The sequence below is a fragment of the Novosphingobium aquimarinum genome (genome assembly GCF_009746585.1).
GTDB lineage: Bacteria > Pseudomonadota > Alphaproteobacteria > Sphingomonadales > Sphingomonadaceae > Novosphingobium > Novosphingobium aquimarinum.
Map to the genome: position 1 here is coordinate 1 of NZ_WRPO01000015.1, position 57,671 is coordinate 57,671.

General features: G+C 62.0%; 49 protein-coding genes and 1 pseudogene (1 of these 50 running past the window's edge). 21 read left to right on the plus strand and 29 right to left on the minus strand.

Translation table 11 applies throughout. From position 1 onward, the window contains the following. From GQO94_RS14295 to GQO94_RS14315, 5 genes and pseudogenes are all read right to left on the minus strand, one after another. A pseudogene (locus GQO94_RS14295) lies at positions 1-119 on the minus strand (ATP-binding protein); the annotation flags it as partial. A 450-nt stretch (positions 120-569) separates the two neighbouring features. Further along, on the minus strand, positions 570-1,538 hold the full coding sequence (locus GQO94_RS14300) for a FecR family protein (protein ID WP_156842114.1): 969 nt from the start codon (positions 1,536-1,538) through the stop codon (positions 570-572). After that, entirely contained in the window at positions 1,496-2,068 is a 573-nt protein-coding gene (locus GQO94_RS14305; RefSeq protein ID WP_156842115.1) for an RNA polymerase sigma factor, read from the minus strand. The genes GQO94_RS14300 and GQO94_RS14305 overlap by 43 nt, the downstream gene beginning before the upstream one ends. Positions 2,069-2,192: 124 nt before the next feature. Next, positions 2,193-3,974, minus strand: coding sequence for a flavin-containing monooxygenase (locus GQO94_RS14310; RefSeq protein WP_156842116.1), 1,782 nt, complete (start codon positions 3,972-3,974; stop codon positions 2,193-2,195). A gap of 33 nt (positions 3,975-4,007) precedes the next feature. Then, a complete protein-coding gene (locus tag GQO94_RS14315; protein WP_156842117.1) occupies positions 4,008-4,925 on the minus strand; it encodes an alpha/beta hydrolase in 918 nt (305 codons plus the stop codon). Between the two features lie 141 nt (positions 4,926-5,066). Between GQO94_RS14315 and GQO94_RS14320 the strand changes: the two genes are divergently transcribed. Then, the gene (locus GQO94_RS14320; protein ID WP_198045972.1) at positions 5,067-5,750 is read left to right on the plus strand and encodes a TetR/AcrR family transcriptional regulator; all 684 of its coding nucleotides are present in this window, start codon (positions 5,067-5,069) and stop codon (positions 5,748-5,750) included. 94 nt (positions 5,751-5,844) lie between these two features. On the opposite strand, the gene GQO94_RS14325 is transcribed toward GQO94_RS14320, so the two are convergent. Next, positions 5,845-6,327 (minus strand): Lrp/AsnC family transcriptional regulator, encoded by a 483-nt coding sequence (locus GQO94_RS14325; protein WP_156842119.1) that lies wholly within the window; start codon positions 6,325-6,327, stop codon positions 5,845-5,847. Beyond that, positions 6,324-6,806: an Lrp/AsnC family transcriptional regulator gene (locus tag GQO94_RS14330; RefSeq protein ID WP_156842120.1), complete on the minus strand. Its 483-nt coding sequence runs from the start codon at positions 6,804-6,806 to the stop codon at positions 6,324-6,326. Before GQO94_RS14330 ends, GQO94_RS14325 begins: the two co-directional genes overlap by 4 nt. A 168-nt stretch (positions 6,807-6,974) precedes the next feature. On the opposite strand from GQO94_RS14330, the gene GQO94_RS14335 reads away from it, so the two are divergent. The 3 genes from GQO94_RS14335 (at position 6,975) to GQO94_RS14345 (ending at position 10,930) form a co-directional block, all read left to right on the plus strand. Next, the gene (locus tag GQO94_RS14335) at positions 6,975-9,455 is read left to right on the plus strand and encodes a TonB-dependent receptor (RefSeq protein ID WP_156842121.1); all 2,481 of its coding nucleotides are present in this window, start codon (positions 6,975-6,977) and stop codon (positions 9,453-9,455) included. Between the two features lie 11 nt (positions 9,456-9,466). Then, entirely contained in the window at positions 9,467-10,264 is a 798-nt protein-coding gene (locus GQO94_RS14340; RefSeq protein WP_156842122.1) for an SDR family NAD(P)-dependent oxidoreductase, read from the plus strand. A 279-nt stretch (positions 10,265-10,543) separates the two neighbouring features. Then, the gene (locus tag GQO94_RS14345; protein WP_156842123.1) at positions 10,544-10,930 is read left to right on the plus strand and encodes a RidA family protein; all 387 of its coding nucleotides are present in this window, start codon (positions 10,544-10,546) and stop codon (positions 10,928-10,930) included. A gap of 10 nt (positions 10,931-10,940) precedes the next feature. Here GQO94_RS14345 and GQO94_RS14350 read toward each other — a convergent pair whose 3' ends face one another. The 5 genes from GQO94_RS14350 to GQO94_RS14370 are packed head-to-tail and all read right to left on the minus strand — an operon-like array spanning position 10,941 to position 17,843. Next, entirely contained in the window at positions 10,941-11,606 is a 666-nt protein-coding gene (locus tag GQO94_RS14350) for a GntR family transcriptional regulator (protein ID WP_156842124.1), read from the minus strand. Positions 11,607-11,622: 16 nt separating this feature from the next. Further along, positions 11,623-12,852 carry a metal-dependent hydrolase family protein gene (locus GQO94_RS14355; RefSeq protein ID WP_156842125.1) on the minus strand — a complete coding sequence of 410 codons (1,230 nt, stop codon included), beginning with the start codon at positions 12,850-12,852 and terminating at the stop codon, positions 11,623-11,625. Beyond that, complete coding sequence (locus GQO94_RS14360) at positions 12,849-14,072, minus strand: MFS transporter (RefSeq protein ID WP_156842126.1); 1,224 nt, start codon at positions 14,070-14,072, stop codon at positions 12,849-12,851. The genes GQO94_RS14355 and GQO94_RS14360 overlap by 4 nt, the downstream gene beginning before the upstream one ends. 40 nt (positions 14,073-14,112) lie before the next feature. Continuing rightward, on the minus strand, positions 14,113-15,750 hold the full coding sequence (locus GQO94_RS14365) for a hydantoinase B/oxoprolinase family protein (protein WP_156842127.1): 1,638 nt from the start codon (positions 15,748-15,750) through the stop codon (positions 14,113-14,115). Further along, on the minus strand, positions 15,747-17,843 hold the full coding sequence (locus GQO94_RS14370) for a hydantoinase/oxoprolinase family protein (protein ID WP_156842128.1): 2,097 nt from the start codon (positions 17,841-17,843) through the stop codon (positions 15,747-15,749). The genes GQO94_RS14365 and GQO94_RS14370 overlap by 4 nt, the downstream gene beginning before the upstream one ends. A gap of 273 nt (positions 17,844-18,116) precedes the next feature. Here GQO94_RS14370 and GQO94_RS14375 point away from each other — a divergent pair, with 273 nt between their 5' ends. The 7 genes from GQO94_RS14375 (at position 18,117) to GQO94_RS14405 (ending at position 26,379) form a co-directional block, all read left to right on the plus strand. Further along, on the plus strand, positions 18,117-20,360 hold the full coding sequence (locus GQO94_RS14375; protein ID WP_198045974.1) for a TonB-dependent receptor: 2,244 nt from the start codon (positions 18,117-18,119) through the stop codon (positions 20,358-20,360). A gap of 55 nt (positions 20,361-20,415) precedes the next feature. Further along, positions 20,416-21,720 carry an NAD(P)/FAD-dependent oxidoreductase gene (locus tag GQO94_RS14380; RefSeq protein ID WP_156842130.1) on the plus strand — a complete coding sequence of 435 codons (1,305 nt, stop codon included), beginning with the start codon at positions 20,416-20,418 and terminating at the stop codon, positions 21,718-21,720. Positions 21,721-21,779: 59 nt separating this feature from the next. After that, the gene (locus GQO94_RS14385; protein ID WP_156842131.1) at positions 21,780-22,097 is read left to right on the plus strand and encodes a hypothetical protein; all 318 of its coding nucleotides are present in this window, start codon (positions 21,780-21,782) and stop codon (positions 22,095-22,097) included. 471 nt (positions 22,098-22,568) lie between these two features. After that, positions 22,569-23,738 carry a glycosyltransferase gene (locus GQO94_RS14390; RefSeq protein WP_156842132.1) on the plus strand — a complete coding sequence of 390 codons (1,170 nt, stop codon included), beginning with the start codon at positions 22,569-22,571 and terminating at the stop codon, positions 23,736-23,738. 29 nt (positions 23,739-23,767) lie between these two features. Further along, entirely contained in the window at positions 23,768-24,706 is a 939-nt protein-coding gene (locus GQO94_RS14395) for a hypothetical protein (protein WP_156842133.1), read from the plus strand. After that, positions 24,687-25,205, plus strand: a complete 519-nt coding sequence (locus GQO94_RS14400; protein ID WP_156842134.1) for a DUF2141 domain-containing protein — start codon at positions 24,687-24,689, stop codon at positions 25,203-25,205. The genes GQO94_RS14395 and GQO94_RS14400 overlap by 20 nt, the downstream gene beginning before the upstream one ends. A gap of 13 nt (positions 25,206-25,218) precedes the next feature. Next, positions 25,219-26,379: a glycosyltransferase gene (locus tag GQO94_RS14405; RefSeq protein WP_156842135.1), complete on the plus strand. Its 1,161-nt coding sequence runs from the start codon at positions 25,219-25,221 to the stop codon at positions 26,377-26,379. Positions 26,380-26,545: 166 nt separating this feature from the next. Here the strand turns inward: GQO94_RS14405 and GQO94_RS14410 are convergent, their stop codons facing one another. Next, positions 26,546-27,592 carry an endonuclease/exonuclease/phosphatase family protein gene (locus tag GQO94_RS14410; RefSeq protein WP_156842136.1) on the minus strand — a complete coding sequence of 349 codons (1,047 nt, stop codon included), beginning with the start codon at positions 27,590-27,592 and terminating at the stop codon, positions 26,546-26,548. Positions 27,593-27,735: 143 nt separating this feature from the next. Here GQO94_RS14410 and GQO94_RS14415 point away from each other — a divergent pair, with 143 nt between their 5' ends. Genes GQO94_RS14415 through GQO94_RS14430 form a run of 4 tightly spaced genes read left to right on the plus strand, consistent with a single transcriptional unit; the run spans position 27,736 to position 32,620 of the window. After that, the gene (locus GQO94_RS14415) at positions 27,736-28,527 is read left to right on the plus strand and encodes an RNA polymerase sigma factor (protein WP_156842137.1); all 792 of its coding nucleotides are present in this window, start codon (positions 27,736-27,738) and stop codon (positions 28,525-28,527) included. Continuing rightward, positions 28,511-29,494, plus strand: a complete 984-nt coding sequence (locus tag GQO94_RS14420) for a FecR family protein (RefSeq protein WP_198045975.1) — start codon at positions 28,511-28,513, stop codon at positions 29,492-29,494. The genes GQO94_RS14415 and GQO94_RS14420 overlap by 17 nt, the downstream gene beginning before the upstream one ends. Next, positions 29,491-31,872 (plus strand): TonB-dependent receptor domain-containing protein, encoded by a 2,382-nt coding sequence (locus tag GQO94_RS14425; protein WP_232332944.1) that lies wholly within the window; start codon positions 29,491-29,493, stop codon positions 31,870-31,872. The genes GQO94_RS14420 and GQO94_RS14425 overlap by 4 nt, the downstream gene beginning before the upstream one ends. Next, a complete protein-coding gene (locus GQO94_RS14430; protein ID WP_156842139.1) occupies positions 31,859-32,620 on the plus strand; it encodes a DUF2334 domain-containing protein in 762 nt (253 codons plus the stop codon). The genes GQO94_RS14425 and GQO94_RS14430 overlap by 14 nt, the downstream gene beginning before the upstream one ends. 318 nt (positions 32,621-32,938) lie before the next feature. On the opposite strand, the gene GQO94_RS14435 is transcribed toward GQO94_RS14430, so the two are convergent. Genes GQO94_RS14435 through GQO94_RS14455 form a run of 5 tightly spaced genes read right to left on the minus strand, consistent with a single transcriptional unit; the run spans position 32,939 to position 39,266 of the window. Then, entirely contained in the window at positions 32,939-33,628 is a 690-nt protein-coding gene (locus tag GQO94_RS14435; RefSeq protein ID WP_156842140.1) for a cytochrome b/b6 domain-containing protein, read from the minus strand. 4 nt (positions 33,629-33,632) lie between these two features. Next, positions 33,633-34,112 carry a c-type cytochrome gene (locus GQO94_RS14440; protein WP_156842141.1) on the minus strand — a complete coding sequence of 160 codons (480 nt, stop codon included), beginning with the start codon at positions 34,110-34,112 and terminating at the stop codon, positions 33,633-33,635. Between the two features lie 27 nt (positions 34,113-34,139). Continuing rightward, positions 34,140-35,477 carry an ankyrin repeat domain-containing protein gene (locus tag GQO94_RS14445; protein ID WP_198045976.1) on the minus strand — a complete coding sequence of 446 codons (1,338 nt, stop codon included), beginning with the start codon at positions 35,475-35,477 and terminating at the stop codon, positions 34,140-34,142. Continuing rightward, entirely contained in the window at positions 35,467-36,801 is a 1,335-nt protein-coding gene (locus GQO94_RS14450) for a DUF1552 domain-containing protein (RefSeq protein ID WP_156842142.1), read from the minus strand. The genes GQO94_RS14445 and GQO94_RS14450 overlap by 11 nt, the downstream gene beginning before the upstream one ends. Beyond that, the gene (locus GQO94_RS14455; RefSeq protein ID WP_156842143.1) at positions 36,798-39,266 is read right to left on the minus strand and encodes a DUF1592 domain-containing protein; all 2,469 of its coding nucleotides are present in this window, start codon (positions 39,264-39,266) and stop codon (positions 36,798-36,800) included. The genes GQO94_RS14450 and GQO94_RS14455 overlap by 4 nt, the downstream gene beginning before the upstream one ends. Before the next feature lie 331 nt (positions 39,267-39,597). On the opposite strand from GQO94_RS14455, the gene GQO94_RS14460 reads away from it, so the two are divergent. Beyond that, positions 39,598-42,414, plus strand: a complete 2,817-nt coding sequence (locus GQO94_RS14460) for a bifunctional diguanylate cyclase/phosphodiesterase (protein WP_156842144.1) — start codon at positions 39,598-39,600, stop codon at positions 42,412-42,414. Positions 42,415-42,445: 31 nt separating this feature from the next. Here GQO94_RS14460 and GQO94_RS14465 read toward each other — a convergent pair whose 3' ends face one another. The 6 genes from GQO94_RS14465 to rlmN form a co-directional block, all read right to left on the minus strand. Continuing rightward, complete coding sequence (locus GQO94_RS14465; protein WP_232332945.1) at positions 42,446-43,033, minus strand: septal ring lytic transglycosylase RlpA family protein; 588 nt, start codon at positions 43,031-43,033, stop codon at positions 42,446-42,448. A gap of 108 nt (positions 43,034-43,141) precedes the next feature. After that, entirely contained in the window at positions 43,142-44,356 is a 1,215-nt protein-coding gene (locus GQO94_RS14470) for an argininosuccinate synthase (protein WP_156842145.1), read from the minus strand. 140 nt (positions 44,357-44,496) lie between these two features. Further along, positions 44,497-45,762 carry an SAM-dependent methyltransferase gene (locus GQO94_RS14475; protein ID WP_156842146.1) on the minus strand — a complete coding sequence of 422 codons (1,266 nt, stop codon included), beginning with the start codon at positions 45,760-45,762 and terminating at the stop codon, positions 44,497-44,499. 72 nt (positions 45,763-45,834) lie between these two features. Beyond that, the gene (locus GQO94_RS14480) at positions 45,835-46,587 is read right to left on the minus strand and encodes an SDR family oxidoreductase (RefSeq protein ID WP_156842147.1); all 753 of its coding nucleotides are present in this window, start codon (positions 46,585-46,587) and stop codon (positions 45,835-45,837) included. Positions 46,588-46,718: 131 nt separating this feature from the next. Then, entirely contained in the window at positions 46,719-47,042 is a 324-nt protein-coding gene (locus GQO94_RS14485) for a glycine zipper 2TM domain-containing protein (protein ID WP_156842148.1), read from the minus strand. Between the two features lie 162 nt (positions 47,043-47,204). Then, positions 47,205-48,515 (minus strand): 23S rRNA (adenine(2503)-C(2))-methyltransferase RlmN, encoded by a 1,311-nt coding sequence (gene rlmN / locus GQO94_RS14490; protein ID WP_198045977.1) that lies wholly within the window; start codon positions 48,513-48,515, stop codon positions 47,205-47,207. A 228-nt stretch (positions 48,516-48,743) separates the two neighbouring features. Between rlmN and GQO94_RS14495 the strand changes: the two genes are divergently transcribed. Beyond that, complete coding sequence (locus GQO94_RS14495; protein WP_156842149.1) at positions 48,744-49,415, plus strand: outer membrane protein; 672 nt, start codon at positions 48,744-48,746, stop codon at positions 49,413-49,415. Positions 49,416-49,522: 107 nt separating this feature from the next. Here the strand turns inward: GQO94_RS14495 and GQO94_RS14500 are convergent, their stop codons facing one another. The 4 genes from GQO94_RS14500 to GQO94_RS14515 all read right to left on the minus strand — a co-directional run bounded on the left by GQO94_RS14500 (position 49,523) and on the right by GQO94_RS14515 (position 53,038). Then, on the minus strand, positions 49,523-50,023 hold the full coding sequence (locus tag GQO94_RS14500; protein WP_332310846.1) for a hypothetical protein: 501 nt from the start codon (positions 50,021-50,023) through the stop codon (positions 49,523-49,525). A 173-nt stretch (positions 50,024-50,196) separates the two neighbouring features. Then, positions 50,197-50,415, minus strand: coding sequence for a hypothetical protein (locus tag GQO94_RS14505; protein ID WP_156842150.1), 219 nt, complete (start codon positions 50,413-50,415; stop codon positions 50,197-50,199). 66 nt (positions 50,416-50,481) lie between these two features. Continuing rightward, positions 50,482-50,967 (minus strand): transcription elongation factor GreB, encoded by a 486-nt coding sequence (gene greB, locus GQO94_RS14510; protein WP_156842151.1) that lies wholly within the window; start codon positions 50,965-50,967, stop codon positions 50,482-50,484. Between the two features lie 106 nt (positions 50,968-51,073). Then, the gene (locus GQO94_RS14515; RefSeq protein WP_156842152.1) at positions 51,074-53,038 is read right to left on the minus strand and encodes a lytic transglycosylase domain-containing protein; all 1,965 of its coding nucleotides are present in this window, start codon (positions 53,036-53,038) and stop codon (positions 51,074-51,076) included. Between the two features lie 99 nt (positions 53,039-53,137). On the opposite strand from GQO94_RS14515, the gene dapA reads away from it, so the two are divergent. After that, positions 53,138-54,019 (plus strand): 4-hydroxy-tetrahydrodipicolinate synthase, encoded by an 882-nt coding sequence (gene dapA / locus GQO94_RS14520; RefSeq protein ID WP_156842153.1) that lies wholly within the window; start codon positions 53,138-53,140, stop codon positions 54,017-54,019. Positions 54,020-54,030: 11 nt separating this feature from the next. Here dapA and GQO94_RS14525 read toward each other — a convergent pair whose 3' ends face one another. Next, on the minus strand, positions 54,031-54,624 hold the full coding sequence (locus tag GQO94_RS14525) for a glutathione S-transferase N-terminal domain-containing protein (RefSeq protein ID WP_156842154.1): 594 nt from the start codon (positions 54,622-54,624) through the stop codon (positions 54,031-54,033). A 243-nt stretch (positions 54,625-54,867) separates the two neighbouring features. On the opposite strand from GQO94_RS14525, the gene smpB reads away from it, so the two are divergent. The 3 genes in view from smpB to GQO94_RS14540 are tightly spaced (each overlapping or abutting the next) and all read left to right on the plus strand, a layout consistent with a single transcriptional unit that may run on beyond the window. Then, positions 54,868-55,350 carry an SsrA-binding protein SmpB gene (smpB, locus tag GQO94_RS14530; RefSeq protein WP_156842155.1) on the plus strand — a complete coding sequence of 161 codons (483 nt, stop codon included), beginning with the start codon at positions 54,868-54,870 and terminating at the stop codon, positions 55,348-55,350. After that, positions 55,347-55,913 (plus strand): DUF2062 domain-containing protein, encoded by a 567-nt coding sequence (locus GQO94_RS14535; RefSeq protein ID WP_232332946.1) that lies wholly within the window; start codon positions 55,347-55,349, stop codon positions 55,911-55,913. The genes smpB and GQO94_RS14535 overlap by 4 nt, the downstream gene beginning before the upstream one ends. Further along, a protein-coding gene (locus tag GQO94_RS14540; protein WP_156842156.1) for a hybrid sensor histidine kinase/response regulator crosses the window boundary here: on the plus strand, positions 55,910-57,671 show its 5' portion. 695 nt of this gene lie beyond the right edge of the window; only the first 1,762 of its 2,457 coding nucleotides appear in the window; its start codon is at positions 55,910-55,912; the stop codon falls past the right edge of the window. The genes GQO94_RS14535 and GQO94_RS14540 overlap by 4 nt, the downstream gene beginning before the upstream one ends.

A 57,671-nucleotide genomic window follows, 5' to 3' on the forward strand; every position in this document is an offset into this window, starting at 1 on the left:
GAGGGACCAAGGGCGATGACGTTCTCGCGCCGGATGATCCATTGGCAGCGCGCCAGTTCGAGCACCTGCATCTTGTTGAGCTTCGGGATGGCGGTAAAATCGAAGCTGTCGAGGCTCTTGGCCTTGTCCTAGGACGACGATCTCGCTCTGGGTCTCAGCTTCTGCAACCGGAACGGCGGGTTCGGAGGCCGCTTTCAGCGCAACGAGCGTGGCGCTCTCGCTGGCCACGGCAAGACCCTGTCCCGCGATCAGGCGGCGCAGAGCCTCCTTTCGAGTGAAGCGTCCGCGCATGGCCTGGACCTTGCGCCCGGCAACAGCGTCGTAGGGAAACGAAACGTGGAGACCTGCCTGGCGCGCATAGGTATTGAGCGCAGTGGCCGTATCGCCCGCGGCGATGTCGAACGCGAATTGACGTTCCTCGTTCTTAGCGAGAGCCGCAGTAGGAACTGCGGCCGCCATAATGGCTGTCGTCAACAGGTACTTGTACATGGATGAACCCCGGTTGATGCAAGTGTCGGGGCATGGATGGATGGGGCGGATCAAACCGCCATTCGCAGTGCAAAAAAATTTCAGGCGCGGGTGAGGACGATCCCGCCGTTGCCGTCGCGGTGGCTACGAATGGCGAATGTGGTCTGCAGCGCCTGCAGAAATTCGTAGGGGGCGGACGTGTCGAACGTGCCGCCGATGCGCAGCCGCGATAAACTTGGATCGCCGATCACGATCTTATGCTCGAGATAGCGATTCATTTCCGCGAGGGCGTAGTCGAGACTTTCTCCATTGAGGATGAGAGTGCCACTCTGCCATGCCGTGACCCGACCGATGTCACTATTGTCGCGTTGCAAACTGACTTGCCCTGCGGTCGCAAGGGCGGTTTCGCCGGCAGTCACGATCCTGCGATTTTGGCCCAGGCGGCCCTGGCCTGCGATGATCGTCAATTCGCAGCTCTCGTCCCGCAGCCTAGCGTTGTAGAGGCCTGCTGAGAGCAGAAACGTGCCCCCTTGGGTGATGAGCGAAAGGCTCATCCCGGTAAGCAGCCGGATGGCGATCTCGCCGCGTTCGAGCCACAACCGCAGCGGTGTGCCGTCCTTCCAGTAGATCTTGCTATCCGTGTTGAGATCGACCGACATAGCCGAGCCGATTGCGATCTTGCGCCTTTGCCCGATGGCGGTACTGGCCGTGTCGCGCGCGGCGGCACGGTAGGCAAAGCCGCCGCCGGCCAGCGCCAGGACGCCAATGCCGATCCCGGCCTTCAGCAGCGTGCGGCGGCTTCCAGCGGCGGCATCGGCTGGGATCGCGGCATCATCGGCTTTCGGGGTCGCCGAGGGCTCGAAGGCAGATTCCTGTAGATGTTTCAGATCGCTCAATGCATCCCAGGCGCCTGCCACTTCTACGAAAGCGACGGCGTGGCGTGGATCGGCATCTCGCCAGGCCTCGAAGGCGCGCAGGTCTCCAGAGCCAGCGTCCAGACTGGCGAGCCACCCTGCAGCGACCTCGATCAGTTCGTCGCCAGGCGTTTCGGTTTCGGGATTGTCTGGCAAGCTACCTCCGGCTGCGCATTATTGTCGCGCCGTGCTCGCGTTACAAGCGCCAGCCCCTTGGCCAGGTGCTTTTCGACAGTCGAGAGCGAGATGGAGAGGGTTGCCGCGATCTGAGCCGGAGCCATGCCCTGGATCTTGCGCATGTGCAGGACCCGCCCGCATTGCGGCGGCAGGTCATCGATCAATTTCAGCAGATGGATCAACTCGGACCGGGCGGAAAATACTGTGAAGGCATCCGGCGCGGGATCTGCCAATTCGAGCACTTCGAGCGATGCAAGGTAGTCAATCCGCACAACGCTTGCGCGGCGCAGCCGCTCAATAGCGAGATTGTGTACGATCGTCATCACGAAGCCGCGCGGGACCTTGATTGCGCGAAAGTCGCCTGTGCCCAGTACTCGTGTGTAGGCTTCCTGCACGATATCGTCGGCCTCGTCGCGACCGCAAAAGTGCGCGGCCCTAGCCCGGTATGCTGCGGCATGAGGCAGGACTTCGGCAAGGAACCAAGCATCGATGTCACGCAGCCAAGCCAAGGGGAACTCCTGATCGCCGCCCGCGCCCCTAAGTTCCCAGTCTTACATTTTCAGGACACAGCGTTGCAGCGGTGGGCAGGGACCTGCATCTTTCTATCGACGCAGTGCCTATCGCGGGCACTCACTAATGCGTGTCGAGCCCGGCGAGATTGCCATCGCGGCGCCAGTCCGAGAGCAGCGCATCGAAGGCGGCGGGGCCGGCGCCATAGCCTTCTTCGAACAATGCGGTGCCGCCCATGCCCTCGTTGTTGTAATAGCCCGGCGTGCAGGAAGCGTAGAACTCCGCCGGCCGCAGCATTGAGGATCGGATGACCTCCTGCCAGGCTTCCTCGGCCTCGGCAGTGGGCTCGACGATGCTGGCGCCGCGCTGGCGGGCCGCGGCGATGATGTAGGCGAGGTGGATCGCCTGATCATCCACCGTGGTGGTGTAATTGGCCGTCACCGCGTTCTGCCCTTGGCCGAGATAGAACCAGTTGGGGAAGCCGTGTGCCATCAGTCCGTGGAGCGTGCGCATACCGTCGCGCCAGTGTTCGCTCAGCAGTTTGCCGTCGCGCCCCGCGATCGGAAAGCGGATCCGCTGCTCGACCGGCCCAACGACGTGGAAGCCCGAGGCGAAGATGATCAGATCGACCTCGTAGCGTTGATCGTCGACGATGATCGCATCTTCGGTAATCCGCGTGATCGGGGTCTCGCTGATGTCGACTAGCTTGGTGTTGGCCTGGTTGAATACCGGCAGAAACTCGTCGTTGAACGTCGGGCGCTTGCAATAGAGATTATACCACGGCTTGAGCCGTTCGGCGGTCTCCTTGTTCTCGATCGTAGCGTCGATACGCGCGCGGCGATTATTCATCACCTGAACGTCTATCAGCATCGCGCGGGCGCCGATCTCGGCCTCGGTCTCGGGCGTCGTTGGCGCCGTTTCTCGCATCAGCCGACCGAAGTCGGTCCAACCGTCGCGAACCTCGCTGTCGTCGACCGACCCGTGCACCGCCTGTAGCCACAGCTCGCGGCGCTGCTTCTGCCAGCCTCGGCCGAGCGTCTTGTACCAACCGGGGTCGGTCGGCGCGTTGAACCGCTCGCCGACTGACGAAGGCGTGCGTTGAAACACGTAGAGCTGCCGGGCGCTACGCGCCACGCGCGGGATAAGCTGGATGCCTGTCGCTCCCGTGCCGATCACCGCGACGCGCTTGTCGTGCAGCTTGTCGAGCGGGTCGTGAATGCTGCCGCCGGTGATCGAGTAGTCCCAGCGACTGCTGTGGAAGCTCTTGCCCCGGAAACTCTCGATGCCTGGGATGGCGGGCAACTTGGGCTCATTCGCGCGGCCGCTGCCGAGCAGGAAGTAGCGCGCCGCGATGCGATCGCCGCGATCGGTCGAGACGATCCAGCGGCTGGCGGCGGCGTCCCATTCGGCGCCGGTCACCTCGGTTTGGAACACCGCCTTATCGTAAAGATCGAAATGCGTGCCAAGCTGCTGGCAGTACCGCAGGATTTCGTCGCCGAAGGAGAATTTCTCCTTCGGCATGTATCCCGTCTCCTCGAGCAACGGCAGATAGCTGTAGGATTCGATGTCGCACTGCACACCGGGATAGCGGTTCCAGTACCAGGTGCCGCCGAAGTCGCTCGCCTTTTCGACGATCATGACGTCGGTGACGCCCGCTTCCTTAAGCCGCGCGGCGGCAAGGATCCCACCGAAGCCGCCACCGACGATCGCGACGTCGACTTCGGTGGCAATCGCCGCGCGCTCGATGCGCTCGCCAGCGTTAGGATCTACGTCAACGAACGAGCGATACTTGCCTTTCGTTTCGGCATAGCTGCGGTCGATGCGCGGATCGAGGCGCTTGTCGCGCTCCTCCTGATATTTGCGGAGCGTCTCGGAGGCGGCATCATGACTGGGAAGGGTCGCCATCGTCGATATCCATCCAAAGTGTAGCGAAAAAGGTCAGCCGAGCGCGGTACGCAGATCCGCCACGGCGCTGTCGAGCGCGCGATCGGCCTCGGGCAGGACTTCGAAAAAGCTGACGAACCCGTGGAAGGTGCCGGGCACGACCTCGACGCGATGGCGCACGCCCGCTTCGGTGAGGCGGCGCGCGAAGGCGAGAATGTCGTCGCGCAGTGGATCATATTCGCCGACGATCAGCGTCGCCGGCGGGAGGTGGCCGATCTCTGCGGCGCGCAACGGCGAAGCGTCGGGATGGCTGCGCTCGCCAGGGTCCGGAATGTAGGCGGCGATGCACATTTCGGAGAACCGCTCATCGAGCAGGTAGCCGTTCGCGAACGCGCGCTTCGAGGGTGTGTCGCTCTCAAGGTCGAGACCGGGATAGAAAAGCGTCAAGTGGCGCACCGCCTCCCGCTCGGCGGCGTCGAGCCTGAGCGCAACGACAATCGCGAGCGATCCGCCGGCGCTGTCGCCGCCGATCGTGACGCGGGCCGTGTCCATTCCGTGATCGCCGCCATGGCGCAAAAGCCAGCGCGCGGCACCGAGCGCGTCGTCTACCGCGGCGGGAAAGACATGATCAGGCGCCAGCCGATAATCGACTGAGGCGACGGCGCAGCCGGTGAGCCGCGCCAGTCGCGCGCACAGCCGGTCATAGACGTCGAGCGAGCCCGAGACATAGCCGCCGCCATGGTAATAAATCAGCATCGGCGGCACAGGCGAGCCCGCCGGCGCGGGCGAACGATAAAGGCGGACGGGCACGCCGTCGGCCACGATGTCTTCCTGCTCGACAGCGTCGATCGGGCTTTTGGGCTGGCGATTGTCGTGCACGAAGGCGCGAAACGCCACTGGTCCAAGAGTCGTCCAATCAGGCTGCTGACTAACCATTTCGAGCAGCGCCTTACTGTGCGGCGTCAGCGTCATGCCGTTCTCTCCAATCGCGCGGCCATCATCGCAGCTGCGCTATTCTTATAGCGCGCTATAAAGTTATTTCGCTGTGGCTCGCAAGGGTTTTTTCGAGCGAGGTCCGGCGCTATGCGGAGCGCAATAGGGAAGGCGGGTGAAATGGATCAGGAAGGGCGCTCGCCGGGGCTGCGAGAACGCGGTAAGGAGGCGCGCCGCCTCCTGCTGGTTCGCGCCGCTCGCGAGGCGCTCGAGCAGGACGACTTCTCGATGCGCCGGGTTGCTGCCCTCGCCGGCCTCTCGGAGGCAACGCCCTACAACCTGTTCGAATCCAAGTCGGCGTTGCTCGGTGAGGTCTATCGCGAAGAATGCGAACGTTTGCTCGCACGGCTGGAGAGCGCGGGTGGGACAAACACTCTCGATCGCGTGTTCGTTGCATTCGTGTTGATTGCCGCGGATTTCGACGCCAGGCCGAATTTCCATCGCGCCCTTTTCACCGGCTTGTTTGAGTCCGTAACGGGCCGTTTGCGCGACGCCCGCGAGGACCATGGCTTCACGCTGTGGAATGGATTGCTCGAAGCGGCGATTGCGACAGGCGCCATCGTCGACACCGTTTCCGCGCGCGCGGTGCCGCGCTTGTTCATATATCTTATCGGTGGTGCAACGCGCGAGTGGATCGCCGAGATTGTCTCCACGGACGAGTGGCGGATCAAAGTCTCCCACGGCCTAGCGCTGCTGCTTTTGCCGGTCGCCTCGCCAGACAGCACGCGCATCTTGCGCGCTCGCTTGCGTACCCTCGAAGCCGAAATTGGTCCAGTGGGAGCAGGTGCATCGCTTGGTAATTAGCAGCAAGGCAGGTGTCTCATTGCCACGCGCCGTAAGTCCGATCGCTCGCACCAAAACCCCCGATAAAGCCTCCGCGACGATTGCATTGGTCTCTTTAAGGCTGGCAAGATTGACTGGGGCGAAGCCGCGCCATGCGCTCGTTGTATTTCACCGCATGGACGACGGTCGATATCGAGAGCTCCCCAACGCCATCCAAGATACCGATTTGTTCGGAGCATACAGCCGCGAGCCGTTCCTGGCTTTCAAATAAGCCAATGCAAAGCAAGTTCGTTCGGCCAAGAGTGACGATGACACTACGGATTTCCGTGATATCCGAAATTTGCGTGGCCAGTGCTTCTAACTTCCCATGGTCGGCCACCAGCCGGACAAGCGCCATTAACGGCGTGCCGTGTTGGCGATAATCAGTAATCGCGGTGAAGCGTAGAATCTTGCGCGCGGTCAGTCGTTTGATTCGTGCGCGAACGGTTCCTTCCGCCACGCCGAGAAGGTTTGCGATGGAGCGGTTGCTCATTCGCGCATCGTTGCCCAGCGCATCCAGAATGCCACGGTCCGTGTCGTCGAATTCAATATCCTTCACCGTGGAATGCCAACGTCAAAATTATAGGTGACGATGTCGGTCACGATGCCGACCTCGATGCACGCTAGCCCTGAAACCTTGATCATTTTGGGCATAAGCGTCTCGGACAGATCCTCGAAACGGTGCATCCCGACCAGCGCCTCGATTTGGGCCGCGCCGGTCACGATATGAACCGCAAACATCTCCGGGAACTCAGCAAGCTCGTCAGCGACCGCCTGAACGGACCTGCCGACGACCTTGATCTCCAGCGCTACGAGCACGTTGTAGCCATAAGCGGCGAAATCCGTCGCGGCTACGATCCGTAAGGATCCAGAATCGGTCATCCGTTGAATTCGCGTCGCTACGACTGATCGAGTGAGCTTGAGGGTCGCTGCGATCTCTTGATTTGTAATTCGGCCATTCACCTTGAGAAGGTTCACGATCCGCCAATCCGTATCATCAAATTCTTGAGAAGCGCTTGTAGTCAACTTTGATTCCACCGTTCTTACGCATGCACCTTAGCCGCGAAGAAATGCCATTAGAAGAAATCTAAGTGTGCGTAAAGATTACCACTTGAACTACGCAAACGAAGGGAGAATAGTGAAAAGAACCTGCTATCGCGCGAATCTAAGAGCCGCGAATGATAGGTTTGAAATGGGAGGGGGCTGATGAAGAGGTTCCAGCGTCGCCGTTTGGCGGCAGCCGCTATCGTCCTGAGTGCAGGGCAAGGCGAAGCTTTAGCGCAAGATAGAACTACAACATCTCAGGTCACTGAAGGTCAGTTACCGGTACCGGGCCAGGCGCCTGGGACTTTGGCGCAATCGAACTCCGATGATGGCTTGGCTGATATTGTCGTCACCGCGCGCCGTCGCGAGGAGCGTCTGCAGGACGTTCCCGTGGCCATAACGGCGCTATCGGGCGATGAGCTCACCGAACGCGGGGTTGTCTCCACAGAAGCGCTTCGTCAGACGGCGCCAGCGCTCAATATCTATCAGAACAACCGCCAGGAGGCAGGCTTCTACATTCGTGGCCAAGGCCCAGGGATCGTGGGCGGCGGCGCCAGGAATTTCACGAGCGTTGCGACATATTTCGCCGAGGTGCCCACCACAATCGCCGGATCTGGCGTCTTTTTCGATCTGGCGAATGTGCAGGTCCTGAAAGGACCGCAAGGCACGCTATTCGGGCGCAATACGACCGGCGGTGCCGTCCTGTTCGAACCCAATCGGCCCACCTTCGATCTCGAAGGCTCGATCAAGGGGAGCTATGGCAATTACGACTATCATGAGGTCGAAGGGATCCTGAACGTCCCGATCGTCGACGATCGGATCGCGCTCCGTTTCGCGGGATCCTATTCGCGGCGAAAGGGCTTCACGCGTTCAATCTACACCGGCCAGCGTGCCGACAGCCGCAACCATGATGCATTTCGCGTCTCGCTTCTGCTGCGACCAACTGATCGGATCGAAAGCCGGACGATCGTCGATTACAACTATCGGGATAATACCGGCAGTGGCCTTGTCCTAAGAGCGGCAAATCCTAACGCGCCGCTTGGTTCGCTCCCTGTTCCGGAGGTCCTGCAGCAAGGTTTCGGCCTTCCCGCCGCGATACCGCTCCTGACAGGAGCGCCAACTCCTATCGCGTGTCTTTCTGTCGAATTGCCCGGTTGTCCCACCGGCCCGTTCGGCAATGCTGTCGCGGCGTTCCTGGCCGGGGCGAACGGGGGCTTCAGTTTATCGGGCCTGACTCCTCAGCAGTTCAACGATGCGGTCGCCTTACAGGAAAGCATCGGCGTTCGGCGCAATCTGGCGAGACGTCCGGTTTACAATCGCAACAAGGCTTATGGGATCACAAACCGGACCGAGGTCGCCTTGAGCGATACCATTACTTTCAAAAACATCATTGCCTTGCGGCGAAATCGCACTGCGGAAGTGAACGACATCGCCTCCGGCTTGGATTACGCTTACAGCGAGTATCCGGGAACCGGCAGCCATCCGCCCTACGTGCGCGGCGTCAATCAGTTCAGCGAAGAAGCGCAGCTGCAGGGCAAGCTGGCCAATGATCGGCTCGCATATGTTTTAGGCTTCTACCACGAGCAGACCAAGCCCGGCATCGACCAGTCCTATCGATCGGTGACTTTTGGTGCGGCTACGAACACGGCGAACTACTTCAGCGACAAGAGCGATGCTCTGTTCGGACATCTGGAGTGGAAGGTCACCGACGCCTTTCAACTTTCGGGCGGCTTCCGGTACACTTGGGACAAACGCTATCTAACTTCTTCAGTTACCGACGACGCCGGCAACTGCACCCAAGTGAACACCGCGAATGGCCTGATCGAATGCCCGGTCGTGGGACGCGCGAATTTCGAAGCACCGACATACGATATAACCGCACAATACACATTCGGGCCGCAAGCCTTGGTCTATGCCGCATACCGGCGGGGATACAAAAGCGGCGGTTTCAACCTGCCTGCGCCAACGGCTGAGACAGCAACCTTCGGCAAGGAAACGGTCGATGATTTCGAGATCGGGCTCAAGGCGGATTGGGACGTGGGCGTTCCCTTGCGCACGAACCTTTCGCTTTTCTACGACAAGTACAAGGGCATCCAGATTACGCTGCCGGTCTTGGCGAACGGCTCGCTGATCAACCTTGTCCAGAATGCTGGCGAGGCGACCAACAAAGGGGGCGAACTGGAAGTTTCGATCAAGCCTTCCGCGGTGTTTACGGTAGGCGGATTTGCTTCGTTTCTCGACGCGAAGTGTGCCACTGATGTGGGTACCGCCTGCCGCGTCGGAAGGCAGATCGCTTTCCAGCCGCGTTGGAAGGCGGGGATGAACGCGCAGTACGCCATTTTTGACACGGCAGACGGCGCCCTGACGTTCTCGACCGATTTCAGCTACACCGGCCAAGTGACGACCTCCGATCCGGACGCGCCGATCGATACGTATCCTAGCTATACTCTTTGGAACGCGCGGCTCGATTGGGAAAACGCCCTCGCGCGCGGCATCGATCTCGCGGCATTCGTCACCAACATCACGAATGAAAAGTACATCGTCGGTGGCTATCCGATCTATTCAGCATTTGGCTTCGACACCGCACTTTATGGCGAGCCGCGCATGTTCGGCGCCTCCGTCCGTTTTCGTTTCGGCAATTGAGGAACAACTCCATGAGACTGAACGGCAAGACCGCATTGGTCACTGGCGCGGGCGAAGGTATCGGCCGCGGCATCGCGCGCAAATTCGCCGAAGAAGGCGCGGCAATCGTCATCGCAGAATACAATGCGGTGACAGGAGCGGAGGCTGCCGAGGCGATCAACGCGGCCGGCGGGCGCGCCTGCTTCATCCAGACGGACGTCAATCAAAAGGATCAGCTGCTTGCTGCGGTCGCATTGGCCAGTGAACGGTTTGGCGGTGTCGATATCCTGGTGAACAATGCTTATGGCGGAGGCCATATTCGGCGCCTCGAAGATAAGACCGACGAGGAATTCGATCATTCGATGACGATGTCCGTCAAGGCAAGCTTCTGGGCGATGCGAGCATGCTTCCCGCATATGAAGGATGCGGGATGGGGGCGCGTCATCAGCATCTGCTCGTTGAACGGCGTCAACGCGCATATCTATTCAGCTGATTTCAACGCGGGGAAAGAGGGCCTGCGCGCTCTAACTCGCACGGCAGGACGGGAATGGGCTCGGTATGGCATCACCGCCAATATCATTTGCCCGGGAGCGGCAAGCGCAGCCTATCTTCGCTTCAAGGAACAATACCCGGAAAACGCGGCCGCCATGGATGCGATGAACCCCATGGGCCGCACCGGGGATGTTGACACCGATATCGCGCCCGTCGCGCTTTTTCTCGCCAGTGACGACAGCCGCTACATGACCGGCAACACACTGTTCGTTGATGGCGGCGGCCACATCAATGGTGTCGCCTGGACACCTGAACCTGAGCCGGTACCGTCAGATTAGCGAGGCACATGAAGCAGGGGAGGGCATTGTCAGACCAATCGCACCGGTTGGTAAGGAGGGCAGGCTAGGGAGGCTCCATGCTCCGTCTGGGTAAGCCAGCCAGCCCATTTCGCTACTTCAACTCCTTACAGTCGATCGCATTAGTCTGGACTTTAATTTGTCGGTGTCGCGCAAGACATTTCGCGCTACCGATTCTGCCCTGAGCCTTGCATAGCGTGTTTCGTACGCGTACCGACACCATCACAAGTTTGGATCCAAAATCCGATTGCGGGATGTCGTATGGTCATTGAACGTATCTCTTCTGGTTCTCGGTTTGAAACCCTGGCTGCGTATTCGCGGGCCCTGATTGAAGGCGAGTACATTCACATATCGGGTACGGTTGGTGCCCATCCCGATACCGGTGTAATGCCGGAGAGTGCCATTGAACAAGCGCGCAATATTTTTCGGATCATCGAGCCACTTCTTCTGGCGCATGATAGTGGGCTCGACATGGTGGTACGCAACCGGGTCTTTCTAACCGACGCCGCTCATCTTGAGGACGTCTGCGAGATCCTTCGCGAGAAGTTTGGCGACCATCCTCCAGCCAACACGACGCTGCTTGTCGGGATTCCGGCTCCGGGCGCGAAAGTGGAAATTGAAATTACTGCTCGCCGCAAGATGTCCTGACGGCGGGCAGTCAATCGTCCAGTCCGATTGTGCGGCGAATGTCTTCCGCGTTCCAACTGATATGTTGGCGCAGCGCATCCACCGCGCCTGCGCCATTGCCTTCCTCGATCAGGTCTAGGATGCGCTGGTGTTCGGCATCGCTTTCCTCTTGCGTTCCAGTTGAGAGGAACCGCTGGACTTTCAGATAGCGATCCGCTCGCGTGAGGAGGTTCTCAAGAACCTGGACAGAAAGCGGCTTGTTGGCTTGCGCGTAGAGCGTGCGGTGGAATTCCATATTCAGCCCCGCCCATTCGGTGATGTCGCGTACGGTGCGCGATCTTTCAACCACGCTGCGCAGTCGATCGATCACTTCGCGGGTTATGTTGGGGATCGCCGCTTCGAGTAAATACGGCTCGAGCATGCCGCGCATTTCGTAGATTTCCTGGATTTCGCCGAGCGAAAGCTTGGGCACCAGAGCGCCCCGGTATTTCTGCCGAACGACGAGCCCTTCTGCCTCGAGCTGGGCAAGGGCTTCGCGCACCGGTATGCGGCTGACGCCCAATTCGGATGCGATTAGCTCCTGGCGGATGAATTGATCTTCGGCATAGTGACCCGCGAGGATGCGGTTTCTAAGAATACGAGCCACATCCACAGCCGTGGTGCTGCGCACCAACTTGCTGCTCTCGACCAAATCCACCAGTTTGCTTCCTTTTTCAGTCCAAGGCTTGCTTGTGGAAGCGGCCGTTTTTCATGATGGCCTGGATAGCGCCATAGCGCGGCTCTAGCAACTCGATCCGCTCCACCGGATCGCCGTCGATCACCAGCAGGTCCGCCATTGCGCCCGTCGCGACACAGCCTAGGCGTCCGGTTTGCTGGAGAATTTCGGCGTTCACAGATGTCGCCGACTTGATGATGTCCATGGGCTTGAGCACGTTGGCGCGCAGTGCGAATTCCTTGGACTGCGCCTCGATCATTTCGCCCATGAGGTCGGTCCCGAAGCCCATCGTTGCTCCCGCTTCGCTGCATACTTGCAGCATATTGGTGCCGGCCTCGTTCACTTCGGCAAGTTTCTGCTTCACCTCGGGGCGAAGGCCGTAAGTATCCGCATTGTCCGCCGATTCACGGTAGCAGATGAGGGTGGGCACGATGAAGGCGCCCTTGTCGCGTGCCAGCCGCGCGGTTTCGACATCGATGAAGTTGGCATGTTCGATCGTGCGCACGCCGCCTTCGAGCGCCCGGCGCGTCGCCTTGGATGTGTAGGAGTGGGCGGCGACATACGTTCCGCGCGCTTCGGCTTCCAGCACAGCGGCGCGAATCTCGTCCATCTGGTACTGCGTGTTCTCGAGCGCGTCCGAAGGGCTGCCAACGCCGCCGGAAACCATGATCTTGAGGTGGTCGGCGCCCTTACGAAGTTCCTCGCGCGCCTTGTGTCGCACTTCCTCCGGACAATCGGCGAGGCGTGTCATGATATCGAGCGCGGACGTGCAGGCGCATGGCACGCTTTCATCGGTAATGTGGCGGTGATCGCCATGGCCACCCGTTTGACTGAGCGCTCGCCCCGAAACGAAGAGACGAGGGCCTTCGACGAGTCCGATGTCGATCGCGGTCTTCATACCCCAGTCGCCGCCCGCGACATCGCGCACGGTGGTGAAGCCGCGCATCAGCATGGCGCGCACGCGGTGTATGGCATGTGCCATCATCAGCGTATGCGGCATGCCGCGCTCGCGGTCAGAATTCAGATGAATCGAATAAACGTGAACGTGGGCATCGATCAGGCCCGGCATCAGCGTCTTGCCAGCAAGGTCGATGACTTGAGCGCCCTCGGCCGTGATCGGGACGTCGGAGACCTCGCGAATGGCATTGCCCTCGACGAGGACATGCATGCCTTCTCGCACGGTGTCGGAGGTGCCATCGATCAGGCGGCAGTTGGCGAAAATGATCATTCGGGGTCTCCTAAAGCGCCAGCGGCAGCGGCGCGAACTTTCGCCCCGCGGCGCGTGGCGAGCGGCGCGATGACGAGAATGATGAGGGCGCAGATCGCGAAATGACCGATCGAGGTCCACGAAAGCACGCCGAGCCCGCCCCCGGTGAGCGCCATGCCGCCGAGCCAGGCGCCCATGGAGCTGCCTGCGGTCATGGCTGCGGAAGACGCGGCCGATAGCCGTCCCGCCGGGTCGGCGAGAGACAGCACGCCCATAAGGTAGGGCGTAATCAGCAACGGCATCAGCATGAACAAAGGTACCGCCAAGGTGAAAGCGGTCCGCGTGGCCGAGTGGCCGAGAACGAACGTCGCGCCGATCAGTATGGTGATCGCCAGCAGCATCGGCGGGGTAAAGCCGAAGCGTGTTTCGACGACGCGCGCGATGGTGGGACCGGCAATCGTGAGGAAGGCGGCTAGGCCGAGGATCTGCCCGACCTCGCGAGCATTCATGCCCCTCGCATCGCCGAAGCGCTCGATGAAAGCCATCAACCCGTGCTGCCCGGACCAGAGCAGAATGAGGACGAAAAAGGCGGCAATGCCCCACGGCGGAACCTGCCGCAGGCTGAAGCCGTCCAACTCGCCGTGCGAAAGCGGCTGCCGGGGAAAGAACGGCAGGAAGGCCGTCCCGACCAAGGCGACCAGTCCCATGGCATGGAACGCGCCGACAGCCCCTTCGCGCTCGATCGCGTACGGTACGGTAAAGAAGAAGAACGTCGAGAACACGGCGTAAGCCACATTGAGTGTCGCAAAGCTGCGTGTGGGATGGCTCGTGCCGGCGACTAGGCTGAACACCACGGCTTCGACCAGGCCTTTGCCCACGCCGCACAAAACGCGAGCGAAGGTCAGCGACATCTCGTCCGGAGTGAAGGCGGACGCAACGTTGCCGACCAGCAGCAGTACCATGCCGACGACTGTCGTCAGAAGTGTCGGAAAACGGCGAATGTTGACCGCAACGAGAACCGAAACCACTGCGACCGCCATGAACTCGAACGAATTCACGCGTCCGGCGGCGGCCGCACTCAGACCGAAGTCGGTGATGATCGCCGAGATCCACAGCGGCGCCACCATTTGCGACGAGAACCCGCAGCACACGACGAACAACAGCGCGGCCCATTCGAGCCGCGAGAAGTCCGCGCGCGACGAGGGGGCGCTAGCGTCCGGGTGGGTAGGGCTGGGGCTCACGAACGGCCTCTCTTTGTTGCGACGGCGCGAATGTCCGATTTCAAGCGCTGATTACGCCGTCCGCGAGGTCGGATGCATGGGCTTCGGGCGCGCGCTGCGATACCGGGCCGTATCCGCCACCACCGCCGGTTTCGGCGACGAAGCGATCTCCCTTAGCAAGCGGCAACTGCTCGACCTTGCGCACGATGGAGCCTTCGGGTTCCTGTGTGGTATAGACGGTGACGACGGGAGATGCTCCGTCCTCGCCTCCAAAAAGTCCCCATTCGGGCGTGCGGGCGCGGTCGAAATGCAGCGTCACGGTCATATCGCAGAGCGCTTCGTATTCCTTGATCACGTTCTGACCGCCCCGGAACTTGCCCGCGCCGCCGCTGTCCGTGCCAAGTTCGAGACGGCGTATCCGTATGGGTGCGCGATGCTCCAGTGTTTCGACCGGCATATTGCGGAAGTCACCCGCGGCCGAGTGGATGACCGCGCTGGGACCATCGCCGCGCGCGCTCGCGCCCCAGCCGCCGTCGAGCGCTTCGCCGCTGGTAAAACCCTTTCCGGTCTGCGGATCGACACCCATCAGGAAGATGTTCCAGCTGTCGCCGGGAAGCCCTGCCGCAACATGGTCCGGCAGCACGTCGGAAAGTGCCTTGATGATGAGATCGATAAGCAACATGACGGGGTGCGGACGCATGCACGGGGCAGGTGCCTCGGCGGCATAGATCGAGCCAGGCTCCGCAATCACCTCGATGGCACGAAACGACCCGTCGTTGATGTCCGGCTCGGCATCGGGATAGAGCAGCGCCAAGGCAAGGCGCACGGCGGAGACGGTATTCGCGTAACCGGTATTGAGATTGCCCGCGCGCTGCTTCGAAGAGCCGTGGGTATCGACGGTCATGCGATCGCCAGCGATCGTTACGGTTACTTTCGCTTCAACCGGATCGGGCGTGACGCCATCGTCGTCCGACGTGCCCTGCGCGGTGTAGACGCCATCCGGGATCGAGGAAATGAAATCGCGGAACTTGCGATCGGTCGTTTGGAAGATCTGCTCGCCGCAGGCCTCGATCGTCTCCTGCCCAAAGCGGTTCTTGAGCCAGATCATGCGCTCGGAGCCAAGACGAATGGCAGCGAGCTGAGCCTTAAGATCACCCATGAGCGTTCGCGGAACCCGGCTGTTCAGGCACAGCAGATCGATCACGTCGCGCACGAACTCGCCGCCCTCCATGATCTTGGTTGGGCCCCAGCGAACACCTTCCTGGAAGATATTACGGCTGTTGACCGGGAAACCTGGTTCGGCGGTACCGATGTCGGCCCAGTGCGCGCGGATGGCAATGAAACCGAGCACTTCGCCTTCGTCCGCGATGACGCCCACGACATCGACGTCGTTGAGATGGCCTCCGGTGATGAACGTGTCGTTCACCGTGTACACGTCCCCCGCCTTGAGATTTTCCAAGCCGTAGCGCTCGATGGTCGCTTTGAGGCCTGCGTCGAGACCGCCGGTGAACAGAGGTAGGCCTGCGTATTGCCCAAGAAGGCGAGCATGGCGGTCGAACAGGGCGATGCCGTAGTCGTGCGCCTCGTAAATGATCGGCGAATAGGCCGACCGGGCAATCATCGCGGACATGTCGTCGGCGATGGCGTTGTAGGCATTGCGGATGACTTCGCTGGTGATGGGGTCGAGCGTCGCACTCATCGTGCCGCCTCCTCGAATGTCAGGATCAGGTTTCCGAGTTTGTCGATCGTGGCGGAGAAGTCGGGTGGAACGATGGTGGTCGCGGTCGCTTCCTCGATCACGCACGGCCCCGCATAATCTTTACCCGGCGTCATGCCGCCGCGCGTGATAAAGCGCGTCGCGCGCGCGATGCCATCGAAGATGATCTGGCCTTCGCGCTCGGCGGTCATCGCTTCCGGAACCGCGTCGTCGGCGGCAAGCAAAGTGCGCGCGTCGAGAGCGCTTTCGCCTTTGGCTCGCAGCCGCAGCGTTGCGACTTCAAGGGCCTCGTCCGGGTTCGAATGGCCGAAGACCTTCACATACTCGGCCTCGAACGCGGTTCGCATTGTTGCGAGACACTTCTCCGGAGCGGCCAGCAGTTCGGGCGGCAGCACGACCGAAAGCGTGTTTTCCTGCCCGACGTAACGCACATCGACCAGACGTTCGAAGTGCACGCGCTCGCGCGGTACGCCCTCGGAAACCAGGCGCGCGCCCAGCGTCTCGGCGCTCGAATCGAACCATTGCGCGAACGATGCCCAGTCGACTTCGCGAGCATCGATGAGAACGGTCTCGGCCATATCGTGGACAAGGTCGCTCTGAAGCATGCCCCAGGCCGAAAAGGCGCCAGCGGCCCGCGGTACCACGACTTTGGAGACACCCAGAAGCCGGGCGATGTCCGCGGCATGCATCGGACCTGCGCCGCCATAGGCGACCAGCGCGAACTCGCGCGGATCGATGCCGCGACGGACCGTGATGGTTCGGATGGCATTGGCCATCTGCTCGTTGATGATGTCGAGGATCCCTTGCGCCATCGCCTCGCCATCCATCCCGAAGGGTGCGGCGAAAGTGGCGATTGCGTCGCGCGCCTTCGCGGCATCGAGCGTCAGGTTTCCGAAACTGCAGCCGTCCTCGAGGCGGCCGAGCGCGATGTTGGCATCCGTTACGGTGGGTTCGGTACCGCCGTGACCGTAACACGCCGGGCCCGGACGAGCGCCTGCGCTTTGCGGGCCAACGCGCAATGCGCCGGCGTCGTTCCACGCGATCGAGCCGCCGCCTGCGCCAATGGTGTGAATGTCGACCATCGGGGACAGCACTGGAAAGCCGCCGATCTCGCGCTCGGTCTGCACGACTGACTGGCCGTCCACGACCAGGCTGGCTTCGAAGCTCGTACCACCCATGTCGATGCAGATCAGGTTCGGAAAACCCGCTTCTTCGGACAGCGCGCGGCCAGCAACGTTACCGCCGACCGGGCCGGAAAGTAGCGAAAGGATGCCGCGGTCCCCGGCATCCTCAGCCCGCATCAGACCGCCGTTCGATTGCAGCAGGAACAAGCGCGTATTCGCCTTTTCCTCGAGCGCGGTAAGCAGGTCGGTAAGGTAGCGCTTAAGCACGGGCGAGGCGTAGCCATTGATCACGGCAGTGCTGGTTCGCTCGTACTCGCGCCATTCCCGGCACACCTCGTGCGAGGGGCCGACGAGAATGCCAGGAAGGGCTTCGCGCAAGGCTTGCGTGACCGCGACTTCGTTCTGCGGATTGCGATACGAATGCAGGAAGCAGATCGCCACTGCTTCGTATCCGCCATCTTTCAACCGTTCGACAAGTTGCGCGATGTCAGCTTCGGCGGGCGCTGCCAGCACCGTTCCGTCAGCCGACGTGCGCTCGGCGACAGTGAAGATATCGCGGCGCTTCACCAGCGGTTCGGGATAGCGAAAATGCATGTCGTAAGGCCGCACGCGGTTTCCACGGCGCATTTCGTAGATGTCGCGAAAGCCCTCGGTCGTGACCAGCGCCATGCGGGCGCCGCGTCGCTCTAGAAATGCGTTGAGGTGGACCGTCGTGCCGTGGAGCACCGTCGCCGAGCGCGTGGCATCGATGTCCGCCGCATCCAATGCGGCGATGACCGAGGGCCAGAAAGTCGGGGGCGATGACGGCACCTTCACAGTCGAAAACAATCCAGTGGCCGTGTCGTACATGGCCAAGTCCGTGAACGTACCGCCAACGTCGATGCCAACATAGGCGCGATCCTGACTGGCGCCGGATCCGGCTATGGTTTCGGGTGCGGGGGATGCTGCCATCCGGGAAGAACTCCTTGGAACTTGCGCGCGCCAGGTTGGGACCCAGCATCGGCCTTTGACGTGCGGCGAATGGCGCCTCGAGCATCAAGCCTATCCAAAACTTTTTTTATCGCAAGTCGGATAATGGATATTGGATCCAAAATAATTTGATGTTAGCAAGAGTGCCTCGGAGGGATCCACGAACGACTGCTCAAGGCCCCACAAGCGCGCAGCGCGAACGAGGGCAAGTCGAACACAAGCCGCGAAAAATGTGCGGTCATGAGGAGGTTATCGATGACGAACACCCGTAGCATGATGTTGACCGGCGCCTCGCTGGCAGCCCTTTTCGCCACTGGCTTGGCGACGAGTGCGCAAGCCCAGTCGCCCGCGAGCGTCGGCGGCGCCGGCGAAATCGTTGTGACCGCCCAGCGCCGGGCGGAGACCGTTCAGGACGTGGCGATCTCGATCAATGCCTTCAGCGGGAAGCAGATCGCGGAACTTGGGGTTAAGACGGCTGCCGACCTTGGCGCTCTCGCTCCCGGTGTGTCGGTCAATGAAGTGCAGGGCGGCCTGAACCCTGTCATCTCCATTCGCGGCCTTAGCCTCAACGACACTTTCGGAAACAACAATCCGACTGTCGGCGTGTACATTGATGACGTCATCCAACCGTTTACGCCGATGCTGGCCGGCCAGATTTTCGACGTGCAGCGCGTCGAAGTGCTGAAGGGTCCGCAAGGCACGCTTTATGGGCGCAATACCACTGGCGGCGCGGTGAACTTCATTTCGGCGCCGCCCACGTTCGAGCCCGAGGGATACGCAAGGGCAAGCTATGCCCGCTTCGATCGCGCCGAAATCGAGGGCGCCATCGGCGGTGGGCTGTCCGACAGCCTGGCAGGCCGCTTTTCGTTTAAAACGACTCAACAGCGCGGGGGGTGGCAAACCAATGCGGTGACCGGAGAGACGATTGGCGATGTGAACGAGACTTCGTTCAGAGGGCAATTGCTCTGGCAGCCGACGGACGACTTCGACGCGACGCTCAAGCTCGGCTACACCAAAAGCAAGCGCGACGTGCAGCTGCGCGAGCACGTCGGATACTACGCGCGCGGAGGCGAGGGCTTCTGCGCCGCCGCCTTGGCGGGGTATCGCGACGAAAGTACGTGTCGCGACTTTTTCGGCTATTCCGACGATACACCCGAACGCCGGACGGTCGAAGCGAGCGAGGCTTACGGGCACGAGATGGACTCGCGCAATTACAACGCGCAATTGACTATGAACTACGATCTGGGTGCAGCGACCCTGACGTCGGTCACTGGTTACGTCGATTTTCGTCGCGTGCTCGGGGATGATTCAGACGGTTCGGCGCTCATCCAGCTGGATTCGCGCTTCACCGACGACGTGACGTCGTTCACGCAGGAATTGCGCGCGACGTCGAATGGCGATGGTCCGGCACGTTATGTCGCGGGCCTCTATTTCTCGCATGACCGTATTGCCGGGCAGGCGCTGCAGGCTCTGGACGATACCTTCTTCCACACGCGTGCGGATACTTCCTACGTCCAGAAGACCGATTCCATCGCCGGCTTTGGCGAGGCGGGGTACAAGGTTACGCCGCAGCTCGAACTGGTGGCGGGCTTGCGGTTCACGCACGAACGCAAGGCCTATACGTACGACGCGATCGATCTCAATCCGTATGGAGATTCGACGCTGCCGACCCCGGTCGCAGGGATCGCGCGCACGCTCAAGGAAGACAACCTGTCTGGCAAGCTGGGCATCAATTTCGAGGCCTCGCGAGATCTTCTGCTCTACGCCAGCGCCAGCAAAGGCTTCAAGAGCGGCGGTTTCAAGGCGGCCATCGCCTTTTCCGAAGCGGAGACCGATCCGTTCGAGGGCGAAACCGTCTATGCCTACGAAGCGGGGCTCAAGAGCACGCTGCTCGACGGGAACATGACCCTGAACCTCGCCGCCTACTACAACGACTGGAAAGACTTCCAGGCGATGGTTACGGAAATTCGCAATGGCGTGAACGTCATCGTGCTGTCGAACGCGGGCGATGCTCGCATCTACGGCATCGAGGGTGAGGTACAGTACCGCCCCTCGAGCGCGCTGACACTGCGAGCCTCGGCCAATCTGCTGGATAGCAAGATCACGAAGTTCAACAACGCCGCGGGTGGTGAGGACTTCACCGGCAACCAGCTCGCCAATGCGCCGAAATTCACGTTCACCAGCCAGGCGCGTTGGGAACTGCCGATCCAGTCGGACTCCTTCGGCGTCTACGTGTTGGGCGATGCCTCGTACAAATCGAACACGTATTTCTCCCTCGCGGAACGCGGTCTTAGCTCGCAGGACGGCTACTGGCTCGTCAACGGCCGGGTAGGCCTGCACGGTCAGGATGATGGCTGGGAACTCGCGGCTTTCGCCAAGAATATCTTCAACAAGCTCTATGTCAGTTCCGCCTACGACAACTGGGGCGGCATTTTCCCAAGCCAGAACTTTCTTGGTGATCCGGCGACTTACGGCGTGGAAGTCTCGTTCCGTTTCTAAGCCTCAGACCGCCGCCACGCCCGGTTCGCGGGCGCGGCGGCACAGCCGGTGATCCATGACGAATAGACCTGAAAATCTCTGGTGGGCTACGGCCTCGGCAGGGGAGGCGGTTCCAGCGCAGACCGCTCTCGATCACGACTGCCGGTGCGATGTCGTCGTGATCGGCGGCGGTATCATGGGTACGGCCGCTGCCGCCCGGCTCGCGCGGGACGGTACCAATGTCGTGCTGCTCGAAGCTGATCGAATCGGTTCCGGAGCATCCTCGACGCCCGGCGGCTTCGTCGTTCCGCATTTCAGCGTGGGATCCCCGCGCGAAATCATCGCGCGCACCGGCGAAACGGGCGCGGGCATTGTCGACTTGGTCGGCCGTTCCGCCAATATGCTCTTCGTTCGCATCCGCGAACTTGGCCTCGAATGCGACGCTCGTCAGGACGGATGGTATCATCCCGCGACGCCTGCGGCCGTGCCGCGTCTCGAACGTCTCATGGACGAATGGTGCGAAGCAGGTTTCGACTGCGAGCATCTCAATGCGCAGGATACCGCGCAACGCACGGGTGTCGAAGGCTATGCCGCAAGCTGGTATGCACCCAGCGGCGGCACACTCCATCCGCTACGACTTTGCCGTGAATTGGTCCGCACGGCGCGCGAGGCTGGTGCGCGCATCTTCGAAAACAGTCCGGTGCAGCGCATCGAGAAAATGGGCACGGGCTATCGGGTCAGCACGGCACAAGGGAGCGTCTTGGCTGAGAAGGTCCTCGTGTGCACGAACGGTCTCTCCAGCGGGATCTCGGAAGGTCTCGTGCCTCCCCTTACACGCACGCTGATTCCCATGCGCGTTTGGCAATGTGCGACAGAACCGATCCCAGCGGCGGATCGGCAGCATTTGTTCCAGGGCGGCGAATGCCTGTCCGACACGCGGCGCAATCTGTTCACGTACCGCTTCGATATCGAAAACCGCCTGATAACGGGAACGTTCGACGCGTTTGGCGTCGATGCGTCGCGCGCGGCGCGCATCATGTCGGCCAGGCTTGGAACGATGTTGCGCCTGCCGAAACCCCCCGGGATCACGCACATCTGGACGGGCACGAGTTCGATTTCCGCTGACCGGCTCCCCATCTCGATGGTGGTTGATGAGGGCGTCCTCGCCGCTTCGTCCTGCAATGCTCGGGGGATCGCACTGTCCTTCGTCGTCGGTGAGGCGCTTGCCAGTCATGCGCGAGGCGATGGCGTGCAGGACTTTCCGGTACTGGATACCAATCGCCGCACCACCGCGTCGCTCCAGTCGCGGCTTTCCCGCTTCTACGCCCATTTCACCCCGCTGCTCGACTGGTACGAGGAGCGGCGCGCCCGCAATCGCTGAGGTACAATGAGATGAGTGAAAACCCGATCATCCAATTCTTCGCATGGTGGAATGAGGCGATGGCCGACACTGACCTCCTCACGGAGCAGAATTTCGCGCGCTTTTTTACCGACGATGCCCGCATCTACGTGCGCAATGCCTTGCGCGCATCCAACCCGGCCGAGATGGTAACGCATTACAAGGCGATCGCCGCGCGTTGCGAGGCGGTGTCTATGGTCCTGCCGGTCGACCATGAACTGGCCGGCGCGGACGTCGCCTTCGTCCATTGTTACACGAGGGTGAAAGAAAACGGCGAGGAACGCGACGATGAGGCGATGGCCTGCGCGGACCTTCGCGAAGGCAAGATCGCCCGTTTCCTCGTCGCGCCCGTTTCCTGAGTTGCCGCAAATCGGAAGAATATCTGGATGATCAAGCTCGCCGACCGCATCACGTCCGGTTCGAAAAAGTCCTATGGGATGTACGATCAGGCGTAGCGTCTGGGAGCATCTGGCGTCGACCTGATGGCTCACCACAGAGGGGGGAACATATGAGATCAGCTTTTAGGATTTATAGGCCGATCTAGATAAATCAGGCGAGCTTCGTGTTCGACTCGTTCTAGGTCAAACGGCATCAAATTCGATGTGCAGATGCTCAAAGCCACGCAGGTGGATGTGCAGCACGTACTCGGCCGTTTCTCTGACGGAAAGACGGATTTTCTTCATCCTCCCAAGTAGTTCCTGGGACGCGATAGTCAATTCGCGGCGGACCAGGCGCGCGCCTACGCAGGCGTGGACGCCTGAGCCGAAAGCGAAAACGCGTTACGGGTCTTCCAATGTGCGGGTGTTGAACATGATCGGCGTCTAGCGCGCATGCGGATTGCTGTTCCCATCCATAGCTTCGAACCAGGCGGGGTCGAGCGTGTCGCGCTGCGCCTTGCCGAAAGTTGGCAGGACGCCGGGCATGAACCTGTCGTGGTACTCGGCAGGGATAGGGGACGCTGCCGATTGATGTCCCCTGGACTTGACTACTGGTTCCTTAAAGAACCTTTCCCAACCGATCGTTGGGAAACGCTCTGGATGATCTGGTCGCTTTTTCAGTTTCTCCTGACGGAAAAAGTCGATGCCGTATTCTGCCCAGGCAACACTTACACAATCGTATGCGTGGCGATGAAGCTGCTCCTCGGTGATCGCTGTCCCCCGGTTCTCGTAAAGATCAGCAACGATCTGGAACGGCGCGATATCCCGCGTCCAGCCAGCATGTTCTATCGACGGTGGCTGAAGATCCAGGGGGCATGGCTGGATGGCTTCGTGGCGATGGCAAGTCCGATGATTCCGGAGATAAGACGCGAACTTTCTGTTCCAGACGAAATGATCACTGTCATTCCCAATCCCGCGCTGTCGCGAGACGATTTGCGCACGTTATCCGAAAACCGGCTGAACCGTAACTCCCGGTCCGGCTGTCGGTTTCTCACGGTCGGTAGACTCGTTGCGCAGAAAAACCAGGCAATGCTGCTGGACGCTTTTGCGAAGCATTGCTGGCCGGATGATACACTTGTGATTGCGGGAGAAGGGCCTGACAAAGATAAACTGATCGAATTCGCCGATACTCTTGGAATAGCAGAACAAGTCCGCTTCGTCGGGCATGTCGAAAACCCGCATGCCTTGTACGCCGAGGCGGATGTATTCGTCCTCTCGTCGCACTACGAAGGCTTGCCTGCAGTCGTTGTCGAGGCGCTGGCGGCAGGTCTTCCACTTGCCGTAACTGACTGTTGCGCAAGCATGGCGTGGCTGACGGGGAACGGCCGATTTGGTGTGATGGTCGCGCCCGACGATCCCGAGGCACTTGGTTCGGGGATGAATCTGACCCGCCATCTCCGGCCCGATCGAGATGCTATGTACCGCCTGGCGGCGCAGTTCACCCTTGAACATTCGAGCGAGATCTACCTGTCCACAATCGAGAAGCTGACGATCAGGCATCGCCAGGACCGCTTGAAAAACCTTTGCGGCGGGGTGCGGCTATGGGGTGGGGGCGGCGTCTAGCGGGTTCTCATCAACGAGCCAGGCGCAATATGCCCGATCAGACCTTAGCGATCCCGTCTTTGAACAGTTTCGCATTCAAGCCACAAGATCGCAGGATCAGACCAACGCTGGGCAATATCTTGAGCACAGCCCTGTCGTTGGTGGTCGTTGCCGCTGCCGTCTATCAAGCGCGGGATCTCGATCTCGCTAGAATAGTTGCGCTGGTGCCGACCTCGGTGATCTTCTGGGTACTTTTCACAGTCAGGTATCTGGCTGGTCCGGCAAGCGAATGGGTCATCTTTCACCGCCTTTGGGGCGTCGGTCCTAGCGCATTCGGCGCACTCGTTCGAAAGCTGATCTACAATGAATTGCTGATCGGCTATCTGGGCGAAGCCTATTTCTATGGTTGGGCCCGTCGTAACCTCAAATTCGTGACCACTCCTTTTGGCGCGGTCAAGGATGTCGCCGTGCTTTCGGCGGTTGCAGGTAACGCAGCAACGCTGGTTTTTCTCGCCATCACATATCCTTTCGTAAAGCTGTTGCCGCTGCATGACCATGCGACTGCGATCGGATGGTCGCTGGCGTTCGTGATTGGGACGTCACTAGGCATAACGCTGTTTCGCGGATCGATTTTCTCGCTCGAAAGAGGCGAGCTTAGAATGGTGTTCGCCCTCCATCTGACACGTATTGTGATCACGACGGTCGTGTCGGCGGCACTCTGGCATCTGGTCCTGCCAGATGTGGCGGTCGGCTGGTGGCTGCTGCTGGTAACAATTCGCCTCCTGGTTTCGCGCCTCCCCTTCGTGCCGAACAAGGATGTCGTCTTCGCCGGTATTGCGGTCCTCGCAGTTGGGAGCGATGTCGAAACGGCTGCGCTGATGGCACTCATGGCCGGCCTGATCCTCGTCACCCACGTGGTTGTCGGCATGAGTTTCGCCTTCACCGATCTGTTTTCAAAGGGTAAATTCCATGCAGCGACTGCTCCGTAGTCTCATTGCGGCGCCCCTGCTCGCGGCCGCAACAGTCCCCTCGACGCCGGATCTTGGAAAAGCCGAGGGCAAATGCGCCGCGAACGAGCAAGGACCGGCATTCCTGGTCAATGTCGAAGGGCTCAAGGACCGCAAGGGCAAACTCAAGCTCGAAGTCTATCCAGCAAACGAGAAGGATTTTCTCGAGGACGACAACGTCCTGATTTCAGCTGGAAAGACCTTTCGCCGCGTCGAGCTGCCCGTACCGACATCGGGACCGGTGCGGTTGTGCATCCGAGTTCCATCGGCCGGGCGGTACGCCGTCACCCTGCTACATGATCGGGATAGCAACCGGAAATTCGGCTGGCGGATCGATGGAATCGGTTTTGCGGGCAATCCCAAGCTCGGATGGAGCAAGCCCAAGGCTTCGAGCGCGAGCGCGGCAGCCCGCTCAGGCCCGACACCGATCCGGATCGTAATGAATTATCGGCACGGCCTCGGCGTGCGTCCAATACGATGATCGGAAACGGTTGATGAAGATTGTGGATGTCTGCGCGTTCTATTCACCGAGAGGTGGGGGTGTAAAAACCTATGTCGGCCAAAAGCTGAAGATTGCTGAACGCATGGGCCAGGATATTACTATCCTGGCGCCTGGTGACGACAACGCAGTAATCGAGTTTGGTCGCTGCGCTCGCATCCAGACAATCGCTTCTCCACGTTTCCCGCTTGATCGAAAATACTGGTATTTCAACGATGAACAGGGGCTTCACGCCGCGCTTGACAAGTTGGCACCGGATTTTGTTGAAGCGTCCTCGCCGTGGCGAAGCCCCCTCATGGTCGCAAACTGGCGGCCAGAAACGCCGAAGGCGCTTGTCATGCACGCCGATCCTTTGTCCGCCTATGCTTACCGGTGGCTGGAACCCCTCGTCAGTCGCGAGATGATCGACCGGAGATTTTTGCGATATTGGGATCATGTGCGACAACTTGGTCGGCTCTATGATGCGGTCGTTTGCGCCAGCAAAGATTTGGCTTCGAGGATGAGCGCTGGCGGTGTCGGCAATGTGGTCACTGTCCCGATGGGTGTCGAAGCAAACCGCTTTGCAGCCAGCAAGCGCAATGAAAATCTACGCGCAAGCCTTCTTGCACAATGCGGCCTTTCCCCCGATGCGACATTGCTTGTTGCCGCCGGCCGGCTTGCACCCGAAAAGCGTTTGCCGATGCTGGTTGAGGCGGTGACGATCGCTGGGCGTCACCGCCAAATGGGTCTGGCGATCTTCGGCGAAGGACGAGACAATACAAACATCCTGCGGGCGATCGGAGGAAATCCCCATATCCGTCTGTTTCGTCCGGAACGCGACCGGGAGCAATTTGCCAGCGTTCTGGCAAGCGCCGATGCCTTCGTGCATGGTTGCGAGGCTGAAACCTTTTGCATGACCGCAGCGGAGGCAAGCGCCAGCGGGATACCGGTAATCGTACCTGATCGCGGTGGCGCGGCTGACTTTGCGAAGGGGGAGATGGGACTGTCCTATCGCGCGGCGGACCCTGCGGATCTGGTGCGGGCTATTCTGAGCCTGCCAGACCGCTTTGCGAGGCGTTCGGCGGCAGTCATGACGCTAGAGATGGACGATCATTTCGCAGCTTTGTTCGCGATCTACCAGCACCTGTGCTCAGGCCAGATTTCCCACGCTGCGTGAGCGCGGCAATGTCGGTTCGGCTTCTCGGCAAGTGAGTTGGCTGACGGTGTTTGTACGAACTTCGCAAGCGACTTATGTCCGCTTGCCCGCCGCGCCACGCCGATGAGTGAAAACGCGCCGCCAAATACAAACGTGAACTCAATTTCAAACGGATGTATGTCGGGCCCTATGGCTGCTCGGCGCCGCGGTTAGTCGTTCGGCCGCCAATGAGCGAAACGTCGATCACGAAACCGGCATGATCGGAGAGAGGCTCTTCAGAGGTAACGGGGAACGGAACCCAGGCGCGCTCGGCCCGCAGAGCAACCCTGGCTCCATTGCGGAAGATAATCTTGTCCTTGTTCCGCTCGACAATCCTTTGCGCCTCACTTCGCGAACCCACCGCGACACCACCGTCAGTCAGCAGGATCTTCAGCCCGTCCACGGGAGTGCCATCGATGAGCGGCTGCGATACGGCCACCCTGCGGGCGGGTGATTGTCCCGTGTTGAAATCTCCCCCAAAGATGGCCGGAGTTCCGGACGGCAGCACGTTCGACAGGAGTTTCCGCACTGCGCCCACTTGCCAAAAGTAGGCGCTATCTGCCCGCTGCGTCGCCACATGTGTTGAGCGTCGCGAATTGAGGTGGGTGTTGATAACTGCGATCGGTTCGTCGGCGCCCGGCACATCGATCCACGCCACAACGACTCCTTTTGCCGCGAGACAGTCATACCCGGCGCATGCGCCTTCGGGAAAGGCATAGCGCTCGCTTCTGACGACCGGGTAATCCGAGAGTATCGCCAGTCCGCTGTTGATCAAGCTCCCGCTCACCTCACCTTTCACCCATTCCGCCCCTTCCGCAAACGTGCGGCCCAGTGGTTCAGAATCATCCGACCAGGACGATTGAGGCCCAGTGATTACGTATTTATAACCGGCAGTCTCGCCGAGCACGTTTGCAGAATCGCCGAAGGCCTCCTGCAATAGCACGACATGAGGCTGGGCTCCGCTCGACCGCATCGCCGCAAGGCGTTGTCCCATCGCGGCAATTGCCGCCTCGCGACCAATCGCGACTGGCCAGGGCAAGCCTTTGATGTTGTAAGACATAACGGAGAGTGATCCAGCGGGTGACGGCCAGGCGGATTTGTGGGCCACTTGCGCGTCATAGCCGGGTGACGCCGCGACGCCCGCGCTCAGAAGGACCGCACCGGCAATCGAGGCAAAGGTTCTGAAACGGATCATTTAGTCTTGCTTCCGTGGCCGAGTGTGGCCGCAAGACGCCATTCTCCGACGAATTCCGCACGCTTTCCCCCGCATGTGCGGTTTTGCTTAGACCGTGGCGTCTAGCCGCCGGAAATGTTGACCGAACCAACAATGGACCCGACATGAGCGGTATCAACTGGCAGGCTAGACCTGCACCGGCCGTGCTCAGGCTGTCCTATAAGGTAAGCCCGGCATTGCCGCGGCAGAATGCGGGCATCTCCGGTAGTGTCTCAGAAAGCCCGCTTGGGATGACGGAAGCCGCTCGAGACGTCGTGTCATCATCGAGCTCATTGCCCCAGTGGCGGCCCCACCATTATAGAAATCATATGTCACTAGGCCACCAAGATTCGAGCGCGAGCGAAGCGGGTCTGTCGCAATTATTGAACGAAATGCGTCCCGAATTGTCGCGCTTCATGCTTTCGCGTCAATGCGATCCTGCCGAAGTAGATGATCTGCTGCAGGATATGTACGTGAAGCTATCGAATGCCCACACCGGCCCTGTCAAAAACCCGCGTGCCTATCTTTACGAGACGGCGAACAACTTGCTTCACGACCATCGCCGGGGGCGTCGGCGGCAGCAGGCGCGAGACGATCATTGGGCGCGCAATCAGATCGGACCCGACCTTGAAAAGGACGTGAGGCCCTCGCCGGAAGAAAGCGCAATCGCGCGCGATGAACTCGAGCGGGTCAATGCGGAAATTGCGTTGATGCCGAACCGGACCGCGCAGATTTTGAAGATGTACCGGCTCGAAGGTCATTCGCAGAAGGCTATCGCGAATTGCTTGAACCTCAGCCTGAGCGCGGTGGAAAAGCACCTTCAACGCGCTTATCGAAAGCTTCTGCTTTTGCGCGAAGAATTGGATGGCGTGCCGCAACTCTCGCAAGAGGAGGTCGACAATGTCAGCCAAACCTGATCGCGCGATGGCAGAGCAGGCTATAGCCTGGCATCTTAGGCTCGCGGATGCAGACGAGAATGCCTGGGCTGAATTCGCCGAATGGCTAAACGCCGATCCCGCTCATAATAGTGCTTACGAAGCCGTCGTGGACGGTGACGCGCGCATGTTTCCTTTGCTCGAAAAGGCGAGCTTTCCGGAAGCCGAGGAAGACCAGCGAGGGCCAGAACCCACCGATGCCGAAGTTGCTCGCGCTTATCATTCAGGAGGCTCTGCTGTTCGCCGGAACCCTTGGCGCTGGGGCGCGATCGCCGCTTCAATAGCGGTGGCCGGCCTCATTGGGATTCAACAATTCAGCTTGGATGATACCTATCCAATCGAAACTTCCGTGGGAGAAATGCGAACCATTTCACTCGCGGACGGGAGCGAAATTCAGCTGAACGGCGATACCAGGATTGTCCTCGACAAGAACGACTCCCGATCGGTCAAGATTGCTCAAGGCGAAGCAAGATTTGCCGTGAAGCACGACGACGCTGATCCGTTCACCGTCGTCGCTGGTGAGCAGCGCCTAGTCGATATAGGAACGGTTTTTAACGTAGTCCGTACCGATGGGCAGTTACGCGTCGGCGTGGCGGAGGGCGCGGTGCAATATGAAGGTAATGCCCGGATCGTAAGACTTCGTGCCGGTGATACCCTTGCAGCGGACGAAGGCGGGAATGTCGAGATTTCGCGAAGCCCGGTCGCATGGATCGGGAGCTGGACAGCTGGTAAGCTCGTCTACGATCAAACTTCTTTGCAACAGGTCGCCGATGATCTTTCCCGCTCGGTTGGCATATCGCTCGATCTTCCGCCACGCATGCGATCCCGGAGCTTTTCAGGCGTGATCCAAACGAATGGCGATAGGGATGCAGTGCGGACGAGGCTGGAAGAACTGATTGGTGAGAAGATCATCGCTGATGGTACACGTTGGTCTGTCGTAGCTCAGTGAGCAGCAAATGGTTGATTGCGAGTGCGCCGATTGTAGGCGTAGCGGCAGCCTGCCCGGCGCAAGCTGCCGAAAAGATTTCCTTCAATGTCCCTGCCGGACCCTTGAATGTCGCTCTGATATCCTTCGCCACCCAAGCGAGTGTATCCGTCGACACCAGTGACCCGGCCCTACAGTCGGTTCGAGTTGGCGGCTTGAGAGGTCGTTTCACCCTGCGCGAAGGGATACGCCGGCTTTTGGAAGGCACGGAATACGATTATCGTATTTCGCGCGGAAGCGTGGTGCGGCTGTTTCGCCGGCCTGTCCGTCGCGCTCGACAGGCGGTTCCTCGCCGACCGATTGACAAGACAAGCCCTTCGCCCAAGCCCGCTGCCCGTCCATCGCCCCCGCCCGAACCAATCATCGTCACTGCAAGCAAGCAAAATATCGCGCTGGACGACTACCCCGGCGCATTTCATGTTGCCTCTTTCGATGAAGCGCGAAGCCTGCGGTCTGGAAGCAGGGGCAGTGAAGCTTTGCTTCGAGAGCTTCCAAACCTGACTTCCACCAATCTCGGTTCGGGGCGAAACAAGATATTCGTCCGCGGAATTGCCGACAGCAGCTTCAACGGACAACTGCAATCGACGGTCAGCCAGTATCTCGGAGAAAGCAGACTCACGTACAGCGCGCCTGACCCCGACCTCGCGCTATATGACGTCGAAAAGGTCGAAGTCTTGGAAGGTCCGCAGGGGACACTATACGGCGCCGGTTCACTGGGCGGGGTCATTCGGATCCTGCCCCGCCCCCCTGTTCTTGGCGAGTTCTCGGCCAGCGGGACCGCAGCGATGGGACTGACCGGCAACAGTTTGGGCGGGGACGGCGCCATAATTGCCAACATCCCGGTGGGCGAACGCGCCGCCGTCCGACTTGTCGGTTATCGCATTATACGTCCCGGCTACATCGACGATCTCAAACGTGGTCTGTCCGATGTCAATCGCACGAACGTGTTGGGAGTGCGCGCAACCGTTCGAATGGAGTTCAACAACAGATGGAGCGTTGATGTCGGGATCGTGTCCCAAGACACGGGCAGTGAGGACGGCCAGTATACCGATGGCGGCCAATCTTCCGCGCTGACGCGTCGCTCTTTTGTCGCCCAACCATTCGATAATGACTACCGGCTTGTGTTCGGAACTCTCCGGGCTGAGCTCGGCTTCGCCGAGCTGGTGTCAAATACGTCCTATAACATTCACCCGATTGACACGGTGTTCGACGCGACGCCCCCCGAGGCGCAGACTCCAATCCTTTTTGAAGAAGACATGCGGGTCAAGCTGCTGACCCACGAGACCCGGATTTCCGGATCGACGAATAGTGGCTCAAACTGGGTTTCCGGCTTCTCATTCGCCCTAAATAGCAATCGAATAGATCGGTTTCTTGGCCCCATAAATGCCCTCACGACGATCTCCAATGTTCGATCAGAAACCCTGGACGCCGCGTTGTTTGGCGAGGCGACGCTGCCTCTATGGCATAACGTCTCCCTCACAGGCGGAGGGCGGCTATCGTTCTTCACGCGGTTCGACGACTTCGATGCCGTGGCCGGCGATGTCGCTGCTGAGCCGACCCGCCCCGAATTCAGATTTCTGCCGACCGCTGCTCTTTCCTGGAAACCTTGGCGCGGGATCATCGGCTATCTACGCTATCGGGAAGGCTTCAGGCCAGGAGCGCAGCAACTGACTGGGAGCGGCAATCAGATCGCAGTGTCCCGCTTCGAACCTGACACGGTCCGGGCGTTGGAGATAGGCATGCGCTTTGGCTCCGAAGCCGGTTCGGAGCTGTCGGGTGGGCTTTCCTATGCTTATTCTAGATGGAACAGGGTGCAAGCCGATCTCGTAACGAGTTCCGGCTTCCCTTATGTCGCCAATCTTGGCTTGGCCCAGGTGCACTACGTCTCAGCTAATTTCGCTTGGGCAGCCACCTCCGAACTTAGCCTTGAACTATCCGGTTTCTATACCGCCAGCCGTCTCGATCGCCCTACATCCGAGCTGGAGGCAAAGGTGGAACGAAACCTTCCCAACGTTGCCGACAGTGGTGCGAGGCTTATCGGTCGTTTCGAGCGCTGGATCGGGAGCACGAAGATCACTCTAGATGGGTCCGTCGGCTACGTCGGAACCTCGTATCTGGGTGTCGGCGCGCCTTTCGATATCTCGCAAGGAGATTATTTCGATACGGCTATCGGCGGACGCGCCGAATTCGGACCCTGGGGCCTGTCGCTGGACATTGAAAACTTGTTGGATAGTCGAGCCAATCGTTTTTCCTATGGGAATCCTTTTTCCGTAGCGGGCGGAAATCAGCGTACGCCTTTGCGGCCAAGATCGATCAGGATCGGGATCGATGCCAGATTCTGACAATCGCTCACTCCTTGTATCGATTCACGATGTCGGCCCGGGGTTCGAACGGGAAGTCGACCAGCTCGCCGGACTGCTAACCGATACGCTCGGCTGTTCCAGGTTCGCCATGCTTGTCGTGCCTAACCACTGGGGGCACTACCCGATCCGCTCGGGCACTCCATTCGCCAGTCGACTCAGGGCCTGGTCCGAAAGCGGAATCGAGATGTTCGTCCATGGCTGGTATCATAAGGATACCGTCGAGCATCAGGGCGTCTCGGGCCTGAAAGCCAGATACATGACAGCAAGCGAAGGCGAATTTCTCGGCCTTCCCTACGGCGAGGCTGTACGCAGAATGGAAGACGGGCAGGCGCTCGTCGAGGACATCATCGGCCGAAGAGCCTCCGGATTCATCGCACCGGCATGGCTCTATGGGGCCGAATCCTTAGAGGCCTTGCGCGAAAGCCGGTTCGATATTGCCGAGGACCACATGAAGGTCTGGATCCCACAATCAGGCAAGGTCTTGGCGCGAGGGCCAGTGATAACCTGGGCCAGCAGATCGCCAGCTAGGACAGCGTCTTCCCTTGCGTTCGCGGCATTTGCCCGCCGGGTGCTGCATCCGCTGCAAACGGTTCGGGTGGCCGTGCATCCTGGCGACGTAACCAAGGATTCGATCCTCTCCTGTATTGAATCCACGCTGAAATGCTTTGCCAATAGCCGCCCAGTCAGACGTTATGAGTCGCTTCTGGCCACGTCTCGCGCGGAATGAAGTTCGACGCAGTTCCAATGCGTGCTGTCATTTGTGGATGGCAGGGCATCGGGGCTTTGCACGCGCTAGGTTGCGGATGGGCCCGAAGAGTGGCGGATCGCGGCGCGCAAGCAAGTCCGGCAGTTGGCGGACTGGATCAAGATCACTGCTCCGGCGACACAGGACGAGATCAGCGCCGCCATTGAGGAAGCGCATTCGCAAGGCATTCGCGTCGCAATCGACAGCTAGGGCCCCTATTCGGACATGGCGATTGCGGCCGGCGTGAATACGCTGGAGCATCCGCTCGCGATGAGCGTCAGAAGGAGGCCCGTTCCGAGCCTAGAACCGGAATCCCTGCGCCGCGGCCCAGGCAATTGCGCCGGCGAGGATCACGCCCAGCGCCAGTTTCCACCAGGTCACACGCATGCCGTCGGCGGAAAGCTCGACGCCGTCGGGTGCGCGGCCGTGGAGCATCGCGGGCAGCAGGCGCTGCCCCTTCCACACGCGGTAGAATACGATGGCGATGACGTGCAGAGCGATCAGGGCCAGCAGCACGTTGAACACCACCTCGTGCACTTCGGCGGCGCTGCGTCCCTGCTCGAACGTGATGTAGGTCGCCAGCGGCCCGGACTCGAACCCGTCGACGTCCACCGCGAAGAGGCCGGCGGTGACCATCACCGCGAGCGCGGCCAGCATCGCGACGACGCTCCACCCGCCCAGCGGATTATGCCCCGGCACATGCTCGCCGCCGCGCTTGAACAGCGTTCGCGCATAAGCCGCGACGGTCGCCGGTCCGCGAACGAAACGCGCGAAGCGCACCGTCGCCGGGCCGGCGAAGCCCCAGAAAATGCGAAATACGACTAGCGCAAGAATGCCGTAGCCCGACCAGCGGTGCCATTCCATTTCGTGCTCCTCGCCGCTCCACCAGGAGAAGGCGACCAGCACGACCAGCGTCCAGTGGAACAGACGCGTCGGGCCGTCCCACAGGCGGGGCCGACCGGTTTGCGATGTACTCGATACCGGGGCCATGCGCTCAGTCGGCCCGGAATTCCTTGTGGCATGCACTGCACACTTTACCCGTCGCGCGATAACGCTCGGTGGTCGCCGAAATGCTGCCGGTGTTGGCGGCCGCGAGCAACTTGCCGGTCTGTGCGATCAGGTCCTTCTGGTAGCCATCGAACGTGGCGCGATCGCTCCAAATGTTCGCCAGCGCATCGGTCTTCACGCCCGAGGATGCGCCCGATCCGGCGGGAAACAGGCCTGTCTGCTTGCGCGCGATCGTCGCCAGCGTTTGCGCGGCATCGACCACGGCGCCCTTTTGCGGCGTGCCAGCGAGCTGATCCTTGATCGCTTTCATCGCCGCGCCCATCTTTTTGTAGTTCGCCTGGCGTTCGGCGATCACCGCGCTGGCCGAAGGGGCGGCGAGAGCGAACGTCGTTACACCAGCGACGGCAAGGCCGGCAGCGGCTGCAATCGCAAGCCGCAAGGCGCGGTCAGAGGAGGTCTTGGGCATGATCGATCCTTTGCGTTGGCCGTAAAGTCACTCTTCGGCCGATTGTAGCGGCAATTTCGCCTCGGGGAAAACCCGTTCGAAGATCACGCGAACCTCGGTCAGGCCCTTGGCTGCGATCTCGGCAGCGGTCGCCCCGCCGGCCATGGCGATGTCGGTCCGGGCCCCGTGCGACTTGAGCAGGGTGAGCATCGGTTCGAGCTCATCCTGGAGGCCGCCGAACAGCAGCACGTGAAGGGCCGTCATACCCTTCGCGTTGGCGTGATTGGGGTCGGGGATTCGTTCGAGCGCGAATTCCAGCGCCTCGGTGCTGCCGCCACGGACCGCCGCGGTGACGAGGTCCGCGCCATCTTCTGGGACGAAATGCGGATCGGCCCCGGCAGCAACGAGCCGGCGCATCGCTTCGGCATGGCCATGCTGAGCGGCGAGAAACAGCGGCGGCGTCGGCGGGACCGGTGGCGGGGGCATGCCGAAATTGGCCTCGGTCACCCATTTGATCTTCGAAGGACCGGTCACGGCATTGGCGTCCGCACCCGCGGCGATCAGCGCGGGCACGAGATCACTCGCGCCGCCGGCTGCCGCGCGATGCAGCGGTTGCAGGCCTTCGCGATCCCGTTCCGCCAGATCGAAGCCGAGCGGCAGCAGCATCGCCGCGGCCGCGAAATTCGACTGATAGAGCGCAAGCTGCAAGGCGCTGGTATTCTCGGGCCCGCGATGGGCCGCGTCTGCTTCGGCCTCGAGCAGCAGCCGCGTTGCCTCGGGAACGCCGCTGCGGATCGCGAAGAAGAGCGGAGAAAACCCGGCTTCGGTGACGCTATTGGCATCCGCACCGGCTCTAAGAAGTTCGCGCGCCGCCTCGACGTTGCCGCTGCTTGCTGCCCACATCAGGGGCGTGAGCCCACGCGGATCGACGCTGTTCGCCGGCGCGCCTTTCGCCAGCATTTGGCTTACCGTTGCCGCCGAAGCAAAGCGCGCACAGACCGCGAGCGGGGCCGATCCGTCGGGCGCGGGGCGCCGCAGATCCGCACCCGCCGCGATCAGTTGCAGCACGATGTCTTCGTTGCCCAGCTCGCATGCGAGCGTCAGCGGCGTCAGGCCTGCCGCATCGGCGGAGTCAGGCTTAGCGCGTGCCGCCAGCAGCGCGGCGACCAAGCTCGGGTTCTGTTTGCTAACTGCACGCAGTAGCGGCGAGGCGCCATAGAGGCCCGGCCGGTTCGGATCGGCCTTGGCTTTCAGAGCGCCGCGCACGCCATCGATATCGGCAATCTCGATTGCCATGGCGAGGCGCTCGCCGGGCGCGGTCGGGGCGCTGGCATGCGCGGGCGATGCGAGCGTCAATACCGCAGCAGCCGCCAGACTACGCCGCATCGAACACGCTCAGCGGACCGGTGCTGTCACCGAACGATGTGGTCGGAACGTCGAGCCGCTGGAGGCCTTCCAGCATCAGGTTCGACATCGTCGTGTCCTTGGGCACCGTGACGTGTCGTCCACCATCGACCAGTCCGCCCGCCAGGATCACCGGCAAGTCCATGAAATCGTGGTCGTTGGAATCGCCGAAGGCCGAGCCGCGGATCACCAGCGTGCGATCGAGCAGCGATCCTTCGCCGTCCTTCGCCTCCTTCATCTTGTCGAGATAATAGGCAAAGAATTCCATGTGATAGCGGTTGATCTTCGCCAGCTTCGCCATCTTTTCGGGATTGTTTCCGTGGTGGCTGAGCATGTGGTGCGAATCCGGCACGCCGATCTCAGGATACGTGCGGTTCGAGATCTCGCGCCCGATCATGAACGTGCCGACGCGGGTGATGTCCGCCTGCATCGCCAGCACCTGCAGGTCGATCATCAGCTTCACGTGTTCGGCGAAGTCGTCCGGGATGCCCGCCGGGCGATCCAGCGTGGCGGCCTGGGCTGGCGGGGGAGAGGCGGCGGCGCGCTGGATGCGCTTCTCGATCGCGCGCGAGGCCTCCATGTATTCGTCGAGCTTGTGCTTGTCGGACTGACCGAGCCGCCCGGTGAGCCGCGCGGCATCCTCCATGACGTAGTCCAGGATCGAGGCCTGCCGCTTCAGCCGCGCGATCCGCGTCGCTTCGTCGAGCGCATCGCCATCCCCGAACAGGCGCTCGAACACACGGGCGGGATTGGCGGTTACGGGGAGCGGCACCGTTGGGGTGAGCCAGGAAATGCCGTTGGTGTAGGCGCACGAGTAATTGATGTCGCAGCTGCCCAGCAGGCTCGCCTGATCGATCCCGAGCTCGAGCGAGGTCAGCGGCGTCGCGTCGCCGAGATGCGCGGCGAACACCTGGTCCATGGAGACGCCGCAGCGGATATCCGGCCCCTCGGTCTGTTTGGCATGAGTGCCGGTGAGGAAGGCAGGGCACGAGCGGCCATGGCCCGCGGGCCGGTCGCCCATGGCGGCGGCCTGCGGATGGCCAAGCCCGCTGACGACGAGGATATCCTCGCGGTGCGGCGCGAGCGGGGTCAGCGTCTCGGGCAGGACGAGGCCGGTGCCGGTGGGCCGATACGGAGCCATCGTCATGCCGTTGGGGGTGTAGAACACCTGAAGGCGCTTGGGCCGCGCGGTGATGTCGGCGGCCTTCGCGCTCGGCATCATCGCTTCGAGGAAGGGCAGGGCCATCGCGGTGCCAAGGCCGCGCAGGACGGTACGGCGATCGAGGGGGCTGCGGCGAATGATCATCGGCTCGCTCTCCGGTCGGCTGCGGTCCAGCGCTCGGGCGTTCGGCGCTGAGTGAAGGCATCGCTGGTGACGATGCCCAGGATGATAGTGCGGATGCGGTAGTCGTCGGCCGCGGCCTGCTGGGCGATCGCGCGGATCGCGGGCATGTCCTGCGCGCCGATGCCGCGGCCCAGCGCATAGGTCATCAGCCGCTCGGTAAAGGCGCGGGTGAACTCGTCCTTGCGGGCCATCAGGATGTCCTGCAGCCCGGCGATACCGGCGAATTCGGTGCCGTCGGGGAGGACCGCGGCATTGTCGATCGGTTGGCCGGCATCGCTGTTGCGCCAGGCGCCGACCGCGTCGAAATTTTCGAGCGAGAAGCCGATCGGGTCCATGCGGACGTGGCAGGCCGCGCATGCGGGATCGCTCCGGTGCAGTTCGAGCTGTTCGCGCGCGTTGAGCAGCCGGCCGTCATGCTCAGCCTTCAGCGCGGGAACATCGGGCGGCGGCGGGGGAGGGGGCGCGGCGAGCAAGTTGTCGAGCACCCACTTGCCACGCTTCACCACCGAAGTGTGGTTGCCATAGGACGTCACCGTCAGGATGCTCGCTTGCCCGAGCAGGCCGCCACGATGCCACGCGGGATCGAGCGCGACTTTGCGGAACGCATCCCCGTGCACGCCGGGAATACCGTAGTGATTGGCGAGCCGCTGGTTGAGGAAGGCATAATCCGCCTTGATGAAATCGAGCACTGGGCGGTTGGTGCGCACCACGTGATCGAAGAAGGTCTCGGTCTCGGTCGCCATGGCCTGGCGCAGGCGCACGTCGAAATCGGGGAAGATTGCGATGTCGGGCCGCTGTTGCTCGAGATTGCGCAGGAATAGCCACTGCCCGGCGAAGTTCTTGGTCAGCGCTTCGGCGCGCGGATCGTCGAGCATGCGCGTGACTTGCGCTTCGAGGACTTTGGGCTGGTGCAGCGAGCCCTTGTCCGCAGCGGCCAGGAGCGGCTCGTCGGGAATGCTGCTCCACAGGAACAGCGCGAGACGCGCAGCCAGTTCGTGGTCGGTCAGAGGACGGACGCTGCCGGGAGCCGCATTGGCCGGATCGCTCTCGACGAGGAACAGGAAGCGTGGCGAGACGAGCACTGCCTGGACCATCGCGGCAATGCCTTGTTCGAAGTCGCCGGCTTTGCGTTCCGCCTCGTAGATCGCGAGCAATGGGGCAGTGTCGATCGCATCGCCCGGCGTGCGCCAGGCGCGGCGGGCCAGTGAGGTCGCAATGCGGCGAGCGCAGGCAGGCTCGGCGGACGCGGTTTTGGGCTGACACGCGAAGATCCGCTCGCGGCTCGCGGTCCGGCCCGGTCCCTTGGCGTCATAGGGGCCGGCCACGTCGATCTGCAGCACGTCGCGGGGGAAGTTCTGCTGCGCATAGCGCTCGTGCATGCGGTAGGACGGGACCGAAAGCTCGCCCGCCTTCCGGCCGTCGACCCAGACGTCGAGCGGCAGCATCGTCGGCGCGGCGAGCGGCAGCGGCACCTTGTCGGTGTCGTTGCGCACGGTCTGGACCGTTTGCTCGGGCGCGATCCGGCGGCGGAATGACATGCCGACGAGGTGCGGCCCCGCAGTCATCGGCACGCGCAGGCTGTAGCGATCCTCGGTCTCGCGGTCGGTTTCGTTGTTGCTGTTCGAATTGAGCCAGGCAGTGACGTCGTATTCGCCATCGTAAGGCGCGAAGTACCGGAAAGCCCCGCCGCCGCGCGATCCCAGCGGCAGGTCCTCGCTGGCGCGCTCGTTGTAAGCGGGCACGCCCGAGTTGCCGACCGAGCCGTCTTTGGGAACCTGATAGCTCGTCACGGCCACGCGCGCCGAGGCGATCCCGGTCGCCATGCGCGAGATCTTGCCCGCAACCGCGACGTAGCGTTCCATCAGCGTCGGCGAGACGCTGAGCACGTCGGCGATGTTGTCGAAGCCGAAGCCGGAATTGTCCTGCGGCAACTCGTCGCGAAAATCGACATCGAGCGCGAGCAGATCGCGCACGGCATTGGCGTATTCGACGCGGTTGAGCCGGCGCACGGTGGAAAGGCCGGGGTCGGGATGCACAGCGGCATAGTGTCCGCGTGCCGTCGCCAGCCAGTTGGTGAAAGCCGCACGCTGGACGGGCTCGGGTTGCGGCTTGTCGTCGGGCGGCATCTCGCCCGTCGCCACCTTGCGCAGCACTTTTTCCCAGCGATCGACATTCTCGCCATGGGCGAGATCAGCGGCCTTGAGGTCGTCGATCGACAAACCCGCGACTTCGTCGAACTCGTTGTGGCAGCGCGAACAATACTGGTCGAGCATATCTTCGGGCGCGAACGATGGCGTCGGCACTGCGGTACGATGGCCCAGGGGCTCGTCTTGCGCTTGCGTCGAAGTCCAGAAGGACGCGACACAGGCGGACACCGCCAGCGCCAGCAGTGCGTGTCCGATGCGTGATTGCGCGGCGCGCATCATGGTTCCAGCCCCGATTTGCCAGAAGCTCGATCCCACCTCGGAACATTGCCACACGAGGTCGGATGCAGGCCCCACCGGCCTGTCTGGAGGCTGACTAGAGAGTGCTAAACCTGGCGTCCATTGCCATTAAAACGACGACGCGACCGAAAAATGTGCGCACGTGTCGCTGAAGAGAGATGACGACTGTCACGCCGCAAACACCACCCAGACTGCAACGTATGACTTGGAGTTCGTTATGACTTTGCCCTTTGGGGTCTAAGGAGTTGAACGCAAACCCTTTCAAGGCTCTTTAACCGCTTACCGCTAAGGACCTACCAAATAGGGGGTCAAAGTGTTCGATCTGCTTTTTTGCCTTGAGAACGAGCATGATATGCGGCTCGTCTGGATTGCCGTGGCGCTTTGTACGCTGACGGCGGCGGCCGTCGTGCTCATTCTCCAGCGTGCGATCCACGCGAAGGAGGAACGCAGGCGCAATTGGTTCGCTGCGGCAGTTGTCGTCGCCGGTCTCGGCGTCTGGGCGACGCACTTCGTCGCGATGCTGGGCTACGATCCGGGCGCGGCGGTAAGCTACAATGCCGCAAAGACGTTGATCTCGCTCGCCATCGCGGTCGCAACGGCGACGGGCGGCTTTCTGATCGCCGAAGGCGCGATCCTGCCGGCAAGGCGCGTCATGGCGGCAGTCGTCGTCGGCGCCGGGGCGGCGTTGATGCATTACGTCGGGATGATGGCCGTCGAGATGCCGGCTATCTTCCGATGGTCGCCCGAATGGATCGCCGTATCGCTTGCTTTCGCCATCGTGCCTATGGTCGTCACCTTGGAGTTGGGGGTGCAGCGCAACAGTCGCTTGGCATGCGCATCGAGCGGGTTGGCCTTCGTTATCGCTATTCTTGGTCTACACTTTAGTGGTGTGGTGGCGGCCACGGCGATTCCGAGCCGTCGTCCGTTCACGGCGGACTTGATCATCGACCGAGTGCAACTGGGATCGATGGTTGCTCTTGTCGCGCTGATGATCTTGGTCTGCGTCATCGTTACCGCCGTAACGAGCCTCAGGATCCAGGCAGCGGCTGCGGTACGCGAGCGCGAGTTTCGTATTTTCGTGCAGGGCATCACCGACTACGCGATCTACATGCTCACGCCTGACGGGCGGGTCGCCAGTTGGAACGCGGGCGCCGCGAAGCTGAAGGGATATAGCGAGGCGGAAGCTATCGGTCTTCCCCTCGAAACGTTTTACGCTCCGGCGCACAGCGAGTCTGGCAATGCCATGAATGGTCTCGCCAGGGCGCGTGAGGAAGGGCGGTTCGCGGTCGAGGGGTGGTGCCGGAGAAAGGACGGGTCCTCCTTCTGGGCGCACGTAACGATCGAGCCCGTGCACGATGAGCGTGGTCGATTTCGGGGTTTCGCCAAGATTACCCGCGATATGACGGTTCCCAAGCAAGACAAGGATCGCCTGATCGAGGCCAGTGCCAATCTCGATGCCGCGCTGTCGAACATGCATCAGGGGCTCTGTTTGTTTGGGGAGGATCGCCGCCTGATCTTGTGGAACCAGCGGTTTTGCGAGCTTTATGGCATCGAACCCGGCGCTCTTCGGGAAGGCATGACAATCGACGAGTTTATTCGCGCGTCCCTGAGCGGGCTTAACGACGCGATGGTGAGCGATGAACGCGTTGCGCTGGGGATCGATCGCCTTCTCGAATGCCTGGCCGACGACACAGGCGGCTCAGTGAGTGTGGAATACGCCAACGGCATGCACGTCTTCATGGCGCATCGTCGCCTGGAAGGTGGTGGCTGGGTCTCGACCTTCGAGGACGTGACCGCGCGCCGCCTTTCCGAAGCCAAGATTGCCCACATGGCTCTCCACGACGATCTTACGGGGCTCCCGAACCGAATCCACTTCGGCCGTCGTCTCGACGAGGCCATGGTCCAGGCCGCAAGCGAAGGGGGCAAGATCGGAATCGCGGTGGTCGATCTCGATCGCTTCAAGGAAATCAACGATACCTGGGGGCATGCGGCCGGTGACACGTTGTTGTGCGCGATCGCCGAGAAGCTGCATGCCGAAACCCCCGCAAACGGCTTCTTCGCCCGTCTCGGCGGAGACGAGTTCGCCGCGTTCTTCCCGTACACCAACGATGACGAACTTCAGTCCTGGGTCGCTCGCATCGAGCGGGCGTTTACTCAGAAGATCATTCTCGAATCCTCCAAGTTCAGCGCTGGTGGAAGCATCGGCATCGCCTCTTACCCGACCGATGGAGAGAACCGCGAGCAAGTGCTCAACAACGCGGACCTTGCCATGTATCGCGCCAAAGGCCTGATCGGCGCCAGTATCTGCTATTACGAGCGCGGGATGGACGAGAAAGCGCGCGCCAAGCGCCAGCTCGCGAACGATTTGCGGCATGCCATCGAGCGCAACGAGCTCTCGCTGGCCTTCCAGGACCAGTGCTCGCTCGTGACCGACGAGGTGACTGGTTACGAGGCGCTGCTGCGCTGGAACCATACGCTGCACGGCCCCATCCCGCCTTCGCGTTTCATTCCCATCGCCGAGGAGTCGGGTGCGATCCTCGAGATCGGCGCGTGGGTGCTGCGCGAAGCGTGCAGGCAGGCCGTGGAATGGGACAAGCCGCTGAAGGTCGCCGTGAACCTCTCGGCGGTGCAACTGATGCAGGTCGATCTCATCGAGACGGTGATCACCATTCTGACCGAGACCGGGCTCTCGCCGCGCCGCCTCGAGCTGGAAATCACCGAATCCGTGATCATCGCCGACAAGGCGCGCGCGCTGCACATCCTGCGCAGTTTGAAGTCATTGGGCGTGACGATCGCGATCGACGACTTCGGAACGGGGTATTCGTCGCTCGACACGCTCAATTCGTTCCCGTTCGACAAGATCAAGATCGACAAGTCGTTCCTGCTCGAATCCAGCACCAGTCCTCAGGCGCGCGCCATCATTCGCGCGGTGCTCGCGCTTGGACGCAGCCTCAATGTGCCGGTGCTTGCCGAGGGTCTGGAATCGGTCGAGCAACTCGAGCTGCTGAAACTCGAAGGCTGCGATGAAGCCCAAGGCTATTTCTTCGGACGACCGCGTCCTTCAGCGCAGCTGGGACAAACGGGCGACCATGGTCATGACGGATCGGTCGATACCGAGGAAGCCGCCTGACGCGCAAACGCGAGTCAGACGGAGTAAGCTCTTAATTGGTGAGCAGCGCGAGTTCGACCCGCCCGCTGCCGGGTCCGACGATGCCGATCTGGTCGGCCGCGGCGCGGCTGAGATCGATCACGCGGTTGCCGTGGAACGGCCCGCGGTCGTTGATGCGCACGACCACCGTGCGGCCATTGCGCTCATTGGTGACTTTGACGCGGCTGCCGAAGGGCAAAGTGCGATGCGCCGCGGTCAATTGGGCAGGATCGAAGACATCGCCACTGGCGGTGCGACGGCCGGCGAAGGCGCGACCGTAGAAGCTGGCGACGCCTGAGCCGACGGATTCGAGGGCTTCGTCTTCGTCAGGCGATGCGACCGAAATCTCGGCGTCGAGCAGGCCGGTCTGCGAGGCTTCGTTCTGGGTCTTGGTGAAGGTATTGTCGAAGCGGGCCTCGAACTGCGAGGATGCCTTGACCGCGACGGGCACTGCCTCTGCCGCTTCGAGCTCGCTGCCTCCGATGGCGGCGATCACCATGCCGGTGGCTGGAAGCGCCAATGCCGCGCCCAAGGCAAACAGCTGTGCAGGCGCGATGCGGCGCGAACGCCGCAGGGTCGTACGATCAGTCAGAAGTCCCACTCCGTCCCGTTTCCGGTGAGGGGCAGGTACACCCGGTAATCTTACGATTGCACCCCTGTGGAGGCATCTCGTCGCGTTGCGGCAACGGTCCGCCCCATGCTCGGGAACCTACCGATCGCGGCGTGCGAGGAGTCGAAGCCTCAGCGCGTTCAAGCGAATGAAGCCTTGTGCGTCCTTCTGGTCGTAAGCGCCCGCATCGTCCTCAAATGTGACGTGCGCCTCCGAATACAGCGAATCGGCCGACTTGCGGCCAACGATTGAGGCGAGGCCCTTGTAGAGCTTCAGCCGCACGGTGCCATTCACTTTGGCCTGCGAATGGTCGATCGCGGCTTGCAGCATCTCGCGTTCCGGCGCGAACCAGAAGCCGTTGTAGATGAGCTCGGCATACTTGGGCATCAGCTCGTCCTTGAGATGCGCCGCGCCGCGATCGAGCGTGATCTGCTCGATGCCCCGATGCGCGCGCGCGTAAATCTCGCCGCCCGGCGTTTCGTACATGCCGCGGCTCTTCATCCCGACGAAGCGGTTCTCGACGAGGTCGAGCCGGCCGATGCCGTGCTTCTTACCGAGGTCGTTCAGGGCCGCGAGCAGCGTCGCCGGGCTCATCGCCTCGCCATTGAGTGCGACGCCGTCACCCTTTTCGAAATCGATGGTGATGTATTCGGGCGTGTCGGGCGCATCCTCGGGATTGTCGGTCCGCGAATAAACGTAATCGGGTGTCTCTTCCCACGGATCCTCGAGCACTTTGCCTTCCGAAGAGGTGTGCAGCAGATTCGCGTCGGTCGAGAACGGGCTCTCGCCGCGCTTGTCCTTGGGGACGGGGATCTGGTGCTGCTCGGCCCAGGCGATCAGCGCGGTGCGGCTGGTCAGGTCCCACTCGCGCCAGGGCGCGATCACCTTGATGTCGGGATCGAGTGCATAGGCGGACAGTTCGAAGCGCACTTGGTCATTGCCCTTGCCGGTTGCGCCGTGGGCGATCGCGTCGGCGCCGGTTTCGCGAGCGATCTCGATCAGGCGCTTCGAAATGAGCGGCCGCGCGATCGAAGTGCCGAGCAGGTAGTCGCCTTCATAGCGGGCATTGGCGCGCATCATCGGGAAGACGAAGTCGCGCACGAATTCCTCGCGCAAGTCGTCGATGTAGATGTGTTCGTCGGGCACACCCATCAGCTTGGCCTTGGCGCGCGCGGGTTCCAGCTCCTCGCCTTGTCCGAGGTCGGCGGTGAAAGTGACGACTTCGCAGTTGTACGTCACTTGCAGCCATTTCAGGATCACGCTCGTATCGAGGCCGCCCGAATAGGCGAGGACCACACGCTTCACATCAGTCATACCGGTTGCTTTCGTCTGAGCGGTTCAGGCAAGATCGAAGCGGCCACCTAGGCGATGGCCGGGACTGCGACAAGAGGAGGGTTTGCGGTCGACAAAACCCGTGCCTCGCATTGCCGTGTACGTTTCGGCAATCTGCCGGGCTAGGCCGCGGGGCCGCGCAACGCCGTTTCCGCTTTGGCCATGTAGTCGCGCGTCAAGGGCAGGGTCCGGCGCTGGCGGATGTACTGAATCTGGTAGTTGCACATGCTGCCGCTCTCGAAGGCGGCCGTCGCGCCGGCGAGGTAGAAGATCCACAGGCGGTAAAACCGCTCGTCGTGCAGCGCGATGATGGCGTCGCGACTGGCGACGCAGCGCTTGTACCATTCGCGCAGCGTCAGCGCGTAGTGCAGCCGCAGCGTCTCGACGTCGCTGGCAATCAACCGCGCTTTCTCGCTCGCGGCCAGGGTCTCGCTGAGCGCGGGGATGTAGCCGCCGGGGAAGATCCACTTGCGGGTGAAAGCGTCGGTCGCACCGGGGCCGCCCATCCGCCCGATCGTGTGCATCAGCATGACGCCGTCGTCGGCCAGAAGCCGTGTGCAGTCGAGGAAGAAGCGATCGAACTGTGCTTGGCCGACATGTTCAAACATGCCGACCGAGACGATGCGATCGTACTGCAGTCCGCGCGCGGCAAGGTCGCGATAGTCCACCAGTTCGAAGAGGATCTTGTCGGCGACCCCGGCTTCCTCGGCGCGCACGCGGGCGAGGGCGAGCTGCTCCTCGCTGAGTGTGATCCCATGGACTTCGGCTCCGGCATATTTTGCCAGATAGATCGCCATACCGCCCCAGCCACACCCGATGTCGAGCACGGTCTGCCCCGGTGACAACGCAAGTTTGGCAGCGATATGCGCGAGCTTGGCATCCTGCGCCTGCTCCAGCGTCATATCCCCGCCGAGCATATCCTTCGGCCAGTACGCGCAGCTGTACTGCATGTGCTCGGAATCGAGAAACAGGCGATAGAGATCATTGCCGATGTCGTAGTGGTGCGAGACGTTGCTCTTGGATCGTGCCGCGCGATTGACGCCGTCGATCCGCGTCGCGATGCGGCTGCGCAGCTTCTTGAAGCGACTGGCCTCGCGGACTTCGCCGCCCTTGTCCCACGGCTTGTTGGCGCGCAGAAGCTGGACGAGCTGCATGATGTCGCCACGTTCGACCAGCAACCCGCCTTCCATGAAAGTTTCGCCGGCGCCGAGCCGGAAATCGCGCAGGATTCGCAGCTCCGCCCGGCGCGAGGTGAAGCGGATGGCGACATCGGGAAAGCCGGGCGTGGGCGTTCCGAATTTCGCTGTACTGCCATCTGGCCGGCGGACTTCCAGCGTGCCGTATCTGATGCCGTCTGCAAGGAATCGATCGAGAATATGTCGTCTCACGGGAAACCTGTTGTCACTTTTGCACATTGCCATGTAGCGCGGGCCGTCGCCGCCTCAAGGGCAAGTCCGCTACTATTGGCGTGCCAGGAACAGCACATCGCGCGGTTGGCGTAGCAAATGTTGCCCCGAATCGAGATAGAGCGTTTCCCCGCTTGCGAGCCATCCCTCGGCCAGGAACAGCGCGGCTTGCGCGATTTCATCGGCGCCGGTCTTGCGCTTCAGCAGATTCATTCGGTGTGAGCGGTCCGTCTCGCTTTCGCTTTGATCGTGGCTTGCGAGGATAGCGCCAGGAGCAATGGCGTAGACCCGGTCGTCTGGCCCGGCGAGCCCGATCGCCAGCATCGGCACGGTCGCGGCGAGGGCATGCTTGCTCATCGTGTAAGAGAAAAAATCGGGATTGGGATTGGCGATCTTCTGATCGGTCACCTGAATGACGCGGCGTCCCGCCGATGCGCGTGCCCACCGCAGAAAGGCTTGCGCGAGGCGAGCGGGAGCAGCGGCGTTCACGCGCAGTGCCTCGTCGAACACTTCGCTAGCGAGCGCCTCGACCGTATCGAGGCGGAAAATGCCCGCGCAGTTGATCAGAACGCGCCAATCGGGAAGCCGTGCGGCCAAATCCGCGATCATAGCCTCGGATGCCTGGGCATCGCACAAGTCGCAGCCGATCGTTTCCGCGCTGGGCAGGGATGCGGCAAGGTCGTTCGCGGCTGCAGCCGATCGACCATAATGAATGACGACATGCCATCCGGCCTCGCCGAAGGCGCGGGCAATGGCTGCGCCGATCCGCTTGGCTCCGCCCGTCACGAGCACGGCCGGTGTCTTCATCTGAGCAGGTGGCGCCATCGCCACACATCAGCACATCGGCGGCGATTATGGAACCTTTCTGCCGACTTCATCCGAGACGCGAAAAAGGCGCCGCTGGGCAAGCGGCGCCTTGTCCTGTTGCCGACGCGGGATCAGCGGCAGCGCGGACGCGAATTCTTGCGATCCACTTCGCGGCCGACCAGCGCGCCGACAGCGGCCCCGGCGATCGTGCCGACGGTCTTGTCGCGGCCACCATCGATCGTGCGGCCGAGCAGCGCCCCGGCGACGCCGCCGATCAGCAAGCCCGTCGTTCCGTTGGACTTCTTGCAGTAATAGCGACCGTTGTTGCCGCGCCAGTACCGAATGCCATTGTCCGTCTGGTAATAGCGGCGCGAATCCGCCTGGGCGGGAGTCGCGACGGTGAGGGCGGGAAGGGTGAGAGCCGACAGAGTGGCGGCGATGATTGCGGTACGCATGGCTGAACCTCCTGATGCGTCGTTGATGAGGTAACAACGACCAAGTTCGTTCATGGCTCCACAACCTGAGATGAACGAGGCAATTTGCCTCAATTTGCGCGGCGGACAGTTATCGTCGCACGTTGAAACGCGGGTTCGGTTCTAAGGAACGCGCCAAACCGGTCAGTCGAGCGCGGCCTGCTTTTCCGCATAGATTCGCTCCAGCTCCTCGCGGTCGCGCTCGGCGCGGCTCTTTTTCTCGGCGGCCGTCTTCAGCTGTCCGCAGGCGGCGTCGATATCGCGCCCGCGCGGGGTACGCACCGGGGCGCTGATGCCGGCCTCGAACACGATGTTGGAAAAGCGGCGGATGCGTTCCGGCGTGGAGCACTCGTAAGGCGCGCCCGGCCAGGGGTTGAAGGGGATGAGATTGACCTTGGCGGGCAGATCGTACTTGCGCAGCAGGCGGACGAGTTCGTGCGCGTCTTCGTCGCTGTCATTCTTGTCCTTGAGCATCACATATTCGAACGTGATGCGCCGGGCGTTCGACGCGCCGGGGTAATCGGCGCAGGCCTGGAGCAATTCCTCCAGCCCGTACTTGCGGTTGATCGGCACGATCTCGTCGCGCACGTCCTTGCTCACCGCGTGGAGCGAGACCGCGAGATTGACGCCGATCTCTTCGCCGCACCGCGCCATCAACGGCACGACGCCGCTGGTCGACAAAGTAATCCGACGCTTCGACAGCGCGAGCCCGGCGCCGTCCATGACCAGGCGGAGCGCATCGCGCACGTTGTCGAAATTGTAGAGCGGCTCGCCCATGCCCATCATCACGATGTTGGTGAGCAGGCGACCATCGGCGCTGTAGCCGCCTTCATCCTCTTCGTCTTCGAGCCCGTCCATCCGGCCTCGCGGCCATTCGCCCAGCGCATCGCGGGCCAGCATGACCTGGCCAACGATTTCGCCCGGCGTCAGATTGCGCACCAGCCGCATCGTACCGGTGTGGCAGAAGCGGCAATTGAGTGTGCACCCGACTTGCGACGACACGCACAACGTGCCGCGATCCGCATCGGGAATGAAGACCATCTCGAATTCGTGGCCGTCCGCCGTACGCAGCAGCCATTTGCGCGTGCCGTCGCTCGAATGCTGGGCCTCGACGACGTCGGGCCGGCCGATCACGAAACGCTCGCTCAGCCAGGGTCGCATCGCCTTGGCGATGTCCGTCATGGCGGAGAACTCGGTGACGCCGCGATGGTAGAGCCAGTGGAAGACCTGTTTGGCGCGCAGCTTTGCCTGCTTGGCATCGAGCCCCGCATCGGCAAACAGTTCGGCAATGCGGGGGCGGGGCAGACCGAGAAGATCGATCTTTCCGTCGGCGCGCGGCGTGATGCCACCGACCAGACCGGGGCGATCGACCGGCAAAGGATCGATGTGGCCCGGAATGGGCATAGCGACCGGCTGGGAGCCGGCTCCCGTCGGAGTGTTGTCTGCTTCGGCCATGGTGAAACGCATATATAGGGCATTCGCCGCGCGAACGAAAGATGCGCGCGAACGAAAGCCGGCATCGCTTCGTTCCGCGCACTCATCGTAACCGCTGCACGAGGTATCGTGCATGTGTGTCTGAAATACCACGCTTTTTTTGTTGTGTGAGGTTCATGAAACTCGACGAGGGGCTGCGGCATTTCCCTGGTCCGACGGCAAGCCCGTCGTGATTACGGAGTACCTAGAATGAATAAGTTTCTCGTTTGCCTCGCTACCGGAACCGCGCTCGGCGCACTCGGATCGGCGCCCGCCATGGCCCAACAGGCAGACTCACCGTTCACCGGCCCTCGCGTCGAAGCGATCGTCGGCTACGACATCAGCAAGGCCGGCAGCAGCATCGATGACGATATCAATGCCGATAACGACGAATCCATCGACGGCTTCCTCTACGGCGTCGGCGTGGGTTATGATGTGGACCTCGGCAGCGTCGTCCTCGGTGCCGAGGCGGAGATCAGCGATTCCACCGCCAAGACTGAGTTCACCGACGGCGATTTCGAAGGTTTCGGGATCGGTAACGTCAAGGCGAACCGCGATCTCTATCTTGGCGCCCGCGCGGGTATCAAGGCGACGCCGAGCACGCTGGTTTACGTCAAGGGCGGCTACACCAACGCCAAGTTCGACGTGAATTCGTTCGATGGCACCACCGAGTTCGGTCAGGACATCGATGCCGATGGCTGGCGGATCGGTGCCGGCGTCGAACAGGCGGTGGGCACGAACACTTTCGCCAAGCTCGAATACCGCTATTCGAATTATTCGCGGGCGGAAATCGACTTCAATGGTGATCTGCCGGATAGCCAGCGCTTCGATGTCGACCTCGATCGTCACCAAATCGCAGCGAGCGTCGGCGTACGCTTCTAAGCGTTCGCTAGCGACTACAGGAAAGGCCGGGGCTAAGTCGCTCCGGCCTTTTTTGTGCTGGGGTAAGGGGCGGGCGGCGGCGCGACTTTCGCGACGACGCCTGCGACTTATCGGACGCGCGCACAACCGATCGCGGCCGCGTCCATGGCGGAGGCGACGCCGGGCAGGGACCAGGTGTTCGCGAAGCGGCGACCGCGCGCATCGGTGGCGCGCACCGTCATGCTGCGAGCAGAACGCATAGCGGCGAGGATCGCGGCGTTGCTCCTGTTGTCGGGCGCCCAGGCATCTCCGCCGCCGCCGGTCAGCGGATAGCGTTGGTCGCCGATCACGAGTTCGATCCGTGGATCGGTCGTGAGCTTGCGCGAGAGCCGCCAATGGATCTGGTTTCGCACGCCGCGCTTGGGCCAAGTGCCGACGGCGGCGTAGGGCTCGTAATCGCGCTGCCGTTGCGAGGCCTGCGCCATGGCGATGGCATAGCAGCGCGGCACCATCGGATCGCGAAACGCGCCCCAGGTCTCGTATAGCCCGAGACTGTCGCGCGCAGCGGCCGGCGCAGAGATCGAAAGCGCTGCCGAGGCACATAGCAAAAGGGCCGATCGCAAAATCACGACCGGCCTTTGCCAAATTCGTTGTCTTGGGAAAAGCCCGAGTGTTGCCGGACTTAGCCCCGGCGGGATCGGGTCACCTATAAAGAAGTGAGCAATCGCCGATGTTCGGCGCAACGAAAAGCGCAGCGGTCGAAGTCCGCGAACAGAACGAAGACTTCGCGCTGGTTGCGCAATCAGATGGTTCGCTGATCCCGCGTTTCGCTGAGCGCAACGGCACGGCGCAGGCGTTCGGCAACGTTCAGCGCCTTGACCTGCTCATCCTCGTCGCAATTGGATTCGACGACGTCCTCGAGCCGATCGGCCGCCTTGCCGAGTAGGCTCTTCAGTGCCTGATTCTCTGCCTGCACGTTACCCAGCGTGTGCTTGAGTTCTTGCTTTTCCTGATCGTCCATCGTCCGTCCCCGTCGGCCCACGGCGAAGATACCAAATCTCGCGCCAATGTTAAGTCCATTCTCACGCTATAAGTCCGGATAGACGATCGAGACGACTTCCCATTCCTTTTCGCCGGTCGGGAGCCGCACCGTTCGCAAATCTCCCACCGCCGCGCCGCGGAGCGCGCGAGCGAGCGGCGCGCCCCATCCGATCCGTCCCTGGCTCGCATCCTGCTCATCGTCGCCGAGGATCGTGACCGTGCGCTGCGCGTCGTCCTCGTCAGCGATGGTGACTTGCGCGCCGAAGAACACCCGATCGCGATCGGGTTGCGCGGCGGGATCGACCACGCGCAGCGCCTTCATCCGGCGCGCGAGATACGCCAATTCGCGGTCGATCTCTCGCATCCGCTTGCGTCCGTAGAGATAGTCACCGTTTTCCGAACGATCGCCGTTGCCCGCCGCCCAACTGACGATCTCGACGATCTCGGGTCGCTCCTGGGAGAGTAAGTGATGATATCGCGCGCGCAGCGCAGCCATGCCTTGGGGCGTGATCGGGGGGCCGGCGGCGTTCATCTTGGCGCTCTGTTTAGGCAAGTCCGTTCAAGCAAGCCATAGCAGGCTCGATCTTGCGACCTCACGCCGGAAGATCGAGTGCATGCTTCGGCGCGAACGAATGCGGTCAGCCGGGTGTGCGTTTGCCCAAATACCGGCTGAGCGGATTGCTGCCCTTGTAGAAGGCCCGCTCGGGATAAAGCGCCTCGTAAACCACGGCGTTCTCGAGCACGCGCTGAACGTAGTTCTTGGTCTCGTAGATCGGGATGCGCTCGATCCAGTCGACCCATTCGACCGATCCTGTGCGGGGATCGCCGTTAGCGCGCAGCCACTTGTTCACGTTGCCCGGCCCGGCATTGTAGGCCGCGACCGCGAGCGGGTAGGCGCCACCGTAGTAGTCCATCATCCGACCGAAATAGCCGTCGCCCAGCTTGATGTTGTACGCCGGATCGCTGATCAGCGCGGATTGATTGTAGGACAGGCCGAGCTTGCCCGCCTGTTCGCGCGCGGTGCCCGGCATGAGCTGCATGAGCCCGCTGGCACCGGCATGGCTGACCGCGTTCTGCGCGAACTGGCTTTCCTGACGCGACAAGGCGTGCACCATGATCCAGTTTGAGCCGGAAGGCGGCACCAATGTCGGGAACGCGATCTTGCCGAACTCGGTATGGCCTTCGGCATGGGCGTTCTGGCCAAGGATCACGCCGAGATCGCGACGGCCGATCTCGCGCGCGAGATCGGCGACAAGGACATGATCCGTTTCACTGTCCGCCTGATCGGAAATCTCGCGGAAGAACTGCACCGCGGTCCGCCAATCGGCATCGCGGGCGACTTCGCGCACCGCATTGGTGATGGGCTTGGCGGCGAATTCCTCGGCCTCTGCGCGCGAAGGCCGCGCCTTCGGAGTCGTGTCGAGATTGGGGAGGGGGCGGCCCAGCCGTTCGAGCGAGAGCTGGCCGTAGAAGTATTCGGGATACTCCGCCGCCTGCTCGAAATAGCGTTCCGCTTCCTCCTTCGCGCCGGCTTTGGCCATGGCGCGGCCGGCCCAGTAGAAGCCCTTGGATCGCGTGCCCGGCGTCTGCGCAGCGGCGCCATAGCGGTAGAACAGCGGCGCGGCGCGGCGCGCGTCGCCAAGCTCCCACAGGGCTTTGGTTCCGCCCAGCCACATCAGCGAGGTATAGTCGTCGCGCAGGCGATAGCTGAGCTTCGAAATGTCGGTGCCGGGCTCGAAGGCGTCGTCGATCTGCGAGGCGATCCGCACTGCCGGATCGGCGCCCGCGCCGCGCGCGGCGGTGAGCAGTTCCTTGACCCATTTCTCCGGTTCGGGGACCGGATCCTTCAGCGGCGGGCGATTGGCGAGCAGATTGATTGCCGAGCCCAGATTACCCGATTTGCGCGCCTGCGAGATGCGGTTGTAGACGTATCCGGGATCGCGCATCGCATCGGAGTCGATTTGCACGCCGAGGCTCCCGGGCGCCGACCCCTGTGCCAGCGCCAGCCGTTCCATGAACAAGTTGCGCGCATCGGGCGATACGAAGGAGATCTGCCGTTCCGCCTGCGCGGTCTCGCCTTGCCACAGCAAAGCGTTCATTCGCGCATCGTGGTCTTTCCGATCGAGGTCCCTCGCGTAGTACGTCAGGATCGTCGCTTCGTCATTGGGAGCGAGCGCGCCCATCCGCCAAGCCTCGATCGCCTTTTGTTTGGCATCTTTGCGGCCGACGAGCGTCAGCGCCGTGGCGTAGCGGCCGGCGGCCATGCTCGAAAGCGGCGGAAACTTGTCGAAGAACGCGACCAGCGTGCCAGCGTCGGGCGATTCGCGCTCGAGCGCCGTCTCGGCGTAGCCACGCAGCTTTTCTTCCTGTGGAAAGCCGGGATAGGTGATGAGGAAGCTGGCGTAGGAGCCGAACGGCATCGAACTCGACGCGCTGAGCTGCCGCCAGCGATCGACCGCCTGGTGCATCGCCATGTCGTGGCCTTGCATGAGACGGGCCTTCGCAAGGTCCCATTCGCGGCCTTCCTGGCACTGTGCGGGCGAGGAAACGCAAGCTGCGGTGGCGAGTAGCAATAATGTCGAGGCACGGAGCATGCTGGACATTGTCGGGGAAGGCTCCTTATCAGGCGCTGAACGAAGGGCCGGGCGGATTTTCACCCCCGTGTTCGGCCACCACTTGAACCAACTGCAGGGGCAAAGTCCATGTTCTCGGGATCGATACCGGCACTCGTAACGCCGTTCCGCGATGGTGGTTTCGACGAAGCGGCCTTCCGCGCGCTGGTCGATTGGCAGATCGAGAGCGGCTCCTCGGCGCTCGTCCCGTGTGGGACGACGGGCGAGAACTCCACGCTTTCGAACGCCGAACACCACCGTGTCATCGAGGTTTGCGTGGAGCAGGCGGCAGGCCGGGTTCCGGTGATTGCCGGATGCGGCAGCAACGATACGATGAACGCACTTCTCCACATGAATTTTTCGAAGAAGAGCGGGGCGGCCGCCGCGCTGGTCGTCGCGCCCTATTACAATCGTCCAAGCCAGGAAGGGCTGATTGCGCATTTCTCCTATCTGGTGGAAAACAACGATCTGCCGATCGTGCTCTATAACGTGCCCGGCCGCACGGTGACCGATATCCAGCCCGAGACCGTCTGCGAACTCGCTACCCGGTTCCCGGATCGGATCGTCGCGATCAAGGATGCCAGCGGCGACCTTTCGCGGGTTACCGATCACCGCATGGGGATCGGCAAGGATTTCTGTCAGCTTTCGGGTGACGACGAGCTGGCGCTACCGTTCAACGCCGCCGGCGGCGTCGGGTGTATCTCGGTCACCGCCAACGTCGCCCCGAAGCTGTGCGCCGAGTTTCAGGCGGCCTGCGCGGCCAATGACCTGACCGAAAGCCGCCGGCTGAACGATCTTCTCTACCCGCTGCATTACGCGATGTTCGAAGACAGCTCGCCGGGGCCGTGCAAGTATGCGCTGAGCAAGGTCATGCCCGCGATCGCCAATGAGCTACGCTTGCCGCTGGTGCCGTGTAGCGAGGCTGCGATGAAGGCGGTCGACGAGGCGCTGGTGCACGCCGGCCTCGCCTGAGGACCCATCGCTTACGATTTTTCGAGCAAGCCCTCGTGCTCCATCGCCTTGCGCACGGCCGGACGCTGCGCGACCTGCTGGCGGAAGTCCTGGAGCTTGGCGGGCAACTCGAGATCGAAATGGTCCGTCCAGGTCGAAACGACGAACAGATAGGCGTCGGCCACAGTGAACCGATCTCCGAACAGGAACGGACCCTGGATCGTCTCCGCGATCTGGCCGAATCGCTTGGTCAGCTGATCGGCGGCCTTTTGCTTCTGGTCGTCCGAAGCGCCGCCGAAGAACGCCGCGAAATTCTTGTGGAGCTCTGAGGTGACAAATGCCAGCTTCTCGAGCGTGCGCGTACGTCCCAGCGGCCCTTCGGCCACGAGTTGCGGAGCCTGCTGGCCGATCCATTCGAGGATCGCGACATTCTCGGTCAGCAGCTCGCCGCCATCGAGTTCCAGCGCGGGCACATAGCCCTTGGGATTGATCTCGGTGAAGTCCTTGCCGTGCTCGGTCTTCCCCGTTTTGAGGTCGACGCGCTCGTGGGTGAAGGTCAGGCCAGCCTCGTGCAGCGCGATGTGATCCGCCATGCTGCAAGCGCCCGGGGCGTAGTAGAGTTTCATCAATCTCTCCTGTGGTAAGTGTTCTGTTCGAACAATGGCCGAGGTCCCTCATTGATCCAGCTGCGGCGATGAGGCGTGCTTCCGGTGCGGATACGACGAGGGTCGTATCATCCCGGTCGACGACCAGTTGCTTGCGTGAGCGCGCCGCATATTCCGTTCTTCCGCCAACGATCTTAGTGATTGACCGCAATGCGATGCGACGCAGCGTTTTCTTTTTCGCGAAACCTCCTAAATGCCCCCACCATGGCACGGCCTCAGCACAAGACATTCGATAAGCAGAAGAGCGTCGCGGAAAACCGCCGCGCTCGCTTCGACTATCATATCGACGAGACGTTCGAGGCCGGGATCGTCCTGACCGGCACCGAAGTGAAATCGCTGCGATTCGGAGAGGGCTCGATCGCCGAGTCCTATGCCGAAGTGAAGAACGGCGAATGTTGGCTGGTCAACTCGAACGTGCCCGAGTTCAGCCATGGCAATCGCTTCAATCATGAACCGAAGCGCCCGCGCAAGCTGCTGCTCCACGAACGCGAGATCGCGCGGCTGCAGGGTGCGGTCGAGCGCAAGGGCATGACGCTGGTTCCGCTCTCGGTCTATTTCAACAGTCGGGGGCGCGCGAAAGTGGAACTGGCCCTGGCACGCGGCAAGAACGCGGCGGACAAGCGCACCACGATCAAGGAACGCGACTGGAAGCGTGAGCAGGGACGGCTCCTGCGGGAGCATGGATGAGCAAGATCTCGCGGTGGATTCAGCGCAACATGCCGACTCGCGAGGCGATGTCCGGCAATCGCTGGCTCGCGCCCATCGCGCCCCGCTTTCTCAGCCCCGAATTGTGGCGCTTCACCCGCCGTTCGGTGCCGCGTGGCGTGGCGCTGGGGATTTTCGCTGGGTTCATCGTTCCGCTCGGACAGATCTTCCTCGCCGCGTTCCTGGCACTGCCCGCGCGCGCGAACGTGCCGATCGCGGCGCTGGTGACCTTCATTACCAACCCCTTTACGTTGCCGTTCTGGTTGTTGGTCGCCAATCGCGTCGGTCGCTTCGTGCTCGAGATCGATCGCGACGGTGTCACGACGTCGTTCGGACGCGAAGTCACCAGCGGGCGCTGGGAGCAGATCAGCTGGTTCTTCCAGACCGCCGGGGTTACCGCGGTCGGCTTCGTCGTCCTCGCCATCGTCGGCTCCGCGATCGGCTATGTCGTTTCGAGCTGGGTCTGGCGTGCCTGGATCGGACGCAAGCACCGCGCCCGGCGTGACCGTCGTCGCGCGAGCGCGCAGGAGAGCGGGCTGTCATGAACGGTCTCGAGGAAGCGGTCGCGCCGCAGGCGCGCGGCTGGACCGACTGGATCGCCATTGGCGTCGCGCTCGCGGGCAGTGCCGGTCTGGTCTGGTTCGCAAGCCGCGATCCGGTCATTCCCGCCGTATTCGCAGGCGCGGTGCTGGTGCTCGTCCTCGCTTTTGCCACGCGTTCGCTGCGCCGCCCGGACGCCGAGACGGCCGAATTCGCGCTGCCGGACTGGTCGGTGACTGTTGCCGCGATCGAGCGGCCCGATACGGCAGTGGCGGTGGTCGATCGGGCCGGGCGGTTGGTCTGCGCGAACGGACGCTACCGCGAATGGATGGGTACGTCGCAAGCCCCGCCGCGCGTCCCATCGATTGCCGATGCTTCGCGGGACGCGGCGGAGAAGCTGGCCGAAGCCAATCGCAATGCCTGGCGCGATGGCCATGCCGTCATCGAACGGCAGGAAGGGCCGGTGGCCGAGGGCGCGCGGTCCTGGCGCATCGAGGCCGAGCGCGCGGGGCGCGGCGAGGACTATCTCATCTGGCGGTTCGTGCCCGAGGTGAGCGATGACCCGGTGGCCGAACTGGTCGAGCGGCTCGACGGCAAGCTGGGCAGGGCGCTTTCGCGCGCCGGGATGTCCGCCGCCGTGGTCGATCCCGACGGCGTGATCCGGGGTGCCAGCGCCGGCTTTGCCGAACGCGCCACGGGCGATCCGCTCATCGACACCACCGGGCAGGACTTCGTCGCGCTCATCCACCAGGACGAGGAAGGCCGAATCGCCTGGGCGAGCGAAGGCGAAGGTGGGCCGCCGCTGACGCTGTACTACATTCCCGTGTTCGATCCCGACTTTCCAGAGGGCACCGAGCCTGAAACGACCCCCTCGTTGATGCTGATCGCCGACGCCGGAATCGGAGTGGGCGGCGGCAACGAGACGGGCGGGGCCGCGGTCCCGCATCTCGAATCGATGCTCGGCCAGCTGCCGCTCGGGCTCGCCATGGCGAATCGCGACGGGCGCCTGCTTTTCGCCAATCCGGCTTTCATGCGCGCTGCCGGCCGCGAAGGCCAGTTGCCGCCGACGTACCCCACCGATCTCGTCGTCAAGGAAGACAAGCGCGCCTTGTCCGAGGCCGTGCGCCGGTTTGGGCAGGGGCCGGCGACGGCGGGCGACATCGCCGTGCGGCTGACGACGCAGCCCGACGATCCGGTTTCACTGAGCCTGGCGGGCGTGCGCGGATTGGGCGAGCCTGCGGTGCTGCTTGGTCTGACCGACACCTCCGAGGAAACGCGCTTGCGCCGCCAGGTTGCGCAGGCGACCAAGATGCAGGCGGTGGGACAATTGGCCGGCGGCGTCGCTCACGATTTCAACAACGTGCTGACCGCGATCCTGGGAACCTGCGATCTCATGCTGATGCGCCATACGCCGGGCGATTCGGACTATGACGATATTCAGCAGATCCGCGCCAATTCGAATCGCGCCGCGGCCCTGACTCGTCAGCTGCTCGCCTTTTCGAGGCAACAGACGCTGCGGCCCGAAGTCTTGCAATTGCCCGATATCGTGGCCGAAACCTCGCAAATGCTGAAGCGGCTGGTGGGCGAGCGAATCAAGGTCGAAGTCGGCCACGATCGCGATCTCGGCTCGGTTCGCGCCGATCCGCAGCAGTTGGGCCAGGTCATCATGAATCTGGTGGTCAACGCCCGCGATGCGATCCACGCGCGTGGCGACGGCAAGGGCCGCATCTCGATCCGCACGCGCCGCGTGACCGGAGCGGACG

What these genes read in the sequence shown, in the direction of transcription:
- GQO94_RS14440 (WP_156842141.1), bottom strand. Translation starts at nt 34,112, where the DNA reads ATGCCCAAGACCTCCTCTGACCGCGCCTTGCGGCTTGCGATTGCAGCC.
- GQO94_RS14395 (WP_156842133.1), top strand. Translation starts at nt 23,768, where the DNA reads ATGCCCGATCAGACCTTAGCGATCCCGTCTTTGAACAGTTTCGCATTC.
- GQO94_RS14515 (WP_156842152.1), bottom strand. Translation starts at nt 53,038, where the DNA reads ATGTCCAGCATGCTCCGTGCCTCGACATTATTGCTACTCGCCACCGCA.
- GQO94_RS14400 (WP_156842134.1), top strand. Translation starts at nt 24,687, where the DNA reads ATGCAGCGACTGCTCCGTAGTCTCATTGCGGCGCCCCTGCTCGCGGCC.
- GQO94_RS14410 (WP_156842136.1), bottom strand. Translation starts at nt 27,592, where the DNA reads ATGATCCGTTTCAGAACCTTTGCCTCGATTGCCGGTGCGGTCCTTCTG.
- GQO94_RS14365 (WP_156842127.1), bottom strand. Translation starts at nt 15,750, where the DNA reads ATGAGTGCGACGCTCGACCCCATCACCAGCGAAGTCATCCGCAATGCC.
- dapA (WP_156842153.1), top strand. Translation starts at nt 53,138, where the DNA reads ATGTTCTCGGGATCGATACCGGCACTCGTAACGCCGTTCCGCGATGGT.
- rlmN (WP_198045977.1), bottom strand. Translation starts at nt 48,515, where the DNA reads ATGGCCGAAGCAGACAACACTCCGACGGGAGCCGGCTCCCAGCCGGTC.
- GQO94_RS14470 (WP_156842145.1), bottom strand. Translation starts at nt 44,356, where the DNA reads ATGACTGATGTGAAGCGTGTGGTCCTCGCCTATTCGGGCGGCCTCGAT.
- GQO94_RS14310 (WP_156842116.1), bottom strand. Translation starts at nt 3,974, where the DNA reads ATGGCGACCCTTCCCAGTCATGATGCCGCCTCCGAGACGCTCCGCAAA.
- GQO94_RS14405 (WP_156842135.1), top strand. Translation starts at nt 25,219, where the DNA reads ATGAAGATTGTGGATGTCTGCGCGTTCTATTCACCGAGAGGTGGGGGT.
- GQO94_RS14480 (WP_156842147.1), bottom strand. Translation starts at nt 46,587, where the DNA reads ATGAAGACACCGGCCGTGCTCGTGACGGGCGGAGCCAAGCGGATCGGC.
- GQO94_RS14340 (WP_156842122.1), top strand. Translation starts at nt 9,467, where the DNA reads ATGAGACTGAACGGCAAGACCGCATTGGTCACTGGCGCGGGCGAAGGT.
- GQO94_RS14450 (WP_156842142.1), bottom strand. Translation starts at nt 36,801, where the DNA reads ATGATCATTCGCCGCAGCCCCCTCGATCGCCGTACCGTCCTGCGCGGC.
- GQO94_RS14320 (WP_198045972.1), top strand. Translation starts at nt 5,067, where the DNA reads ATGGATCAGGAAGGGCGCTCGCCGGGGCTGCGAGAACGCGGTAAGGAG.
- GQO94_RS14345 (WP_156842123.1), top strand. Translation starts at nt 10,544, where the DNA reads ATGGTCATTGAACGTATCTCTTCTGGTTCTCGGTTTGAAACCCTGGCT.
- GQO94_RS14380 (WP_156842130.1), top strand. Translation starts at nt 20,416, where the DNA reads ATGACGAATAGACCTGAAAATCTCTGGTGGGCTACGGCCTCGGCAGGG.
- GQO94_RS14420 (WP_198045975.1), top strand. Translation starts at nt 28,511, where the DNA reads ATGTCAGCCAAACCTGATCGCGCGATGGCAGAGCAGGCTATAGCCTGG.
- GQO94_RS14525 (WP_156842154.1), bottom strand. Translation starts at nt 54,624, where the DNA reads ATGAAACTCTACTACGCCCCGGGCGCTTGCAGCATGGCGGATCACATC.
- GQO94_RS14485 (WP_156842148.1), bottom strand. Translation starts at nt 47,042, where the DNA reads ATGCGTACCGCAATCATCGCCGCCACTCTGTCGGCTCTCACCCTTCCC.
- GQO94_RS14335 (WP_156842121.1), top strand. Translation starts at nt 6,975, where the DNA reads ATGAAGAGGTTCCAGCGTCGCCGTTTGGCGGCAGCCGCTATCGTCCTG.
- GQO94_RS14505 (WP_156842150.1), bottom strand. Translation starts at nt 50,415, where the DNA reads ATGGACGATCAGGAAAAGCAAGAACTCAAGCACACGCTGGGTAACGTG.
- GQO94_RS14390 (WP_156842132.1), top strand. Translation starts at nt 22,569, where the DNA reads ATGCGGATTGCTGTTCCCATCCATAGCTTCGAACCAGGCGGGGTCGAG.
- GQO94_RS14495 (WP_156842149.1), top strand. Translation starts at nt 48,744, where the DNA reads ATGAATAAGTTTCTCGTTTGCCTCGCTACCGGAACCGCGCTCGGCGCA.
- GQO94_RS14385 (WP_156842131.1), top strand. Translation starts at nt 21,780, where the DNA reads ATGGCCGACACTGACCTCCTCACGGAGCAGAATTTCGCGCGCTTTTTT.
- GQO94_RS14370 (WP_156842128.1), bottom strand. Translation starts at nt 17,843, where the DNA reads ATGGCAGCATCCCCCGCACCCGAAACCATAGCCGGATCCGGCGCCAGT.
- GQO94_RS14435 (WP_156842140.1), bottom strand. Translation starts at nt 33,628, where the DNA reads ATGGCCCCGGTATCGAGTACATCGCAAACCGGTCGGCCCCGCCTGTGG.
- GQO94_RS14355 (WP_156842125.1), bottom strand. Translation starts at nt 12,852, where the DNA reads ATGATCATTTTCGCCAACTGCCGCCTGATCGATGGCACCTCCGACACC.
- greB (WP_156842151.1), bottom strand. Translation starts at nt 50,967, where the DNA reads ATGAACGCCGCCGGCCCCCCGATCACGCCCCAAGGCATGGCTGCGCTG.
- GQO94_RS14455 (WP_156842143.1), bottom strand. Translation starts at nt 39,266, where the DNA reads ATGATGCGCGCCGCGCAATCACGCATCGGACACGCACTGCTGGCGCTG.
- GQO94_RS14535 (WP_232332946.1), top strand. Translation starts at nt 55,347, where the DNA reads ATGAGCAAGATCTCGCGGTGGATTCAGCGCAACATGCCGACTCGCGAG.
- GQO94_RS14315 (WP_156842117.1), bottom strand. Translation starts at nt 4,925, where the DNA reads ATGACGCTGACGCCGCACAGTAAGGCGCTGCTCGAAATGGTTAGTCAG.
- smpB (WP_156842155.1), top strand. Translation starts at nt 54,868, where the DNA reads ATGGCACGGCCTCAGCACAAGACATTCGATAAGCAGAAGAGCGTCGCG.
- GQO94_RS14375 (WP_198045974.1), top strand. Translation starts at nt 18,117, where the DNA reads ATGACGAACACCCGTAGCATGATGTTGACCGGCGCCTCGCTGGCAGCC.
- GQO94_RS14415 (WP_156842137.1), top strand. Translation starts at nt 27,736, where the DNA reads ATGAGCGGTATCAACTGGCAGGCTAGACCTGCACCGGCCGTGCTCAGG.
- GQO94_RS14445 (WP_198045976.1), bottom strand. Translation starts at nt 35,477, where the DNA reads ATGCGGCGTAGTCTGGCGGCTGCTGCGGTATTGACGCTCGCATCGCCC.
- GQO94_RS14430 (WP_156842139.1), top strand. Translation starts at nt 31,859, where the DNA reads ATGCCAGATTCTGACAATCGCTCACTCCTTGTATCGATTCACGATGTC.